Origin of the sequence: Serinicoccus kebangsaanensis (assembly GCF_008919445.1) — a bacterium.
GTDB lineage: Bacteria > Actinomycetota > Actinomycetes > Actinomycetales > Dermatophilaceae > Ornithinicoccus > Ornithinicoccus kebangsaanensis.
The window spans coordinates 1-55,498 of record NZ_VSLG01000007.1 but is presented as its reverse complement, the minus strand read 5'-3'; the positions used below and the strand labels follow the sequence as shown (position 1 = coordinate 55,498).

Annotated in this window: 54 protein-coding genes, 2 tRNA genes and 1 riboswitch; of the genes, 31 read left to right on the top strand and 25 right to left on the bottom strand. The window is 73.1% G+C overall.

Annotated features, from left to right (window positions below):
* Position 1 precedes the first annotated feature (1 nt).
* The 3 genes from FXF60_RS09255 to FXF60_RS09245 form a co-directional block, all read right to left on the bottom strand.
* A complete protein-coding gene (locus tag FXF60_RS09255; protein WP_151525683.1) occupies positions 2-733 on the bottom strand; it encodes an SAM-dependent methyltransferase in 732 nt (243 codons plus the stop codon).
* 96 nt (positions 734-829) lie between these two features.
* Complete coding sequence (locus tag FXF60_RS09250) at positions 830-1,750, bottom strand: arginase family protein (protein WP_151525682.1); 921 nt, start codon at positions 1,748-1,750, stop codon at positions 830-832.
* A gap of 60 nt (positions 1,751-1,810) precedes the next feature.
* Positions 1,811-2,221, bottom strand: a complete 411-nt coding sequence (locus FXF60_RS09245) for a VOC family protein (protein ID WP_151525681.1) — start codon at positions 2,219-2,221, stop codon at positions 1,811-1,813.
* Positions 2,222-2,325: 104 nt separating this feature from the next.
* Between FXF60_RS09245 and FXF60_RS09240 the strand changes: the two genes are divergently transcribed.
* Both FXF60_RS09240 and FXF60_RS09235 read left to right on the top strand, forming a co-directional pair.
* Entirely contained in the window at positions 2,326-3,333 is a 1,008-nt protein-coding gene (locus FXF60_RS09240; protein ID WP_151525680.1) for an o-succinylbenzoate synthase, read from the top strand.
* A gap of 194 nt (positions 3,334-3,527) precedes the next feature.
* Positions 3,528-4,796 carry an ammonium transporter gene (locus FXF60_RS09235; RefSeq protein ID WP_151525679.1) on the top strand — a complete coding sequence of 423 codons (1,269 nt, stop codon included), beginning with the start codon at positions 3,528-3,530 and terminating at the stop codon, positions 4,794-4,796.
* A 97-nt stretch (positions 4,797-4,893) separates the two neighbouring features.
* Here FXF60_RS09235 and FXF60_RS09230 read toward each other — a convergent pair whose 3' ends face one another.
* On the bottom strand, positions 4,894-5,358 hold the full coding sequence (locus tag FXF60_RS09230) for a MarR family winged helix-turn-helix transcriptional regulator (protein WP_151525678.1): 465 nt from the start codon (positions 5,356-5,358) through the stop codon (positions 4,894-4,896).
* Positions 5,359-5,472: 114 nt separating this feature from the next.
* On the opposite strand from FXF60_RS09230, the gene FXF60_RS09225 reads away from it, so the two are divergent.
* The 3 genes from FXF60_RS09225 (at position 5,473) to FXF60_RS09215 (ending at position 8,578) form a co-directional block, all read left to right on the top strand.
* Entirely contained in the window at positions 5,473-7,329 is a 1,857-nt protein-coding gene (locus tag FXF60_RS09225; protein ID WP_151525677.1) for an ABC transporter ATP-binding protein, read from the top strand.
* Between the two features lie 95 nt (positions 7,330-7,424).
* A complete protein-coding gene (locus FXF60_RS09220) occupies positions 7,425-7,826 on the top strand; it encodes a cold-shock protein (RefSeq protein WP_151525676.1) in 402 nt (133 codons plus the stop codon).
* Between the two features lie 5 nt (positions 7,827-7,831).
* A complete protein-coding gene (locus tag FXF60_RS09215) occupies positions 7,832-8,578 on the top strand; it encodes a DUF3027 domain-containing protein (protein ID WP_151525675.1) in 747 nt (248 codons plus the stop codon).
* Between the two features lie 15 nt (positions 8,579-8,593).
* Here FXF60_RS09215 and FXF60_RS09210 read toward each other — a convergent pair whose 3' ends face one another.
* Positions 8,594-8,869, bottom strand: a complete 276-nt coding sequence (locus tag FXF60_RS09210) for a DUF2530 domain-containing protein (RefSeq protein WP_151525674.1) — start codon at positions 8,867-8,869, stop codon at positions 8,594-8,596.
* A gap of 18 nt (positions 8,870-8,887) precedes the next feature.
* Between FXF60_RS09210 and FXF60_RS09205 the strand changes: the two genes are divergently transcribed.
* The 8 genes from FXF60_RS09205 (at position 8,888) to FXF60_RS16940 (ending at position 17,137) form a co-directional block, all read left to right on the top strand.
* The gene (locus FXF60_RS09205; RefSeq protein WP_151525673.1) at positions 8,888-10,351 is read left to right on the top strand and encodes an NCS2 family permease; all 1,464 of its coding nucleotides are present in this window, start codon (positions 8,888-8,890) and stop codon (positions 10,349-10,351) included.
* Positions 10,352-10,404: 53 nt separating this feature from the next.
* Positions 10,405-10,887, top strand: a complete 483-nt coding sequence (locus FXF60_RS09200; RefSeq protein WP_151525672.1) for a MarR family winged helix-turn-helix transcriptional regulator — start codon at positions 10,405-10,407, stop codon at positions 10,885-10,887.
* On the top strand, positions 10,884-12,164 hold the full coding sequence (locus tag FXF60_RS09195; protein ID WP_238335789.1) for an MFS transporter: 1,281 nt from the start codon (positions 10,884-10,886) through the stop codon (positions 12,162-12,164). The genes FXF60_RS09200 and FXF60_RS09195 overlap by 4 nt, the downstream gene beginning before the upstream one ends.
* 86 nt (positions 12,165-12,250) lie before the next feature.
* Entirely contained in the window at positions 12,251-14,065 is a 1,815-nt protein-coding gene (locus tag FXF60_RS09190; RefSeq protein ID WP_151525671.1) for a gamma-glutamyltransferase family protein, read from the top strand.
* A 51-nt stretch (positions 14,066-14,116) separates the two neighbouring features.
* Positions 14,117-14,515: a hypothetical protein gene (locus FXF60_RS09185; RefSeq protein WP_151525670.1), complete on the top strand. Its 399-nt coding sequence runs from the start codon at positions 14,117-14,119 to the stop codon at positions 14,513-14,515.
* Positions 14,512-15,198, top strand: a complete 687-nt coding sequence (gene pdxH / locus FXF60_RS09180) for a pyridoxamine 5'-phosphate oxidase (protein ID WP_151525669.1) — start codon at positions 14,512-14,514, stop codon at positions 15,196-15,198. The genes FXF60_RS09185 and pdxH overlap by 4 nt, the downstream gene beginning before the upstream one ends.
* A 49-nt stretch (positions 15,199-15,247) precedes the next feature.
* On the top strand, positions 15,248-15,943 hold the full coding sequence (locus tag FXF60_RS09175; protein WP_151525668.1) for an iron-dependent transcriptional repressor DtxR: 696 nt from the start codon (positions 15,248-15,250) through the stop codon (positions 15,941-15,943).
* A 223-nt stretch (positions 15,944-16,166) separates the two neighbouring features.
* Positions 16,167-16,311: riboswitch (cyclic di-AMP (ydaO/yuaA leader) on the top strand.
* Positions 16,310-17,137: a C40 family peptidase gene (locus FXF60_RS16940; RefSeq protein ID WP_151525667.1), complete on the top strand. Its 828-nt coding sequence runs from the start codon at positions 16,310-16,312 to the stop codon at positions 17,135-17,137. Its footprint overlaps the riboswitch before it by 2 nt.
* A gap of 164 nt (positions 17,138-17,301) precedes the next feature.
* Here FXF60_RS16940 and FXF60_RS09165 read toward each other — a convergent pair whose 3' ends face one another.
* From FXF60_RS09165 to FXF60_RS16675, 7 genes are read right to left on the bottom strand one after another with little or no spacing between them, the layout of a single operon-like run.
* Positions 17,302-18,696 (bottom strand): NADH-quinone oxidoreductase subunit N, encoded by a 1,395-nt coding sequence (locus FXF60_RS09165; RefSeq protein WP_202879600.1) that lies wholly within the window; start codon positions 18,694-18,696, stop codon positions 17,302-17,304.
* 15 nt (positions 18,697-18,711) lie between these two features.
* Complete coding sequence (locus FXF60_RS09160; protein ID WP_238335788.1) at positions 18,712-20,208, bottom strand: complex I subunit 4 family protein; 1,497 nt, start codon at positions 20,206-20,208, stop codon at positions 18,712-18,714.
* On the bottom strand, positions 20,205-22,064 hold the full coding sequence (locus FXF60_RS09155) for an NADH-quinone oxidoreductase subunit 5 family protein (protein WP_151525666.1): 1,860 nt from the start codon (positions 22,062-22,064) through the stop codon (positions 20,205-20,207). The genes FXF60_RS09160 and FXF60_RS09155 overlap by 4 nt, the downstream gene beginning before the upstream one ends.
* Positions 22,061-22,363 (bottom strand): NADH-quinone oxidoreductase subunit NuoK, encoded by a 303-nt coding sequence (locus FXF60_RS09150; protein WP_151525665.1) that lies wholly within the window; start codon positions 22,361-22,363, stop codon positions 22,061-22,063. Before FXF60_RS09150 ends, FXF60_RS09155 begins: the two co-directional genes overlap by 4 nt.
* Entirely contained in the window at positions 22,360-22,941 is a 582-nt protein-coding gene (locus FXF60_RS09145; RefSeq protein WP_238335787.1) for an NADH-quinone oxidoreductase subunit J, read from the bottom strand. Before FXF60_RS09145 ends, FXF60_RS09150 begins: the two co-directional genes overlap by 4 nt.
* The gene (locus FXF60_RS09140) at positions 22,929-23,909 is read right to left on the bottom strand and encodes a complex I subunit 1 family protein (protein ID WP_238335786.1); all 981 of its coding nucleotides are present in this window, start codon (positions 23,907-23,909) and stop codon (positions 22,929-22,931) included. The genes FXF60_RS09145 and FXF60_RS09140 overlap by 13 nt, the downstream gene beginning before the upstream one ends.
* Complete coding sequence (locus FXF60_RS16675; RefSeq protein ID WP_202879599.1) at positions 23,902-24,552, bottom strand: hypothetical protein; 651 nt, start codon at positions 24,550-24,552, stop codon at positions 23,902-23,904. Before FXF60_RS16675 ends, FXF60_RS09140 begins: the two co-directional genes overlap by 8 nt.
* A 12-nt stretch (positions 24,553-24,564) precedes the next feature.
* Between FXF60_RS16675 and FXF60_RS16670 the strand changes: the two genes are divergently transcribed.
* Positions 24,565-24,930 (top strand): hypothetical protein, encoded by a 366-nt coding sequence (locus tag FXF60_RS16670; RefSeq protein WP_202879598.1) that lies wholly within the window; start codon positions 24,565-24,567, stop codon positions 24,928-24,930.
* A gap of 125 nt (positions 24,931-25,055) precedes the next feature.
* Here the strand turns inward: FXF60_RS16670 and FXF60_RS09130 are convergent, their stop codons facing one another.
* From FXF60_RS09130 to FXF60_RS09105, 6 genes are all read right to left on the bottom strand, one after another.
* Positions 25,056-25,400 (bottom strand): NADH-quinone oxidoreductase subunit A, encoded by a 345-nt coding sequence (locus FXF60_RS09130; RefSeq protein WP_151525663.1) that lies wholly within the window; start codon positions 25,398-25,400, stop codon positions 25,056-25,058.
* Positions 25,401-25,409: 9 nt separating this feature from the next.
* On the bottom strand, positions 25,410-27,698 hold the full coding sequence (locus FXF60_RS09125; protein WP_151525761.1) for a heavy metal translocating P-type ATPase: 2,289 nt from the start codon (positions 27,696-27,698) through the stop codon (positions 25,410-25,412).
* A 97-nt stretch (positions 27,699-27,795) separates the two neighbouring features.
* Positions 27,796-28,788, bottom strand: coding sequence for a DUF8832 domain-containing protein (locus FXF60_RS09120; protein WP_151525662.1), 993 nt, complete (start codon positions 28,786-28,788; stop codon positions 27,796-27,798).
* A gap of 1 nt (position 28,789) precedes the next feature.
* On the bottom strand, positions 28,790-29,002 hold the full coding sequence (locus tag FXF60_RS09115; RefSeq protein ID WP_151525661.1) for a heavy-metal-associated domain-containing protein: 213 nt from the start codon (positions 29,000-29,002) through the stop codon (positions 28,790-28,792).
* 237 nt (positions 29,003-29,239) lie between these two features.
* Complete coding sequence (locus FXF60_RS09110; protein WP_151525660.1) at positions 29,240-30,340, bottom strand: hemolysin family protein; 1,101 nt, start codon at positions 30,338-30,340, stop codon at positions 29,240-29,242.
* The gene (locus tag FXF60_RS09105) at positions 30,337-31,782 is read right to left on the bottom strand and encodes a hemolysin family protein (protein WP_151525659.1); all 1,446 of its coding nucleotides are present in this window, start codon (positions 31,780-31,782) and stop codon (positions 30,337-30,339) included. Before FXF60_RS09105 ends, FXF60_RS09110 begins: the two co-directional genes overlap by 4 nt.
* Positions 31,783-31,906: 124 nt before the next feature.
* Between FXF60_RS09105 and FXF60_RS09100 the strand changes: the two genes are divergently transcribed.
* The 4 genes from FXF60_RS09100 to FXF60_RS09085 all read left to right on the top strand — a co-directional run bounded on the left by FXF60_RS09100 (position 31,907) and on the right by FXF60_RS09085 (position 36,779).
* Positions 31,907-32,314: a fluoride efflux transporter FluC gene (locus FXF60_RS09100; protein ID WP_151525658.1), complete on the top strand. Its 408-nt coding sequence runs from the start codon at positions 31,907-31,909 to the stop codon at positions 32,312-32,314.
* Between the two features lie 8 nt (positions 32,315-32,322).
* Positions 32,323-32,682, top strand: coding sequence for a fluoride efflux transporter FluC (locus FXF60_RS09095; protein ID WP_151525657.1), 360 nt, complete (start codon positions 32,323-32,325; stop codon positions 32,680-32,682).
* Positions 32,683-32,787: 105 nt separating this feature from the next.
* Positions 32,788-34,023 carry a metallophosphoesterase gene (locus FXF60_RS09090; protein ID WP_151525656.1) on the top strand — a complete coding sequence of 412 codons (1,236 nt, stop codon included), beginning with the start codon at positions 32,788-32,790 and terminating at the stop codon, positions 34,021-34,023.
* The gene (locus FXF60_RS09085; protein ID WP_151525655.1) at positions 34,020-36,779 is read left to right on the top strand and encodes an AAA family ATPase; all 2,760 of its coding nucleotides are present in this window, start codon (positions 34,020-34,022) and stop codon (positions 36,777-36,779) included. Before FXF60_RS09090 ends, FXF60_RS09085 begins: the two co-directional genes overlap by 4 nt.
* Positions 36,780-36,791: 12 nt before the next feature.
* Here FXF60_RS09085 and FXF60_RS09080 read toward each other — a convergent pair whose 3' ends face one another.
* The gene (locus FXF60_RS09080) at positions 36,792-37,268 is read right to left on the bottom strand and encodes an OsmC family protein (RefSeq protein WP_151525654.1); all 477 of its coding nucleotides are present in this window, start codon (positions 37,266-37,268) and stop codon (positions 36,792-36,794) included.
* A 77-nt stretch (positions 37,269-37,345) separates the two neighbouring features.
* On the opposite strand from FXF60_RS09080, the gene FXF60_RS09075 reads away from it, so the two are divergent.
* Complete coding sequence (locus FXF60_RS09075) at positions 37,346-37,810, top strand: SRPBCC family protein (RefSeq protein ID WP_151525653.1); 465 nt, start codon at positions 37,346-37,348, stop codon at positions 37,808-37,810.
* Between the two features lie 24 nt (positions 37,811-37,834).
* Here FXF60_RS09075 and FXF60_RS09070 read toward each other — a convergent pair whose 3' ends face one another.
* The gene (locus tag FXF60_RS09070; protein WP_192796674.1) at positions 37,835-38,734 is read right to left on the bottom strand and encodes an aminoglycoside phosphotransferase family protein; all 900 of its coding nucleotides are present in this window, start codon (positions 38,732-38,734) and stop codon (positions 37,835-37,837) included.
* 68 nt (positions 38,735-38,802) lie between these two features.
* Between FXF60_RS09070 and FXF60_RS09065 the strand changes: the two genes are divergently transcribed.
* A tRNA-Arg gene (locus FXF60_RS09065) sits at positions 38,803-38,875 on the top strand.
* A gap of 49 nt (positions 38,876-38,924) precedes the next feature.
* Complete coding sequence (locus FXF60_RS09060) at positions 38,925-39,545, top strand: hypothetical protein (protein WP_238335785.1); 621 nt, start codon at positions 38,925-38,927, stop codon at positions 39,543-39,545.
* Between the two features lie 20 nt (positions 39,546-39,565).
* On the opposite strand, the gene FXF60_RS09055 is transcribed toward FXF60_RS09060, so the two are convergent.
* The gene (locus tag FXF60_RS09055; protein ID WP_192796673.1) at positions 39,566-40,042 is read right to left on the bottom strand and encodes a GyrI-like domain-containing protein; all 477 of its coding nucleotides are present in this window, start codon (positions 40,040-40,042) and stop codon (positions 39,566-39,568) included.
* Positions 40,043-40,185: 143 nt separating this feature from the next.
* On the opposite strand from FXF60_RS09055, the gene FXF60_RS09050 reads away from it, so the two are divergent.
* From FXF60_RS09050 to FXF60_RS09040, 3 genes are read left to right on the top strand one after another with little or no spacing between them, the layout of a single operon-like run.
* The gene (locus tag FXF60_RS09050; RefSeq protein WP_151525649.1) at positions 40,186-40,530 is read left to right on the top strand and encodes a UBP-type zinc finger domain-containing protein; all 345 of its coding nucleotides are present in this window, start codon (positions 40,186-40,188) and stop codon (positions 40,528-40,530) included.
* A gap of 34 nt (positions 40,531-40,564) precedes the next feature.
* The gene (locus FXF60_RS09045; protein WP_238335784.1) at positions 40,565-41,833 is read left to right on the top strand and encodes an MFS transporter; all 1,269 of its coding nucleotides are present in this window, start codon (positions 40,565-40,567) and stop codon (positions 41,831-41,833) included.
* Between the two features lie 9 nt (positions 41,834-41,842).
* Positions 41,843-45,418: a PDDEXK-like endonuclease domain-containing protein gene (locus tag FXF60_RS09040; protein ID WP_151525648.1), complete on the top strand. Its 3,576-nt coding sequence runs from the start codon at positions 41,843-41,845 to the stop codon at positions 45,416-45,418.
* A gap of 333 nt (positions 45,419-45,751) precedes the next feature.
* On the opposite strand, the gene mscL is transcribed toward FXF60_RS09040, so the two are convergent.
* From mscL to FXF60_RS09025, 3 genes are all read right to left on the bottom strand, one after another.
* The gene (gene mscL, locus FXF60_RS09035; RefSeq protein WP_151525647.1) at positions 45,752-46,159 is read right to left on the bottom strand and encodes a large conductance mechanosensitive channel protein MscL; all 408 of its coding nucleotides are present in this window, start codon (positions 46,157-46,159) and stop codon (positions 45,752-45,754) included.
* A gap of 164 nt (positions 46,160-46,323) precedes the next feature.
* The gene (locus FXF60_RS09030; protein ID WP_192796672.1) at positions 46,324-46,962 is read right to left on the bottom strand and encodes an SAF domain-containing protein; all 639 of its coding nucleotides are present in this window, start codon (positions 46,960-46,962) and stop codon (positions 46,324-46,326) included.
* A 40-nt stretch (positions 46,963-47,002) separates the two neighbouring features.
* On the bottom strand, positions 47,003-47,407 hold the full coding sequence (locus FXF60_RS09025) for an FmdB family zinc ribbon protein (RefSeq protein WP_151525645.1): 405 nt from the start codon (positions 47,405-47,407) through the stop codon (positions 47,003-47,005).
* Between the two features lie 60 nt (positions 47,408-47,467).
* Between FXF60_RS09025 and FXF60_RS09020 the strand changes: the two genes are divergently transcribed.
* The gene (locus FXF60_RS09020) at positions 47,468-50,152 is read left to right on the top strand and encodes a penicillin acylase family protein (RefSeq protein WP_151525644.1); all 2,685 of its coding nucleotides are present in this window, start codon (positions 47,468-47,470) and stop codon (positions 50,150-50,152) included.
* Here the strand turns inward: FXF60_RS09020 and FXF60_RS09015 are convergent, their stop codons facing one another.
* Positions 50,153-50,782: a 5-formyltetrahydrofolate cyclo-ligase gene (locus tag FXF60_RS09015; RefSeq protein ID WP_151525643.1), complete on the bottom strand. Its 630-nt coding sequence runs from the start codon at positions 50,780-50,782 to the stop codon at positions 50,153-50,155.
* A 37-nt stretch (positions 50,783-50,819) separates the two neighbouring features.
* Between FXF60_RS09015 and FXF60_RS09010 the strand changes: the two genes are divergently transcribed.
* The 6 genes from FXF60_RS09010 to FXF60_RS08985 all read left to right on the top strand — a co-directional run bounded on the left by FXF60_RS09010 (position 50,820) and on the right by FXF60_RS08985 (position 55,450).
* A complete protein-coding gene (locus FXF60_RS09010; protein WP_151525642.1) occupies positions 50,820-52,091 on the top strand; it encodes a molybdopterin molybdotransferase MoeA in 1,272 nt (423 codons plus the stop codon).
* Positions 52,091-52,573, top strand: a complete 483-nt coding sequence (gene moaC / locus FXF60_RS09005; RefSeq protein WP_151525641.1) for a cyclic pyranopterin monophosphate synthase MoaC — start codon at positions 52,091-52,093, stop codon at positions 52,571-52,573. Before FXF60_RS09010 ends, moaC begins: the two co-directional genes overlap by 1 nt.
* Entirely contained in the window at positions 52,570-53,196 is a 627-nt protein-coding gene (locus FXF60_RS09000) for a GNAT family N-acetyltransferase (protein WP_151525640.1), read from the top strand. The genes moaC and FXF60_RS09000 overlap by 4 nt, the downstream gene beginning before the upstream one ends.
* A 143-nt stretch (positions 53,197-53,339) precedes the next feature.
* A complete protein-coding gene (locus tag FXF60_RS08995; protein WP_151525639.1) occupies positions 53,340-54,416 on the top strand; it encodes a SepX/GlpR family protein in 1,077 nt (358 codons plus the stop codon).
* A gap of 62 nt (positions 54,417-54,478) precedes the next feature.
* A tRNA-Ala gene (locus FXF60_RS08990) sits at positions 54,479-54,554 on the top strand.
* A 128-nt stretch (positions 54,555-54,682) separates the two neighbouring features.
* Positions 54,683-55,450 (top strand): hypothetical protein, encoded by a 768-nt coding sequence (locus tag FXF60_RS08985; protein ID WP_202879597.1) that lies wholly within the window; start codon positions 54,683-54,685, stop codon positions 55,448-55,450.
* Positions 55,451-55,498 lie beyond the last annotated feature (48 nt).

Below are 55,498 nucleotides of genomic sequence, written 5' to 3'. Positions count from 1 at the left end.
GTCACAGCTTGGTCGCGTGGACCATCGCGAAGCCGAGCTGCTCACCGCCGTCGGTCGCGAGCATGGTCGGCACCGGATCGGTCGGCGGCTCCCCGACCAGCTCGCACCAGGCCACCCAGGACGCGAAGCCGTCGCGCTGCATCGATCCGTGGATGTCGGTCACCAGGCCGGAACGCTCCCAGTGGGTCGTCCACCACTGGGGCGAGTGCCAGGCGGCGGCCTCCCACCCGACGACCTGCGAGACGTGGGCAGGCGGCGGCTGGTCGTAGGGGTCGGTGCGCAGGGCAGGTGTGGTCATGCCGACGTGTCCCCCTGGGCGGAGCACCCGCAGCAGGGAGGGGAGTAAGTGGACGTCGGTGCCGAAGTACTCGAAGGCGTCGATGCTCACGACGGCGTCGAACTCGTCGTCCTCGAACGGCAGGTCGCGGGCATCGGCGTTGACGACCCGCACCGACCCCTCGACCCCGGCCCCGCGCATGGTCCGACCCATCTCCTCCTCGCCGACCCACAGGTCGCACGCCGTGACCGTGGCCCCGAGCTCGCGTGCCAGGAAGACCGAGGTGGCGCCCCTGCCGCAGCCCAGGTCCAGCACCCGGCAGCCCGCGGGGAGGGCCATCGAGGAGAGGAGGTCCTCGAGCTGCCACAACGGGTGCGGCCCCATGTCGAGCGACCGGACCCAGTCGAGGTCGTAGGTCGCGGACCGGGGGAAGCGGTCGGGGGACGGGGCGGGCATACCGACGAGTATGCGCGACGTCACCCGAGTGCGACTGCCAGCCGGTTCGTCAACTGAGAGCCTGCTCGAACACGCTCGTAGATGACGAACCGGCTGTCAGTCACGCCGCCCCGCAGGTGGGGCGGTCATGGCCCCCGCCAGCAGGTCGTTCAGGGACGCGAGGGCGGTCCCGGGGTCAGGGGGGCGTGCGGGGTTGACCTCGCAGACCGTGAGCACGCGGGCCGCCGGGTGGCCCATCAGGCCGGCCGTGAGCACTCCGAGCGTCTCGAGGCCCAGCCCGGGGGTGTCCCGTTGCTCTTCGGCGACGGGGAACAGCCTCTGGTCGAGGACGTCGACGTCGACGTGGACCGAGAGCAGGTCCAGGTCGTCGGCCCACGCGGTCAGCTCCGCGACGACTCCTGCCGTGTCGGTCGTGATCTCCTCGGTGGTGTACCGGGTGAGAGCGAGGTCCGCCAGGCGTCGCTGCTCGTAGGGCGTGGCCAGGTCTGCGCCGACCAGGCGGAGGGTGTCGGGGGTCACCATCGGCGGGGGTCCGCCGAGTCCGGCGAGGCGCGGGTCCGCATCGGGCGCACCCACCAGGTGGGTCACCCCCATCCAGTCGGCGAACCCGTTGCCCTCGACCGGCGAGGTGAGGTCGCAGTCCAGGTCGACGTAGGCCAGCCCGACCCGGTCGCCCCTCGCGGCCCTCGCCCCGGCCACGACCCCGAGCTGGATGGTGCAGTCACCCCCGAGGACGAGGATGCGGTCCTCCGCGGATTCCGTGAGCAGACGCTCGACGTGGTCGGCCACGGTGGTCGCGGCCGCGACGACGCGGGCGGCGCTGCGCAGGGCTGGGTGCTCGTCGTCGGGCCGCATGCGCAGCTGCACGACGTCACCGTGCTCGACGACCTCCAGCCCCCGGTCCTGCAGTCGACGGAGCAGGCCCGCCTCGCGCAGCGCTGCGGGCGCCAGCTCCTGACCAGGGCCGTGCGCCCCGGCCGAGGTGGCCGCACCGACGACGTGCACCCTCCGGCTCACGGGCTCCCCTCGTGATCCGGTCCGTGCTCGGCGGACGCGGGACGACGCACCGGCCGAGGGTCAGCCGTCGCGGCTGGAGAGCACGCAGAACTCGTTGCCCTCCGGGTCGGCCAGCACGGTGAAGGTGTCCTCCTCGCTCTGGCCGACGTCCACGTGGCTGGCGCCCAGGTCGAGCAGACGCTGCACCTCGGCGTCCCGGTCCTGGGACAGGTGCGGTGCGAGGTCGATGTGCAGGCGGTTCTTCACCTGCTTGCCCTCCGGGACGGGGACGAAGACCAGACCCTGGCCGCGTCGCATCCAGGCGTCCAGGTCGGGCTCGTGCTCGGGGCCCTCCATCGCGTGCCGGGGGACGGCGACCGCCTCGTCCGGGGTGTCGTAGACGACGGTCCAGTCCAGCGCCTCCGCCCACCAGTGGGCCTGGGCCTGCGGGTCCGCGCAGTCGACGACGACGGTGTACCACTTGAGTGCCATGGCGACATCCTGCCGCAGCGCGGTGGCGGCCGTCGGCGCCCCGACCCTTGCCGCGGACACGTGCTGTCCGCTACCTCCACGGTGTCGTTCTCTACCCTGGAGCCGTGTCGTCACACCCCACGCCCGACCTGGACGAGCTGCTCGCCGCGGCGCGGGTGGTCCGGCTGCCGATGCGGGTGCGCTTCCGCGGGGTGACCGAGCGTGAGGCGGTGCTGCTCGACGGACCGCACGGCTGGGCTGAGTGGGCCCCGTTCGCCGAGTATGCCGACCGCGACGCCGCGCGCTGGCTGGCCGCGGCGGTGGAGGCCGGGTGGGGCCGGCTCCCCGCGCCGGTGCGCGAGGAGATCGGGGTGAATGCGACCGTGCCGGCCGTCCCGGCCGGTGACGTGGAGACCCTGCTCTCCGGGGTGGACGCGCGCCGCACCGCGAAGGTGAAGGTCGCCGAGACGGGTCAGTCGCTGCGCGACGACGTGGCGCGGGTGACCGAGGTGCGCCGCGTGCTCGGACCGGCCGCCCGCGTCCGGGTCGACGCGAACGGCGGATGGACCGTGGAGCAGGCAGTCTCGGCGCTGACCGCGCTGGCCCCCCTGGACCTGGAGTATGCCGAGCAGCCCTGCCGCACCGTCGAGGAGCTGGCCGAGCTGCGGCTGGCCCTGGCCCGGGGCGGGATCGGCGTCCCCGTCGCCGCGGACGAGTCCATCCGCCGCGCCGAGGACCCGCTGCGGGTCGCCCGGTTGGCTGCCGCGGACCTGGTCGTGGTGAAGGCGGCCCCGCTGGGTGGCGTCGGACGGGCGCTCGAGCTCATCGACCGGTGCGGCCTCCCGGCGGTGGTGTCCTCGGCGCTGGACACCTCGGTCGGGCTCGCCCTCGGCGTCCGCCTCGCCGCCGCCCTCCCCGGGCTGCGCCACGACTGCGGCCTCGGCACCGGGGCGCTGCTCGCCGCCGACGTCGTGGGCGACCCGTTGCTCCCGGTCGCCGGCCGGCTCACCGTCGCCCGGGCGGACGCCGCCCGGGAGGGGGTCGACGCCGGCGCGCTCGCGGCATACCGGCCGGAGGAGGAGCGCGTGACCTGGTGGCGGGACCGCCTGACCCGTGCCCACGCGCTCCTCTGAGGCGCCCCCGGGGAGACGTCCGGCGAAAGATTTACGCGACGGAAACATCCGTAACGCAACTTTTACACCAGGGCGACACGGCCTGAAACATCGTGGGTCTTGACTGGGGCGCACAGCGAGCGGACCTCCCATCCCCGACGGCGTGACACGGGGAGCCCGCCCGGCAACGCACCACTCACTGGAGGCACGGAACGATGGAACTCTCGACAAGCGACGTCTGGGTCATGGTGTCGGCAGCGCTGGTGCTGCTGATGACTCCCGGGCTGGCGTTCTTCTACGGCGGCATGGCGCGGGCCAAGGCCTCGACCAACATGATCCTGATGAGCTTCGTCTCGATCGGGCTGGTCGGCGTCGTCTGGGTGCTGTGGGGCTACGGCATGTCCGCCGCCCCGCCGCTGCTCGGCGGGCTCGTCGGCAACCCGGCCTCGGACTTCGGTCTGGTCAACTACATGGGCACCGCGGATCTGATCGGCATCGGCTTCGGCGCGACCTTCGCGATCATCACCGTGGCCCTCATCTCCGGTGCGGTCGCCGACCGCACCCGCTTCGGGTCCTGGTCGGTCTTCGTGCCGATCTGGGTCACCCTCGTCTACTGCCCGCTCGCCTTCATGGTCTGGGGCGGCGGGCTGCTCTCCGCCGACGGCGCCATCGGCTCCACCTTCGGCGAGGCGATCGACTTCGCCGGCGGCACCGTGGTCCACATCAACGCCGGCCTGGCCGCCCTGGTGCTCGTCTACATCATCGGCTCGCGCAGCGACTTCGGCCCCAAGGGTGCCCACAAGCCGCACAACATCCCGCTGATGATGCTCGGCGCCGCGCTGCTGTGGTTCGGCTGGTTCGGCTTCAACGGCGGTGCCGCCGGGACCGCCGAGGAGGCCGGCCTGATCTGGGTCAACACCCTGGTGGCGCCGGGCGCGGCGATGCTGGCCTGGTTGGTCACCGAGCGCGTCCGCGACGGTCACGCCACCTCCCTGGGCGCCGCCTCCGGTGTGGTGGCCGGTCTGGTCGCGATCACCCCGGCCTGCGCCAACGTCTCGGCCCTCGGCGCGATCCTCATCGGCGTGGTGGCCGGTGTCGGCTCCGCCCTGGCGGTCGGCCTGAAGTACAAGTTCGGCTACGACGACGCCCTGGACGTCGTCGGGGTCCACCTGGTGTCCGGTGTCATCGGCACCGTGATGATCGGCTTCCTGGCGCTGCCGGTCGACGGCGAGGGCGGTGGTCTGTTCTACGGCGGCGGCGCCGGGCAGCTGGTCGCCCAGGTCGTGGCTACTCTCTTCACCCTCGTCTTCACCGGCGTGATGACCGCGCTGATCGGTCTGGCGATCGCCAAGACCATCGGCTTCCGGGTCAGCGCCGAGGACGAGGCCCGCGGGATCGACCTGTCCGAGCACAGCGAGTCCGCCTACGCCTTCGGTGATGAGGCTGCCTCCTACGACCCCATTGCCGAGGAGGCCCGCGTCTAGTCGCTCGGGGCGACTCGCGAGCCGGTACGACGGCGGGGCACCTGCGGCAGCGGCCGCGGGTGCCCCGTTCGTCGTGGGTCGGCCCTCGGGCGGGTGCTCATCCCTGCAGCAGCAGGGTCAGGATCCGCCGCAGCTCGGCCCGGTCGGCGGGGGAGAGGGTCGAGACCTCCTGCTCGGCGGCGGCCCGGCGGCGCTCCTGGACCCGCTCGACGGTATGCCGTGCCCGCGCGGTGGGCGTGAGGAGAACGGCGCGACGGTCGCTCGGGTCGGGGGACCGGCCGACCAGGCCGGCCCGTTCGAGGGCGTCGGCGACCTCGGTCGCGGAGCGGGGTGCGATGCCCAGGTGCTGGGCCAGCACCGAGATCCGGATGCCGGGCTGCTCGGCGCGGCGGGAGAGGCGGGACAGCGCGAGCAGGGCCCGCTCCTGGTGGGGGGAGAGGGCCTGCCCGGTCGCGTCCCCAGGGTGCCCCGAGTGCCGCCACTGCCGGGCCACGCGCAGGAGCAGGTCGACCTCGGTCGGCTCGTCCTCGCGTGCCGGGGAGTCGCCGTCGGTGCCGCTCATGGGGCCAGTCTAGCGAGGCCAGGAAATAAAGAGGTAACCTCACAGTGTTGTCTCCTCTGAAACCTGACTGCTCCGGCCGGCGACGACGACCGGCCCACCCCCGAGGAGGCCCGTATGGACCCCGATCTCCTGCCCACATCCGGACGTGGCTCCGGCGGCCGAACCCGCCGTGACCCGAAGGACACCGCCCAGCTCGCCGCGCACCCGGTGAGCGCCCGACGCGTGCTCGCCCTCTTCGCGCCGCACCGTCGCACCATCGCCGCGGTGCTCGTCCTCATCGTCACCACCTCCACGCTCGGGCTGGCCGCGCCCTTCCTCACCAAGGAGATCGTCGACGTGGCGATCCCGGACCAGGACGTCCGGCTGCTGCTCGTCCTCGTCGGCCTGATGGTCGGCGTGGCCGTCGTCAGCGCCGTCCTGGGCGTGATCCAGACCTGGCTGTCCACGACCATGGGCCAGCGCATCATGCACGGGCTGCGCAGCGACCTCTTCACCCATCTGCAGCGTCAGCCCCTGTCCTTCTTCACCCGCACCCGCTCCGGTGAGGTCCAGTCCCGCCTCACCCACGACGTGTCGGGCCTCCAAGGCGTGGTCACCTCCACCGCCACCTCGTGGGCGGGCAACGTGGCGACCGTGCTGGGCACCCTGATCGCCATGCTCGCCCTGAGCCCGACGCTGGCCCTGCTCTCCCTCGTCGTGATCCCGCCGGCCGTGCTGGTCACCCGCTCCGTGGCCCGGCTGCGCCGGGAGGCCACGGAGAAGCGCCAGCGTGCGCTGGCCGGTCTGCACGCGCAGGTGGAGGAGTCGCTGTCGGTGAGCGGTGCCCGGCTGAGCAAGACCCTGGGGGCGGGGGGCCAGCTCGCCGAGCGGTTCGAGGGCACCAGCTCCGGCCTGCTCGACCTGGAGGTGGCGGCCCAGATCGCCGGCCGCTGGAGGCAGGCCACCATGGGCATCGTCTTCGCCGTCGTGCCGGCCGCGCTCTACCTCGTCGCCGGTCTGCCCGTCACCGGCGACGGCATCACCATCGGCACGCTCGTCGCCGTCACCACGCTCCAGGCCGGGCTGTTCCGGCCGGTCATGGGACTGCTGTCCACCGGCGTCCAGGTGACGGCGTCGATGGCGCTGTTCAGCCGGATCTTCGAGTACCTCGACCTGCCGGTCGACGTCGCCGAGCCCACCGGCGCCCAGGTGCGCCACCTGTCCGAGCCCGTCCGCGGCCAGCTGCGCCTCGAGGGGGTGAGCTACCGGCATACCGACGCCGGGCAGGACGCGCTCACCGACATCGACCTCACCATCCCCGCCGGGTCGACCGTCGCCCTCGTCGGGCACACCGGATCCGGCAAGAGCACCCTCGCCTCCCTGCTCACCCGGCTGGACGACCCCACCACGGGCCGGGTCACCCTCGACGGTGTCGACCTGCGTGACCTCCCGGCCGCCGAACGGGCCGCGGTCGTCGGCGTCGTCACCCAGGAGACCTACCTGCTGCACGCCAGCGTCCGCGACAACCTGCGGTTCGCCCGCCCGGACGCGAGCGACGCGCAGATCGAGCAGGCCGCGTCCGACGCGCAGATCCACGACCTGATCACCTCCCTGCCCGAGGGCTACGACACGATCGTCGGAGCCCGCGGCCACCGCTTCTCCGGCGGTGAGCAGCAGCGGCTCGCCCTGGCCCGCACCCTGCTGCGCGACCCCCAGGTCCTCGTCCTCGACGAGGCCACCAGCGCGCTGGACACCCGGACCGAGGCCGCGGTGCAGGTCGCCCTGGACCGGCTCGGGCGGGACCGCACCGTGATCGCCATCGCGCACCGTCTCTCCACCGTGCGGAACGCCGACCTGGTCGTCGTCCTGGAGGCCGGCCGGATCGTCGAGCAGGGCTCCCACGGCGAGCTGCTGCGCGCCGGGGGAGCGTATGCCGACCTCGTCCGGGCGGGCTCGCGGGAGCCCGCCGGCGAGGTCGCCCTGGCGGCCTGAGGCATCCCGGCGGCAAAGGCATTCGCCCCCCGGGCGGTGCGGGCGATATCCTCTGGTGTCCGGCGTTCCATCCCCAGCACTCCGTGAGGTGTCCCGTGCCCACCGGCAAGGTCAGGTTCTTCGACGAGGACAAGGGCTTCGGCTTCCTGTCCAGCGACGAGGGCAACGACGTCTACGTGCCCCGCTCCGCGCTGCCCGAGGGCGTGGGTGCGCTGCAGCGCGGCAGCAAGGTGGAGTTCGACATCGTCGCCGGCAAGCGCGGCGACCAGGCCCTGCACGTCCGGCTGCTCGACCCCGCGCCGTCGGTCACCCGCGGCCTGTCCATGCGGGACCGCAAGCCGGCCGAGGAGATGGTGGTCGTCGTCGAGGACCTCATCACCCTGCTCGACCAGGCGTCCACGTCGCTGCGCAAGGGTCACTACCCGGACCGCACCCACGGGATGGCCATGGCGAAGGCGCTGCGCGCCGTCGCCGACCAGTTCGAGGCGGGGAAGTAGTCCGCATGCCCACCCCCAGGAGCGATGCCGTGCTGACCGGTGCCGTCGAGGTGGCGCGCGCCGCGGCGGGCGAGATCGCCGAGCCCGGGACCGTCGGGGAGCACCTCGAGGTCGTCCTCGAGGCCGAGCGGCTCGCGACGCACTACTTCGCCTGCACGGCCGGGGCCTACCCCGGCTGGCGCTGGGCGGTCACCCTGTCGCGCGTGCCGCGGGCACGGACGGCGACCGTCAGCGAGGTGCACCTGCTGCCCGGGGAGGACGCCCTGCTCTCTCCCGAGTGGGTGCCGTATGCCGAGCGGCTGGCCCCCGGCGACATCGGCCCGGGCGACCGCACCGCGTTCGTCGAGGAGGACCCCCACCTGGAGCCCGGTTTCGAGGCGACCGGGGACGAGGAGGTCGACGCCCTCGCCCTGTGGGAGCTCGGCCTCGGGCGCCCCCGGGTGCTGTCCGCCGAGGGTCGGGAGGCCGCGGCCACGCGGTGGCAGGACGGTGACCGCGGTCCGGGCAGCGAGAGCGCACGGAAGGCGCCGGCGCCGTGCCGTACCTGCGGCTACTTCCTGCCCATGTCCGGTGCCCTGCGCTCGGTCTTCGGCGTGTGCGCCAACGAGTGGTCGCCCGCCGACGGCGGTGTGGTGGCCCTCGACTTCGGCTGCGGGGCGCACAGCGAGGTGGATGTCGAGAAGCGGTCCTCGGAGAAGATCGACCCACCGGTGCTCGACGACGAGACCGAGATCGTCTTCAGCGAGCGCTGACCAGGGGACGAACGCTCACGCCTCGGCGGCGTTGCCCTTGCCCCGCCGCAGGTAGGCATACCCCAGCGTGCCGAGCACGATCCCTGCCACCGGCACCCAGACCCACCAGTCCCGCTCGCCGCTGCGCAGGGAGGGGACGAGCACCAGGACCGCCAGGACGACGAACCACGCGAGGATGCCCCAGCGGACCAGCGTGATCGTCCGCAGCGTGACCTCCGGAGGGCGCACCGGGTCCGCCTGCTGCTCGTCGCCCGGCCCCGGCCCCTCGACGTGTCCCGACTGACTGTCCACGCCGCTACGCTAGCCCGCATGTCGACCACCGCCCGGGACGCGCGCCCCTCCGGCTCCCTCGACAGGTTCTTCCAGATCTCGCAGCGCGGCTCCACGCTGGCGCGTGAGCTGCGCGGTGGGCTGGCGACCTTCTTCACGATGGCCTACATCGTCGTCCTGAACCCACTGATCATCGGCACGGTGCCGGACGGCACCGGTGAGCTGCTCGCCGGGGGAGACCTCGCCGTCATCGCCGCCTGCACAGCCCTCGTCGCCGGGGTGCTGTCCATCCTCATGGGGGTGGTCGCCAACTACCCCCTCGCACTGGCGACCGGACTGGGGCTGAACGCCTTCGTGGCCTACGGCATCGCCAGCCTCGAGGGGATGACCTGGGCCGACGCGATGGGTCTGGTGGTGCTCGAGGGGCTGATCATCCTGGTGCTCGTGCTCACCGGATTCCGGGAGGCCGTCTTCCGGGCCGTGCCGACCCAGCTCAAGACGGCGATCAGCGTGGGCATCGGGCTGTTCATCACCATCATCGGCCTGGTCGACGCGGGGATCGTGCGCAAGCCCGCCGGGGGGCCGGTGCCGGTCGAGCTGGGCGTGGGCGGGTTCCTCTCGGGCTGGCCGACGGTCGTCTTCCTCGTGGCGCTGTTCGCCATCGCGGTCCTCATGGCGCTGCGGGTGCAGGGCGCCATCCTCTACGGCATCGTCGGGGGCACCCTGCTGGCGATCCTCGTGGAGGCGGTCTTCGCCGTCGGGCCGCAGACCCCGGAGGGGGACAACCCGACGGGCTGGGGGCTCGGTGTGCCGGCGCTCCCGGAGAGCGTCGTGTCCACCCCGGACTTCTCGCTGCTCGGGCAGTTCAGCCTGCTCGGCTCGATCGAGGCGATCGGCATCACCGCCTGCTTCCTGCTCGTCTTCACCCTCATGCTCGCCGACTTCTTCGACACGATGGGCACGATGGTCGCGATCGGCGCGGAGGCCGGTCTGCTGGACGAGGAGGGCAACCCGCCCCGGACCCGGCAGATCCTGGTCGTCGACTCGATCGGCGCGATCGCCGGCGGTGCCGGTGGGGTGAGCAGCAACACCTCGTACATCGAGAGCGCGTCCGGGGTCGGCGAGGGCGCCCGGACCGGCCTCGCCTCGATGGTGACCGGGGTGCTCTTCCTGCTCACGACGTTCCTCTCCCCGCTGGTGGCGATCGTGCCGCACGAGGCGGCGACCCCGGCGCTGGTGGTCGTGGGGTTCCTCATGATGCAGCAGGTGGTCGGGATCGACTGGGGCGACATGGAGATCGCCTTCCCCGCCTTCCTGACCATCGTCTTCATGCCCTTCACCTACTCGATCACGGCTGGCATCGGGGCAGGCTTCGTCACCTGGGTGCTGCTCAAGGTGGTGCGCGGCAAGGCGGGCCAGATCCACCCGCTGATGTGGCTCGTCGCCGTGCTCTTCCTCCTCTACTTCGGGATCGACCCCATCCGAGGGCTCCTCGGGGTCTGAACCGCACCGCTCAGCTATCGTTAGATCGGGTAATGAGTTAGACTAACGATCGTATGAGTGACCCTGCCCCGGACCCTGCCACCGCAGCCCTGGCGCACGACCTGCGCATGGCCTGCATGCGGGTCGCCCGTAGGGTGCGCTTCGACGTCGGCAACACCATCGCCCCGCACCACTTCAGCGTGCTGGTCCGCCTGCACGAGCAACCGCGGACCCTGGGTGAGCTGGCGGCGATCGAGCAGGTGAGCCCACCGAGCATGAGCCGCAGCATCGACCAGCTCGCCGACCTCGGGTATGTCGTCCGCTCCCCGGACCCCGACGACGGTCGCCTCGTGCGGCTGTCGCTGACCGGCGAGGGCAGGGACGTGGTGGGCAGGGAGCGGGAGCTGCGGGACGCCTGGATGGCGGCCCGGATCGAGGGCCTGAGCGATGCCGACCGGACCGTGCTGCGCCGCGCCACCGACCTGCTGGAAGGACTGCTCGAGGCCGACCGCGGCGGGGCGCAGAGTCGGGCGAGCGGGAGCGGGGAGGCCCGATGAGCGCGATGTTCTCCGCGCTCTCGGTGCGCAACTACCGGATCTACGCCACCGGCGGCATCATCTCCAACACGGGGACCTGGATGGGCCGCGTCGCCCAGGACTGGGTGGTGCTCACCGAGCTCACCGACAACTCGGCGCAGGCGCTCGGCCTGGTCACCGGCCTGCAGTTCCTGCCGATCCTCCTCTTCTCGCCGCTGGCCGGCGCGATCAGCGACAACTTCTCCAAGCGTGCCGTGATGCTGGTCAGCCAGTCGGCAATGGCCTTCTTCGCGACGGTCATGGGGGTGGCGGTCCTCACGGGCCAGATGGAGCTGTGGCACATGTTCGTGCTCGCCTTCCTCTCCGGCACCGCGGCCGCCGTGGACGCCCCCGCCCGTCAGGCCTTCGTCTCCGAGATGGTCCCGAAGGCGCAGATCACGAACGCGGTCGGGCTCAACTCCGCGTCCTTCCACTCCGGCCGGCTGATCGGCCCCGGGGCCGCCGGACTGCTCATCGCCGCCTTCGGCACCGGACCGACGCTGCTGCTCAACGCGCTGACCTTCGTCGCGGTGATCGTCGCGCTGCTGGCGATGGACCCGTCCCAGCTGGCCACCCGGGACCGCACCGGCCCCCGCGGTCGCGTGCGCGAGGGCATCGCCTACGTCCGCGGTCGCTCCGACATCCAGCTCATCCTGGTCATCGCCTTCATGCACGGCACCTTCGGGATGAACTTCCAGATCTTCAACGCCCTCATGTCCACGGAGGTCTTCGGCAAGGACGTCACCGAGTTCGGCATCACCGGCTCGGTCATGGCGATCGGGTCGCTCGCGGGGGCCCTGCTCGCGGCCCGGCGGGAGCGGCCCCGCTGGCGGTTGCTGCTGGGCTCGCTCGCGGCGTTCTCCGGCTGCACGGCGCTCATCGCGCTCGCGCCGACGTTCACGGCATACACCCTGCTGCTCATCCCCACCGGCCTGTGCGCGCTCACCGTCATGGTCAGCGCCAACGCGATGGTGCAGCTGACCGTCGACCCCGCCGTGCGCGGGCGGGTGATGGCGCTCTACATGGCCGTCTTCATGGGCGGCACGCCGCTCGGCTCGCCCTTCCTCGGCTGGTTCGCCGAGCAGTTCGGTGCCCGGCCCACCGTGCTCATCGCGACGGTGATGTGCGGTGCCACGGCTGCCCTCGCGGCCCTGCACGTGATGCGGCACGACCACCTGCGGCTGCGGTTCCGGGCCAGCTGGCCGCGCCCGGTCTACCTGGTGCGGCTGACCGAGCCACTTCCTGAGAAGGTGACCTGATGAGTGCCCGAACCCGTCGTGTCGTCGTGCTGCTCGCGCTGGCGGCCCTCATCCTCGTCCCCGTCCTGGCGGCGCTGGGCTGATCCATGAGCTTCACCACCCGCCCGACCCTGACCGGCACCGTCGGCATGGTGTCCAGCACCCACTGGATCGCCTCCTCCGCCGGGATGCGCATGCTCGAGCTCGGCGGCAACGCCGCGGACGGAGCGGTCGCCGCCGGCTTCGTGCTGCAGGTCGTGGAGCCGCACCTGAACGGCCCCGGGGGCGACCTGCCGCTCATCGTCTCCTCCGTCGACGACCCCACCCCGCGCGTCCTGTGCGGCCAGGGGCCGGCACCCGCCGGGGCGACACCGCAGCATTTCGCCGAGGCGGGTCTGGAACGGGTGCCCGGCTCGGGACCGCTGGCCACGGCGGTGCCCGGCGCGGTCGACGCGTGGCTGACGCTGCTCCGCGACACGGGGACGCTCAGCGCGCAGGAGGCACTGGCCCCGGCGGTCCACTACGCCCGCCACGGTCACCCTGTGGTGGCGCGGGTGAGCTCGACGATCGAGTCAGTGCGGGAGCTGTTCACCGCCGACTGGCACACCTCGGCCGACCAGTGGCTCACCGCCGGGCGAGCGCCCGAGCCCGGGAGCATGGTCAGCAACCCCGCCTGGGCGGACACGCTGGAGCGGCTCATCGCGGCCGAGCGTGACGCCGTGCGTGCCGGGGGCTCGCGGGAGGCGGGCATCGACGCCGTCCTCGCCGCCTGGCGCCACGGCTTCGTGGCCGAGGCGATCGGTGCCTTCGCGCAGCGGGCCTTCCGGCACAGCGGCGGCGCGGTGCTGCCAGGGGTCATCACCGCCGAGGACGTCTCCGGCTTCGAGGCCACGTGGGAGGACGCCGTCACCGCCACCTGGCGTGGACACACCATCGCCAAGACCGGCCGGTGGGGCCAGGGGCCGACCCTGCTGCAGGTGCTGGCGATGGTCGACGAGGTCGCGCCGGGCGGCGGGCCGGTCGACCTCGACACGGTCGAGGGTGTGCATGTCCTGGTGGAGGCCTGGAAGCTGGCGATGGCCGACCGCGAGGCCTGGCTCGGCGACAGCGCCGCCGACGACGACCTCGTGCCGATGGAGGAGCTGCTCGGCGCGGACTACCTGCGCGGGCGTGCCGCGCTCATCGGCGACCGCGCCTCGCGAGAGCTGCGGCCCGGCTCCCCCGGTGGACGACCGCCGCGACTGGCCGCCCAGGCCGTGGCGGCCGAGGGCGCGGCGCTGGACCCCGCCGACGGGAGCGCCGGCGAGCCCACCGTGCAGCGGGACGGCGCGACCCGCGGCGACACCTGCCACGTGGACGTCGTGGACCGCTGGGGGATGCTCGTCTCGGCCACGCCCAGCGGCGGCTGGCTGCAGTCCAGCCCGTTCATCCCCGAGCTCGGCTTCGCCCTCGGCAGCCGGTTGCAGATGATGTGGCTGGAGCAGGGGCTTCCCAGCTCGCTCGTCCCGGGCCGCCGGCCGCGCACGACCCTGTCGCCGACCATGGTGCTGCGCGACGGCATACCCGTCCTGGCCTGCGGCACCCCCGGCGGCGACCAGCAGGACCAGTGGCAGAGCGTCTTCCTGCTGCGCCACCTCGCGGGGGGCGCCGGGCTGCAGGAGGCGGTCGACGCCCCGGTCTTCCACACCACGAGCTTCCCCGGGTCCTTCCACCCGCGCGCCAGCGAGCCCGGCGTGCTCGTCGCGGAGTCGCGGCTCGGTCCGGAGGTCCTCTCGGGGTTGCGGGACCGGGGCCACGAGGTGCTCGACCAGGGTCCGTGGAGCCTGGGCCGGATGTGTGCGGTCGCCCGGGACCCGGAGACCGGCGTGCTGAGCGCGGCGGCAAACCCCAGGGGGATGCAGGGGTATGCCGTCGGGCGTTGACTGAGGAGACCGCCTAGGCTGGCGGTGCACCCCAGATCCGCAGGAGGACCCGTGCCCGGTGGCAAGACCCGGCTGGCCAAGCAGGCGATCAAGTACGGACCCGTCGTCTACGCCATGGCCCAGAAGTACGGCCCGCAGGTCGTCGACCAGATCCTCAAGCAGCGCGAGCCGGCGACCAGGTTCGTGCAGGACCAGGCGGCGAAGGCCCGCACCAACCCCCGCAAGCACGCCCTCGCCCATGCCGACACCGTGGTGGAGGGCTCGCTGCAGCAGGTGTTCTACCGCGGCCAGCCCTACTGGGTCGTCTTCTCCCGCAACGAGCCGGTCGGCGTGCATCCCCACACCGACGCGCCCTTCGACAGCCTGCTGCTGAACGCCGACCCGGAGAAGCGGCATACCCCGGACGAGCTGCGGCGCACCGTCCACCTGCCGCGCAGGGGGAAGCGGTGAGCGGGACGCTCGGGGGGCGCACCGACTACACCGGCGAGGGGATCGCCGAGCAGGACGCCCCGGACGCGCCGCTCCCGCTGGTGCGGGCGTGGCTGGAGCAGGCCTCGGCGCGGCAGCAGGACCGGGGCGACGTGCCGGAGCCGTCGGCCCTGTCGGTGGCCACCGTGGACGGGGACGGTATGCCGGACGTCCGCACCGTGCTCATGCGCTTCCTCGACGGGACGGGGCCGGCGTTCCTCACCAACACCGGCTCCGCCAAGGGTCTGCAGCTGGGGCAGAACGACGCCGTGGCCGCGTCCCTCACCTGGCCCTCGATGTTCCGCGCGGTGCGGTTCCGCGGCCGTGCGGCGCTGCTCGACCGCGCCCTGGTGACCGAGTACTTCCGTAGCCGCCCCTACGGCTCCCGGATCAGCGCGCACGCCTCCGAGCAGAGCCGGCCCGTCGCGGACCGCGACTCCCTGGAGCGTGCCTACGCCGCCTGCGAACGCCGCTGGCCGGACCACGGCTCGGCGGACGACGTGCCCGTCCCCGACGGCTGGGGCGGGTATCGCATCCTGGCCGACCGGGTGGAGGTCTGGGCCGGTCGCCGGAACCGGCTGCACGACCGCCTGGTCTGGGACCGGGTCGGGCAGGGTGGCCTGGACGACCCGGACTGCTGGCGCCGGTCCAGGATCCAGCCGTGAGCGCCGGAGCGAGCCGACGACTGTCCCCGAGGACGCTTAGGATGGCACCGTGAGCGGCGATCTCATCGACACGACCGAGATGTACCTCAAGACCATCTTCGAGCTGGAGGAGGACGGCGTGCTGCCGATGCGCGCCCGCATCGCGGAGCGGCTCGGCCAGTCCGGGCCCACCGTCTCGCAGACGGTGGCGCGGATGGAGCGCGACGGCCTGCTGGAGCTGGCCGAGGACCGGCACCTGGTGCTCACCGGGAAGGGTCGCGGGGCGGCGGTCCGGGTGATGCGCAAGCACCGGCTCGCCGAGCGCCTGCTGACGGACGTCATCGGGCTCGACCCCGCCTACGTCCACGACGAGGCGTGCCGGTGGGAGCACGTCATGAGCGAGCAGGTGGAGAAGCGCATCCTGGAGCTCGTCGAGGACGGCGCCTGCTCTCCCTACGGCAACCCGATCCCCGGGCTGGACGAGCTGGGGCAGGCCGCCGCACCCGCCGCGCACGGGATCCCGAGCAGCGAGGTCGCCGAGCGCGACGGGCGCACCTCCACCCAGATCGTCCGGCTGGGGGAGCCGGTCCAGGTCGACCCCGAGGTGCTGGGGCTGCTGCTCGAGTCAGGGGTGCGTCCCGGGGCAGCGGTCGACGTCTGGGGCGAGGACGGCCGGACCATCGTGGAGGCCGCCGACGGTGAGGCGGTGTCGCTCCCGACCGACGTCGCCGCACACATCTTCTGCGTCGCCGAGACGTCGTCGTGATGTGAGATGGCTCACGCGTAACCTGGGAAAGCGGTCAACTACATCGGCATCTATGCAGGTCACAGGGCTTGTGACGGGTGAGGTCTTCACGAGTTGTCCACAACGTCGTTACCTGAACGTGACATTTGTCAGCCGCTCTGTGTAGTCTCGTCGAGTCCTCCTCCCTGGGGGGATCCCCGGCGCGTGACCGCCTAATCCTGTCCGCGCGCACTCGGGGCCGTGGCACGTAACAACACCGCTTGACAGGAGCGGGGGAACCACCTCATGGAGCCGTGTCGCTCCTCGGGGCGTAGGGCCGCAGACGTTGGCCCAGGGGCACTCCAGCCCTAGCCCGACAGCTGACCCCGCAGGCACTGGAGGATCTACATGACGCAGCGCACCACGGGCCGCCACCGTCGGCCCAGTCGCCTCAGCGCGACCGGAAGCACCCTGACCCGCACCGCCGCCGTCGCGGCCACGTCCACGGGCCTGCTGGCCGGCGCCACCCTGAGCGCCACGGCCACCCCCGACCTGTCCCAGGAGCGGGGCGAGGGCCTGCTGCGCCTGGGCGCGGGAGTCAGCGCCGACCGCACCGTGACGGTGGACCGCCCGGCCGAGGCCGCGGCCGCCCCCGAGGACATCGAGCTCGCCTCCTTCGGGATCAGCGGGTTCAGCGCCTACACCCCCGTCGAGGAGGAGCCGGTCGCCGAGGCCGAGCCCACCGTCGAGGAGCCGGTCGCCGAGCAGGTCGCCACCCGTGAGGAGACCAGCGCCAGCCGGACCAACGAGCGCGCCGCCACCGCGGAGCCCGCGGCCGAGCCCGAGCCCGCCGTGCAGGCCGAGCCGGAGCCGCAGCCGGCCGCTGCCGCCGCGCCCGCCGCTACCGGTGGGGTGGTAGGCATCGCCTCGCAGTACGTCGGTACCCCTTACCAGTGGGGTGGCAGCACGCCTGCCGGCTTCGACTGCTCTGGCTTCACGAGCTATGTCTTCGCCCAGGTGGGTATCAGTCTGCCGCGCACGGCAGCCCAGCAGCAGGCCTTCGCCACGCCGGTGAGCACCCCGCAGCCCGGTGACCTGGTCTTCTACGGGTACCCGGCCTACCACATCGGCATCTACGCCGGGAACGGCATGATGTACGACTCGCCGACCCCGGGCAAGGTGCTATCCCTGCGCGAGGTTTTCCCCGGCGTCTCCGGCTACGGCCGCGTGGGCTGACCGAGCACGCACCAGCCTGACCGATAGGCCCCGACCGCACTGGTCGGGGCCTATCGGCATCCCCGTGAGGGTGCGTCGCGAGGGCGCCCCCAATGCGGTGTCCCGCTCGCCGAGGTGCTGTGCCCGGGGCGGAGCTCCTCCGGGACCGCCTCTGAGACGGGGAGTCAGGCCAAGATGGTCCACAGGGGTCCGGCGCCGATGCCGAGGAGCACGCTGAGGGCGGCGGTGACGAGGGCAGCCGTGCGTGACCAGGAGAGTGGTGCGCGGGTCTCCGGGAGCTGCCCCGTGGGGTGGGCGTAGAGGGCGGCGATCCAGCGCAGGTAGTAGAACAGGCTGACGAGGGTGTTGAGGAGGGCGAGTACGCCTAGCCAGGCGTAGCCGGCGTCCCAGGCCGCGGCTGTGATCGTCAGCTTGCCGACGAAGACCACGGTGGGCGGGGTCCCCAGCAGCCCGAGCAGCGCCACGGCCAGCGCCGCCCCGAGCCACGGGTAGGACCTGGCCATCCCGCGGTAGGCGGCCAGCTCGCGCCCTGTCGGAAGAGCGGTCGTCACGGCGAAGGCTGCCAGGTTGGTCACGGTGTAGCCGGCCAGGTAGAGCAGTAGCGAAGGCAGCGCCAGGTCGCTGCGCCCGGCGACCGCGACCGGGACGAGCAGGTAGCCCACCTGGCTGACGGTGGACCAGCCGAGAAGTCGTCTGGGATCGGTCTGCCCGTAGGCGGCGAGGTTGCCCAACGTCATGCTCGCGACCGCCAGAGCGGCGACCAGAGCCGGCCAGGCCAGCGTGCCGGGCAGGACGCTGACGAGGCGGTACACGGCGATGACCGCACCGATCTTCGGCACGGTCGTGAGAAAGGCCGCGACCGCACCGCCGGCTCCCTGCGCCGCATCGGGGACCCAGAAGTGTCCCGGAACGCCACCAGCCTTGAACATCAGCCCGCCCAGCACCCCGACGAGGCCTGCGGCGACCACCCCTGTCGGCGCCTCGGCGAGCCGGTCGGTCAGCTCTGCGTACGACGTGGTGGCCGCCACACCGTAGAGCAGGGTGATACCGGCCAGCAGGAGGATGCCGAGGAGCGCGCCGAGCAAGTAGGTCTTCATCGCAGCCTCAGCCCCCAGGGCGGTGCCCGTGATGCCGATGAGCCCGTAGAGCGGAACGCTGGCCAGGAGGAACCCGACCGCGACGACGAGCAGGTCGTCCGCTCCGGCGAGGACCAGTGTCCCGGCGGTGGAGAAGAGCAGCAGCGCATAGGCTTCGCTCTCCCGGGGGCTGGCATCGATCTCGTCCGCCGCCAGCGCGAGCACCACCAAGGCACCGAGCGCGGCGACGAGACGCGCGACCCCGGTGGTCGTGTCCACGATGAAGGTTCCCTCCATGGCCGTCGTCGACGTACCGGACATGGCGACCGCGCCGAGGACGGCCGCGACGACCGAGGCGACACCGGCGATGACCCGGGTGACCCACTGGCGGGTGCGCGGCAGGAAGGACCCGCCGAGCAGCACCGCGAGCCCGCCGACGAAGAGCACGATCTCCGGCAGCAACAGCAGTGGTCGCATCGCCATGGACTCCACCGCGGCCTACCTCCCGACGAGCTGGACGACGAGGTCTGCAGCGGGCTCGACCACGCCGAGCAGTGGCCGTGGCAAGACTCCGATGAGCAGAGAGAGCGCCAGCAGCGGAGCCACCGACCAGAGTTCGGCCGGACGCAGGTCGCCGAATCCTCGTGAGGCGCCGTCGGTGGGGCCGGAGAAGAGGCGTTGCAGGGCCCGCAGGAACAGCGCGGCGGTGAGCAGGAGGCCGACCAGCGCGATCGCGGTCACTGGCGCCACGGCGATGCTCCCGGCGAAGACCTGGAACTCGGCGATGAACCCGGACAGGCCGGGCAGCCCGAGTGATGCGAACGCGCCGAGGGCGAAGAGCGTGGCCAGGCGCGGTGCGGGACCGGCCAGTCCGCCGTAGGAGCCCAGATCGTAGGTGCCCGCGCGCTCCCAGAACACGCCAACGAGCAGGAACAGGGCGGCAGTGATGAGGCCGTGGCTGACCATCTGCGTCACCGCACCGGTGACTGCGACCGACCGAGCCTGGGCGGTGCCCTCGGTCAGGATGCCCGCGGCACCGACGGCCAGCACCACATAGCCCATGTGGTTGACCGAGGTGTAGGCGATCATCCGCTTGAGGTCGGTCTGGGCGAGCGCGACCAGCGCGCCGTACACGACCGAGACGATGCCGACCACGAGGACCACCCAGGCCCAGGCCCGCCAGGCCTCGGGCAGCATCGGCATCGCGATCCGGACGAATCCATAGGTGCCCATCTTCAGCAGGACACCGGCGAGCACTGCCGACCCGACCGCGGGGGCGTCGGTATGCGCCGGCGGCAACCAGGTGTGGAACGGCACCGTGGGCGTCTTGACCGCCAGCCCCAGCAGGATCGCCGCGAGCACCAGCCCGCCGGCCGTCGGCGACCCGTCGAGCGGGGTCTGCTCGGCCAGCTCGACCATGTCGAAGGTATGCGGCTCAGCAGCGACGTAGAGCCCGATGAACCCTGCGAGCAGGGACAGCGAACCCAGGAAGGTGTAGAGGAAGAACTTCATCGCCGAGCGGCCGCGGTCCCCGTGGCCCCACCCGGCGATGACGAAGTACATCCCGACGATGGACAGGTCGAAGAAGAGGAAGAACAGGATGAGGTCGGCGGCGGCGAACAGGCCCAGGCTCACGCTCTGCAGGAAGAGGAAGAGCGCCGCCCGGGTGCGAGGCCGGTCCTGGTCGCGGAGGGCGAAGACCGCGCAGGCCAGGAAGATCACGGCTGTCATCGCCATGAGCGGCAGCGACAGGCCGTCCACACCTACGTGGTAGCTGCTGTCGACCCCCGGGATCCACCGCGCCCGCTCCTCGAAGGCCAGCCGGCCTGCCCCCGGTGGCTCGTAGGCCAGCCACAGGCCGGTGACGAGGGCCAGGTCGGCGGCCGCGACCACCACCCAGAGCCACCGTGCGGCTGCACCGTCCAGGCGTGGGATGACGACGAGGGCCACCGCGCCGAGCAGGGGCAGGAAGATGATCAGACTGAGCACAGTCACCTCACCGTGAGCAGGAGAAGGACGCCGACCACGAGGACGGCGACGGCTTGGACGTAGTAGTGATGAAGCTGCCCGCTCTGGGGGCGCCGCGCCACCTGGCCCAGCCGACGGACGCGGGCCGCAAGCCCTTCCACCAGACCGTCGACCCGGTGGTCGTCGACAGCGGCCACCTGCCGCGCCACGCTGATGGCACCCACCGCCATCGCGCCGACCCCCCGGTCCAGGACCCGGTCGTCGAACCGTGCAAGAGCCCGGGCCAGCGCCAGCGTCGGGACCACGACGGTGGTCCGGGCTGCCGTCTCCAGCCCGAGCCAGTGGCGGGCCAAGCGGGGGCGGGGAGGCGGGCGCCACCAGACGAGGGCGAGCATGAGGAGCGCGATGCCCGCGGACCCGGCCATCTCAGCCATGCCCGGGTGCGCGGGTTCCTCCCCGAGGGCGCGGGCGAAGGTGTCACCCACCGGGGGGAGCGCGAGCAGACCCAAGGTCACCGCGCCGAGGGCGAGCGCCAGCATCGGCAGACGCTCGAGCAGGCCGATGTGGCCGGTGCCCGGCTGCTCCTCGTCGAGATGCTCCTTCACGCGGGTGCGGTCCTGCGCGGGGACGCGACCCCAGACGGCGAGAAGGATCCTGCCGGAGTAGGCGGCGGACAAGGCAGCCGCGGCCATGCCCACGGCAAACAACCAGGGTGACCGGGCCAGCGCCGCGGCCAGCACGGCATCCTTGGTCGCCCACAGCGCGAGGGGTGCCACCCCAGCCAGCGAGAGCACCCCCAGGGTGCTGGCCCAGCCGACCAGCGGCCAGCGCCGGGCGACCCCGCGCAGGCCGGTCAGGTGCTTGGTGCCCAAGGCGTTGAGCCAGGCCCCGGCAGCGAGGAAGAGCAGCGCCTTGGTCGAGGCGTGCGCCACGAGGTGAGCGGCGCCCCCACCCACCGTGCCCAGCCCGGCCCCCATCACGACGAAGCCCAGCTGGGCCGAGGTGGAAGCAGCGAGCAGCTGTTTGAGGTCCTGCTGGGCTAGCGCCACAGCACCCAGGAGGAGCGCGGTGCTCGCGCCGACCCAGGCGGCGGCAGGCCCGGCCCATCCCGTCGAGGCGAGCAGCGGCTCGGTGCGTAGCAGCAGGTAGCCGCCCATGGCCACCATCGCGGCCGAGTGCAGCAGCGCGCTGACCGGGCTGGGGCCCTCCATCGCCCTGGACAGCCAGAACGAGAACGGGAGCTGGGCCGCCTTGCCGAGGGCAGCGACGAGCACACCACCGGCCAGGACGTGCCGCCAGGCGTCGTCCGCGGCCGACAGATCCGTCAGTGCCAGCCCGCCGCCGCCGGCGAGAGCCGCCCCACCCGCCAGGTAGAGGCCCAGGTCAGCCGCCCGGGTCACCAGGAAGGCGGTGGTGCCGGCGCGGACCCTGCGCTGCTCGTGCCACCAGAAGCCGACGAGGGCGAAGGAGGTCGCGCCCATGACCTCCCAGGCCAGGAGAAGCGCGGGCAGCGTCTGCGCGGTGGCAGTCAGCAACGCACCGGCGGCGAAGAGGAGCATGAGCCCATGGAAGCGGGCGCGGGACCGTTGGATCTCACCCGCGGAGAAGAGGAGCACCAGAAGGGTCACGACCGCGATCGTGGGGACGACGAGCGCCGACAGGGGGTCGACCCCGAGCGCGAGGTGGCTGCCGGCCATGAACGGCACTCCCACCTGCGGCCCGGTCACGCTCACGAAGAGCGCCAGAGCAGCCGTGACTCCTGCCGTGACCAGGGAGGCGGTGACCGCCGCGCGCTGTGGACGAAGGAGCGTCAGAGCGGCACCGACCAGCGCTGGCAGCAGCACGAGGAGCCACAGAGCGGTCTCAGCGGTGGACTGACTCATCGGGTGAGGTCCGTCGCCATGTCGGTCATGTCGACCCGGCGGGACCGGTGCAGCAAGGTGGCGACGGCGAACCCCATAGCCATCTCCAGCGTCATCGCGGCGATGATGACCAGGAGCAAGACCTGTCCCGTAGGGTCGGGCGCCAGGAACCACCAGCAGGCGGCCGCGGCGAGGATGACCGCGTTGATCATCAGCTCCAGGCCCATCATCACCATCACCACGACCTGTTGAGAGATCGCGCCGTAGAGACCGACGGAGAAGATCGCCGCGGCGATGAGCAGAGCGGCTTCCAGGGTCATCGGCCCACCCCACCGGGCTGGTGGTCGTCGGCCGGGCGCCGCCTTAGGTCGTCGCCGAGCCGGTCGTACCGGGTGCGGGGCGCGGCGAGCACCACCCCGGCCACGATGGTGGCGACCATGACCGGGCTGATGACGGCCATGACCAGCATCTGCCGCCCCATGAGAGCTTCACCCAACGCCACCGTGACGTCGGGTTGAGGATTGCCCCGACGGGTGGGCCAGTCCACCAGCAGGATCCCGGCCGCCAGGATGAGGAAGGCCAGAACCGCTGCGGCGAGGGCGGTCCGGTTGCTGTGCACCATGCTCATCGGCATCAGGGCCGGGTTCATCCCCATGAACATCACCATGTAGACCGCCATGACCGCCATCTCCATGACCATCATGAGGATGATGACCACGCCGACATAGCTCTGCTGAAGCATCAGCACCTGCACCCCTACCGCGACGAAGGACACGGCGAGGCCGTACGTGGCCCGGGCCATCGAGTCCACGACGAAGACCACCGCACCGCCCAGGACCGCCACCAGACCCAGCACCCAGAAAGCGACGTCGACGACCACCACGGTCAGGACCTCCATACCGCGACGACGGCGACGAGCAGGTCCTGCACCAGCACTGCGGGGAGCAGCACCAACCAGCCCAGCTCCATGAACGTGTCCGGACGCAGGGCGGGGAGCTTGCGGCGTGCCCAGACCAGCAGGGAGAGCACGGCCAGGGTCTTGAGCAGGACCCAGGCCCAGCCCGGCAGCACCGGCCCGGCCCCACCGCCCAGAAACATCGGAACCGCGAAGGCTGCCCCGGCGGCGAGCAGCGCGTAGCGTCCTGTCTCGAACAGCAGCCGGTCCACCCCGGACAGCTCGGCCCGCACGCCGCCGGCGATGTCAACACCCAGCGCCGGGGCGAACGGCCCCCACACCGAGAATCCGGCCACCCCCAGCAGGTATACAGCGAACGCCACCGGCATCCAGACGGCGAACCACACCCCGTCCTGCGCGGCGGCGACCATGCCGACGTTGAGGCTTCCCGCAGCGATCGCCGGGGCGACGAGGGCAAACATCAGAGGCAACTCGTAACCCAGGCCATGCGCCAGGAACCGGTACCCCCCGACCAGCGCGTGCGTCGAGTTGGCGCCCCACCCGGTCAGCCACACCACGGCCCAGACCATGACGTCCATCGCGTTGAACCAGACGACGCCCACGTCGAGGTCGGCGACCGTCCACCGGCCCAGGGGCACCACCGCAACCATCAGGGCCGCTGCGACGACGAGCCCAGCTCCACCGACGCGCCAGAGCAGGGTGTCAGCCTGCACGGTGGTGCGGCGGCGCTGCCGCATCAACCGAGCCGCCTCGCCCAACGGCCGGCCAGCTCCGCCGCCGACACCCAGCGATGATCCCGCAGAGCGCGCGCACAGGACGCCATCGAGCACAGCCGCGACGATGACCAGGGCGCCGAGCACGGCCACCACCCCGATCCCCCAGCCGGGCGCGACAGTGACGACCGGTAGGACCCCGTCCCGCGGGAGCGAGGACTCGAGCGACTCACCCACGGTTTGCCTCCGGCAGAGCTCCCAGAGCGGCGCGCCGCGGGCCGACGTCGAGACCGGCGATGATGAGACGCACGGCGGCGAGGTCCAGACCCACGACCACCCCGGCCAGTTCGTCGACCGGGATCCCTGGACGGTCCTCGGGCGGCGGCGCCGCCTCAGCGCGCGCCAGCAGACCGACGAGCCGGTCGTAGGCATCACCCGCGACGTCCGCGGGAAGGCCAAGGAGACGGACGTCGTCCGCGGTCAGTGGTCCCAGGCCACGCATCGACCAGCGCAACGGCCAGGAGCGACGCACCCGACGCCGCAGCCGCGCGAGCCCTGCTCGCCCGACCCTACTGACTGGTGAGGAGTCTCGGACCCGCCGGGCCTGCTCCGCTGCGTCGTCCCACCCGGCGATCGTCAGCATGGACACGACCTGGTCCAGCGCCCTGGCCCGCGGCCCAACCCGATCTCCACCCTGGTCCGCGGCGCTGACCACCTCGGCGCGCGCGTCCGTGACGATGTCCCCCTGCAGCGAGCAGTGCAGCACCAGGCCTGCCGGCCAGTGCGGCAAGACCGGCCCCAGCCGCACCTCGAGGAGGTCCATCTCCAGCCCGTCCCGGTCTTCAGCCCCCTCCGCCAGGCGGATGCCACCCGGCGACATCCCCATGTCCCCGTGACCCGCGTGGGCGTCGTGGTCTGCGTGCCCCTCGACGTGGTCGTCGTTCCGGTGGTCCTCACTCCTTTGCGGGGCTTCGCCTGCCCCAGGATCCTCGGACCCCCGGTGCCCTGCCCCGTCGCCAGTTCGGCGCCCGTCGAGCAGGTCTGGCGCCTCGGGACGATCATGGGCGTCGCGCCGGTGGCGGTCCTCGTCGAGCAACCTGGCCTGCGCGTCCACGAGGGCTGGGGAGACATCGCTACGGTCGCGGATGTCGACCCGCACCCGCGGGCCCGGCATCTGGTGCCATACAAGGTCTACCGCCTCGTTCAGCGTCGGACCGGGCGACCCGCAGACGACAAGGACGTCCGCGTCTGCCGGTGACCGGGCGAGCCGCCACCCGCGGTCCAGCACCGCGCGCTCGGCAGCCATTCGGGTCCCGTCCCACCCGGGTGTCTCCACGACCAGGACGTGCGCGTGGCGGGCCGCCGACCTGGCCATGGCGTCCCTCAGACCCATCGGAACGCCCCCTCGCGCCAGGCCCAGAGAACGGCGACGAACAGGGCGCCGAGGAAGAGGAACATCTCCAGGATCGCGGACACCCCGACCTGGACCACGACAACGGCCCAGGGGTACATGAAGAGCATCTCCACGTCGAAGGCGAGGAAGATCACTGACGCGACGTACCACCGCACGTGGTAGCGGGACAGAGCATGTTGCTGGGGGACAGATCCCGACTCGAAGGGCAAGGCGTGCAGGGGATGCGCGGCCAGCGTCGTCGCCCGGTGCAGGGCATACATCCCCAGCACCGAGGTCACGACGACGGCAGCCACCACGATGATCCCGAGATACATCGATCGCCCTCAGCGCGCCGAGCCTGCTGTCGACGGCGCGTCCACGGGTGCACGTGCCGGTGTCGGAGTGCCGCCGGCGGGTGCGGCCTGGTCGTCGGCCTTGGCCTTGAAGGTCCGCAGCCGCAGGCTGTTGGAGACGACGAACACCGACGAGAGGGCCATCGCGGCACCGGCGAGCATGGGGTTGAGCAGCCCGAAGGCGGCCAGGGGGATGGCGGCGGTGTTGTAGGCGAAGGCCCAGAACAGGTTGGTCTTGATCGTGCCCAGCGTCTTGCGCGACAGCCGGATCGCGTCCGCGGCGGCGCGCAGGTCGCCGCGCACCAGGGTGATGTCGGCGGCCTCGATCGCGACGTCGGTGCCGGTCCCCATCGCCAGGCCGAGGTCGGCCTGAGCCAGGGCGGGGGCGTCGTTGACGCCGTCGCCCACCATGGCGACGACCTTGCCCTCGCCCTGCAGGCGGGCGACGACATCGACCTTGTCCTTGGGCATGACTTCGGCGATCACCTGGGTGATGCCGACCTCGGCGGCGACCTGCTGAGCCACGGCCTGGTTGTCGCCGGTCAGCAGCACCGGCGTCAGCCCCAGGTCGGTGAACTGGCGGATCGCCTCGGCAGAGGTGGGCTTGATCTGGTCGGACACGACCAGCACGCCGCGGGCTGCCCCGTCCCAGCCGACAGCGATGGCCGTCTTGCCCTCGGCCTCGGCGGCCTGCTTCGCGGCCTTGAGGTCCTCGTCGAGGTGGATCGACCAGTCCGCCAGCAGCGACTCGCGGCCGGCCAGGACGGCGTGGCCGTCGATGACGCCTTGGACGCCCTTGCCCTCGATGTTGTCGAAGGACTCCGGGGTCGGCAGGTCGCCGACCTCGGCGACGGCGCCGGTGGCGACGGCCTGGGCGATGGGGTGCTCGGAGTAGTCCTCCAGCCCGCCGGCCAGGCGCAGCAGCTCGGCCCGGTCGGTGTCGTCGGCGGTGATCACGTCGGTCAGGGTCATCTTGCCGGTGGTGACGGTGCCGGTCTTGTCCAGGACGATCGTGTCGACCTTGCGGGTGGACTCCAGCACCTCGGGGCCCTTGATGAGCACACCCATCTGGGCGCCGCGGCCGGTGCCGACCAGCAGCGCGGTCGGGGTGGCCAGGCCCAGGGCGCACGGGCAGGCGATGATCAGCACCGCCACGGCGGCGGTGAACCCGGCACTGAGCGGGAACCCGGCACCGATCCAGGCGCCGAGAGCGGCGACGGCGATCGCGATCGCGATCGGCACGAACACCCCGGAGACGCGGTCGGCCAGGCGCTGGATCTCGGCCTTGCCGGACTGGGCGTCCTCGACGAGCTTGGCCATCTGCGCCAGCTGGGTGTCGGACCCGACGCGGGTGGCGCGGACGACGAGGCGTCCGCCGGCGTTGACGGTCGCGCCGGTGACACTGTCGCCCTCGCCGACCTCGACCGGGACCGACTCGCCGGTGAGCAAGGACGCATCGATGGCGCTGGAACCGGAGGTGATGGTGCCGTCGGTGGCGATCTTCTCGCCGGGCCGAACCACGAACTCGTCCCCGACGCTCAACTCCTCAGTGGAGATCCGCTCCTCCTTGCCGCCCCGCAGGACGGAGACCTCCTTCGCGCCGAGCTCGAGCAGCGCACGGAGGGCTGCTCCGGCGCGGCGCTTGGAACGCTTCTCGAAGTAGCGGCCCAGCAGGATGAACGTGATCACCCCGGCGGCGACCTCCAGGTAGATGTGCCCGAGGCCGTCGGAGCGGGAAATGGTGAGCTCGAACGGGTGGACCACGCCGCGGTCGCCGGCGGTGCCGAAGAACAGCGCCACGATCGACCAGATCATCGCCGCGCTCGTGCCCACGGAGATGAGCGTGTCCATCGTGGCGGCACCGTGCTTGAGGTTCATCCAGGCCGCCTTGTGGAACGGCCACCCCGCCCACACCACCACGGGTGCGGCCAGGACCAGGGAGGCGAAACCCCAGTAGTCGAACTGCAACGCCGGGATCATCGCCATCGCGATCACCGGGACCGCGAGCACCGCCGAACCGATGAGCCGCTGGCGCAGCGTGCGCAGCTCGGCGTCCTCACGGGACTCGCCCTCATCCCCGTCGCTGGGCTTCTCACCCTTGGGGGTAGGGAGCTCGGCGGTGTAGCCGGTCTTCTCCACCTCCGCGATCAGCAGCTGCGGGTCATAGCCCTCCGGGGCGGTGACGCTGGCCTTCTCGGTCGCGTAGTTCACGCTCGCGGTGATGCCGTCGAGCTTGTTCAGCTTCTTCTCGATCCGGTTCGCGCACGACGCACACGTCATGCCACCGATCTGCAGCTCGACGCCGGTCAGATCGACCCTGGTGCCGACGCTCCCGGCACCGACGTTCTCCGTACCGATGCCGCCCGTACTCGCGTTCTCAGTGGTCATGGTCCTCTCCTGCCTCGTGCTCGTCCTGACGCTGCCCGTCGCCGGTGCTGGTCGGGCCGCCGCTGCTGGTGCCGGCGGTGTCGATCACCAGCGGCGCGGTGTGCACCTGGCCGCCCGTCTGGAAGTCCAGGAACAACAGGTATCGCCCCTCGGTCGGCGCGGTGACATCGAACGCGACCTCCGGTCCCGACGTCTGCCCGGCGGCAGGTGCGTCGCCGTGGGGGTGGACGTGCAGGTAGGCCAGGTCGCCGTCGCGCAGCGCGACCAGGTGCCCGTACGCGCCCAGGTAGGGCTCCAGCGTCGTGACCGGCTCCCCGTCGCGGGTGATAGTCATGGTCAGCGCCGAGGACTCGCCCGCGACCAGGTCACCGGTCACCGCGACGTCGAAGCCGTCCACGGTGGTCTCGGCGAGTGGTTCGGCCGGTACCGAGGCGTAGTCGCCGGGCACCTGCAGCGTGGTCGAGAGCGTGATGCCCTCCCCGGTCTGGCCGGGCACGAAGTCCGCGAACACCCGGTAGCTGCCGGCCGCGTCCCACTGCCACGGGATCGACCAGGCGCCGTCGGCGTCCCTCTCGGGGTGCACGTGGCGGAACTGCTGCCCGTCGGCGCGGACGACGATCAGGTGCAGCTCCTCCTCGTGCTCGGTCTCGAAGTCCGTCACTGCTGCCCCGTCGGGTCCGGTCACCGTCAGCGACAGCTCTCCGTCGGTGCCGGCGCCGGTCGGGGCACTGATGCCGGTGAGCTGGTAGCCGTCGGAGGCCACGCCCAGTCCTAGGGGCGACGGGGCCGCGTCGTGGCCGGCGCGTCCGCCCGCGCCGGTCACATCCTCTGCTGCCTGGTCGTGGGTGGCGTGGTCGCCGCTGCCCTCTGCCCAGGCCTGCACGGTGTCGGCAGGGACGACCGCGCCCGCCGTGGCGAACGCCACGGCGAACACGGCCACCAGCCCGGCGGAGTAGAGGCCGAGCCGCGCAGGCGCCTGCATCTCAGCTCCTGACAGCGGCGTAGCCAGCCTCGTCGACCGCCGCGATCACGGCGGCATCATCGACCGGCTGCTCGCTGGTCACGGCCAGTTGCCCGGTCTGAGCACTGACCTCGATCGCGGTGACGCCCGGGACCTGCGAGACCTCGGATCGTACCGATCCCTCGCAGTGTCCGCAGGTCATCCCGGTCACCTGAAACTCGGTCGTGGTCGCCATGTCCTGATCTCCTCACGTCGTTGGGTCCTGACGGTTGCACTCTATACCCCCATGGGGTATCCAGCAACTGGAGGTCGTCGCGCTCGGTCACAGGATGAGTCGCCTGTCGTGCGTACCCGGGCAGCGCGAGCAGACGGAGACACGCATGCGAGGGCTGCTTCTGTGCCGGCCTGCGCGAAGGACGGTCTCCGTCGTCGCTGCTTCCGGCCTTCGGGCAAGCTGCGGTCCGGGTCTCAGTCAGGCGGGGGAGGGCTGGGCCCGGGCGGTGACCGCCTCGTCCGTTGTGTCGGGGTCCGACTCGTCGTCGAACTCGCCGAGGATCTGCTCCAGGATGTCCTCCATCGAGGCCATGCCCACCACGCGGCCCGCGTCGTCGCGCACCAGGGCCAGCTGACCGCGCTGCTGCCGCAGGCTCGAGACCGCATCGATCAACGGCATCGAGGCGGGGAGGGAGGCCACCGGCTGCAGGAAGTCGCCCAGCGACCGGTCGCCACGCCCCTGGGCGGAGGCCAGGATGGCGTCGCGGACGTGGACCAGCCCGCGGATGCGCTGCTGGCCCTGGCGCCCGGTCGGCTCCACCACGAAGAGGCGGGACCGGCCGCTGTCGTGACTGATGTGCTCCACGTCGGCCGCGGTGGCGGTCCGGGGGACGGTCACCGCGTCGGTGGTGGGGAACATCACCGCCTCGACCGTCTCCTCCTCCAGCCGCAGGGCGCCGGTGAGGATCTGGTGGTCCGCGTCCTCCAGCACACCGTGCTCGTAGGACTGGGCCAGCAGCAGCTGCAGGTCGGCGGGCGTCTGGGCGTTGCCCAGCGCGTCCACCGGGTCGATGCCACCGATCCGCAGCAGCAGGTTGGCCAGCGTGTTCATCAGCCAGAGCACCGGCCTGGCGAGCCAGGTGAAGGCGCGGAACGGCAGCGCCAGCATCATCGCCGAGCTCTCGGGGTGGGAGATGGCCCAGGACTTGGGCGCCATCTCACCGACCACCATGTGCAGGAAGACGACGATCGAGACCGCGATGACGACGGCGATGGCGTGCACCGCCACGTCGGGGACGCCCAGGGCGTGGATCACCGGCTCGAGCAGGTAGGCGACGGCCGGCTTGGCCAGGGCGCCCAGCGCCAGGGTGCACAGGGTGATGCCCAGCTGCGCACCGGCGAGCATGAGCGAGAGCTCGCGCGAGGCGTCCACGGCGGCCCGGGCCGCGCGGCTCCCGGCCTCGGCGCGCTCCTCCAGCCGGTGCCGCTTCGCGGCGACCACGGCGAACTCGGCTCCCACGAAGAAGCCGTTGGCGATCAGCAGCACCAGGCTGACCAGCAGGGCCTGGGTGGTGCTCACCGGGCCACCTCCATCTCGTCGTCGACGTGCGGTGCGGCGATGACCAGCCCGTCCCCGAGCTGCTCGCGCTCCTCGTCGCCGAGCTCGCGCCACTCGTCGGCCGACCGGGTGACCATCGGGTGCAGGGTCACGACGTCCGGGACGAAGCGCTGGGTGCTCACCACGTCGATCCGGGTGAGGTGGACGTACTCCTCGCCGTCCCCGTCCCGACTGGTCCAGGTCACCACGACGCTGTCACCGTCCTCGGCGGTCCGACCGAGCTGGTCCAGGACCAGGCCGGACAGGGTGTCGTAGTGCTCGTGCTCGGGCAGCTCCACGCCGGTGAGCTGGGCGACCTCGTCGATGCGCAGTCGCGCGGACAGGTCCCAGATGCCCCCCGCCCGCGCGGCGCTCGTCGCCTCCTCGTCGTCGTCCTCGTCCCAGATCTCGCCGACGACCTCCTCGGCGACGTCCTCGAAGGTGACGATCCCGGCGAAGCCGCCGTACTCGTCCACGACCACGGCCAGCTGCTGGTGGCCCTCGCGCAGCGCCTCCAGCACCCGCGGGAGCGGCAACGACTCGGGCAGGATCAGCGCGTCGTCGGCGAGGTCTCGCACCAGGGTCGAGTGCCGGGCCTCCGGCTCGACGTCCAGCAGGTCGTGCAGCCCGATGACCCCCACGATGTCGTCGATGTCCCGGCCGATCACCGGGAAGCGCGCGTGCCCGCTCTCCAGGGCCGCGAGCACGACGCCGGCCAGCTCGTCGGCCTGGATCGTCTGCACCGAGGTGCGCGGCGTCATGACCTCCTCGGCGACGCGGTCGCGGAACGCGAGCCCACGCTCCAGCAGGGTGGACAGGTCCTCGTCCAGGGTGCCGCCGCTGTGCGACTCGGCGATGATCCGGGTCAGGTCCTCCGGTGTGGCCCCCTGGGGGAGCTCCTCCACCGGCTCGATGCCGACCGAGCGGAGCAGGGCGTTGGAGGCCTTGTCGAAGAGCGCGATCACCGGGCCGAGGACGGCCAGGTAGATCAGCGTGCTGCGGGACAGGGCGCGCGCCAGCGGCACCGGTCGGGCGATGGCCCAGTTCTTGGGGCCGAGCTCACCGATGACCATCTGGAGCACGGTGGAGAAGACCAGGGTGCCGATCGAGAAGATCGAGATCATCGCCGCCCGGGCCAGCCAGCCGGCGTCCGCGTAGCTGTCGGTGAGCCCGCGGACCAGCAGCGCCTCGCCCAGGTAGCCGACCATCAGCGCCGTCACGGTGATCCCGAACTGTGCTCCGGACAGGGTGAACGAGAGCCGGGAGGTGACCTTGAGCGCCCGCTGAGCCGCGGCATCCCCGCCGTCGGCGAGGTGCCGGAGCCGCCCGCGGTCCACGCTGACGTAGGCGAACTCCTGGGCCACGAAGTAGCCGGTCATCAGGGTGAGGATCACGATGACGGCCACGCCGCCCGCGATGAGCATCAGGCGCCCCCCGCGCCTCGGGTGAGCCGGGCGAGGTCATCGCCCGGCTGGGGACTCGGAGGTTGCGCGTCGGCGCCCGATCGATCCATGTGGTCCAGTGTACGACCGTCGGTAGGGTCGCCCCGTGTCCTCGTCTCCCGGTCATGGCCACCACCTGGGTCCCACCGCACTCGTGTCGGTGGGGCTGGGCGGTGCCGTGGGCGCGCTGCTGCGGTGGGGGGTCGAGGTGCTCGTCCCCCTGGGGCAGGGCTGGCCGTGGTCGACCCTGCTCGTCAATGTCGCGGGCAGCGCCGCGCTGGCCTGGCTGGTCGTCCACACCGACCGCCGTGCGCACCCCCCGTGGCTGCGACCCGGGGTCGGCACCGGTCTGCTCGGCGGCTTCACCACCTTCTCCACGTATGCCGTGCAGGTCGCCGTGGTGGGCGCCGACCGTCCGGTGCTGGCAGGTCTCTACCTGGTGCTGACCCCGCTGCTGTGCGTGGCGGCCGCCGCGCTGGCCGGCGGTGCCGCGACCCGTCGGGACGACCGATGATCGAGGGTATGCCCGTGCTGCTCGCCGTCGCGTGCGTCGCCGTCGGCGGTGCGCTGGGTGCGCTGCTGCGCCACGTGGCGTCCCTGCCGCCGCTGGGGCCGCTGCGCGGGACACTGGTCGTCAACGTGGTCGGCGCGCTCGCGCTCGGGGTGCTGGTCGGGCTCGGGGGCCGCCTCCCCACGTGGGCGTTCCTGCTCCTCGGGACGGGCGCCTGCGGGGCGCTGACGACGTGGAGCACCCTGGCGGTCCACACCTGGCAGCTGGGCCGGCGCTCGCGGCGACGCGCGGCGGCATACCTCGGGCTGTCCCTCCTCCTCGGGGTGCTGGCCGCCGCGCTCGGCGTCGGCGCCGCCAGCGTGCTGCTCTGAGCCGGAGGGGACAGACACGGGTGCCCCAGGTCCGGGGGAGTGTCGGTGTCCTCTCCTACGGTGGGAGGAACGACCTGGTCGACCGGTGAGAGGAGGGCGCACCAGATGGTCCGTTTCCTGCATACGGCCGACTGGCAGATCGGCTTGACCCGCCGCTTCCTCGAGCCCGAGGCGCAGGCGCGCTTCACCGCGGCTCGCGCGGACGCCATCCGTCGCCTGGGCCGGATCGCCCACGACCAGGGCTGTGAGTTCGTCGTCGTCTGCGGGGACGTCTTCGAGAGCAACCACCTCACCGGCCAGACGGTGCGTCGCGCGCTGGACGCGCTGCGCTCGGTGCCCGTCCCGGTCTACCTCCTGCCGGGCAACCACGACCCGCTGGACGCCGCGTCGATCTACCGCTCCGAGCTGTTCCTCGCCGAGCGTCCCGAGCACGTGCACGTGCTCGAGGTCGCCGGCGCGCACGAGGTGTCGCCCGGGGTGGAGCTGGTCGCCGCGCCCTGGGAGAGCAAGCATCCGGGCCGCGACCTGGTGGCCGAGGCGGTGGCGACCCTGCCCGAGGGGGTGGCCCCCGACGGCGTGACCCGGGTGGTCGTGGGACACGGCGCGGTGGACGACTTCGACCCGGAGTGGCGCCACTCCGCCACCATCCGGACCGCTCCGCTGGTGGAGGCCCTCGACCAGGGTCGGGTGCATCACGTCGCGCTCGGGGACCGGCACTCGCACACCGAGGTCGCGGGCCGCGGTGACATCGTCTACTCCGGCACTCCCGAGCCCACGCGGGAGACCGAGGTCGACCCCGGGCACGTGCTGGTGGTGGACGTCGACCCCTCCCGCCCGGCCGGCGAGCGGGCGCGCGTCCGACCGCACCGGGTCTCGACCTGGCGCTTCCTGACGCTGGACCGCCAGGTCGACGCACCCGCGGACGTCGAGGCGCTGGACGCCGAGCTCGGGGCCCTGGCCGACAAGGAGCGGACCATCACCTTCGTCAACCTGCGCGGCACCCTGTCGGTCGCGGCGCACGCCCGGCTGGAGGAGGTGCGCGAGCGGCACCGGGACCACCTGGGTGCCCTGGTCGAGCGGGACCAGCACCGCGACGTGGCCGTGGTCTCCGACGAGGAGGTATGGCGCGAGCTGGGTCTGGGGGGCTACCTCGCCTCGGCGGTCGACCAGATCCAGGCACAGGCGCACGACTCCGCGCAGACGCCCCGCGACGGCGGCGAGAGCGTGGCTGAGGACGAGCCCGGTGGCCGGTCCGCCTTCGTCGTCGGCCGCCCCGACGACGACGAGAGCGCGCGCGATGCGCTCTCCCTCCTCTACCGCCTGGGCCGGAGCAGGGCATGAGGTTGCACCGGATCACGCTGCGCGACGTGCGGGGCGTCACCGAGCGGACCGTCCACTTCCCGGACTCGGGGGTGGTGGTCGTCGAGGGACCCAACGAGATCGGCAAGTCCACCCTGCTCGAGGCCTTCGACCGGCTGCTGGACCTCAAGGCGACCTCGAGGAGCGCCAGGGCCCAGGCGCTGCAGCCGATCGGACGGGACGTGGCACCCTTCGTCGAGGCGGAGTTCTCCCTCGCGGGGCAGCGGGTGCGGCTGGCCAAGCAGTGGTTGCGCAGCCCGCGCACCGAGCTGGAGATCCTCGGGCAGCGGCCCGAGCAGCTCACCGGCGCGGCGGCACAGGCCAGGCTGGAGGAGCTCACCGCGGCCCTGGACACCACGTTGTGGGAGGCCCTGCGGCTGGCGCAGTCCGACGACGGCACCCTGGTGCCGCTGATGTCCAGCGGCGTGCTGCAGGAGGCGCTTGACGCGGCGGCGGACGCCCACCTGCACGACGGCGACGGTGAGCAGGTCCTCGACCTGGTCGAGGACGAGTACCTCCGCTACTTCACGTCCCGGACCGCCCGCCCGACGGGGGACTACCGGGCCGCGATCGAGGCCTGGACCGCGGCCCAGGAGGACGTGGCCGAGGCCCATCGGCGGATGGTGGAGGCCGAGGACCTGCTGACCCGGCAGGCCCAGGCGCAGGCGGACGTCCAGCACCGCACCGAGGAGCTGGCCGTCGCCGAGGCCGAGCTGCGGGGTGCGCGGGAGAGGTCCCAGGCGGTCGCCGAGCTGGTCGCCGGGCACCAGCGGGCCACCGAGCGGTGCGACGCGGCGCGGTCGATGGCCCGGGCCGCGGCGCACGCGCAGCAGGCGAGACGGCGGCAGGTCGACTCGCTCACCCGTCTGGGCGCGACCGTGGCCGAGCACGAGCAGGAGGTCACCACGCTGGAGCGGCAGGCGGAGCGGGTCGCGGACTCCCTGCGTGAGGCGGAGGCCGGGCTGGTGGCGTCCGAGGCCGCGGTGGAGCAGGCCGAGGACGACCTGGAGCAGGCCCGGCGGCGGCGCTCCCTGGCGGAGGCCACCGACGAGCTGGCGTCCCTGGAGCGGGCGGTCGCCGAGGTGGCCGGGCGCGTCGAGACGCTCACCCGCGCGCGGGCGGCGATGCCCGAGGTCCCGGTCTCGGAGACCCGTCGGCGGGAGGTCGAGCGGCTGCGGCAGGAACTGGCCGTGCTCGAGGCCCGCCACGAGTCGGCCAGCGCGGCGGTCCTCGTCGAGTCCCTCGGTGCCCCGGTGGAGATCGGTGCCGTCGACAGCGACGGCTCGCCCGCGCCCGATCCGTCGCCCGACGCGGCCCACCCGACGCCGGGCCGGTCGGGCCGTGGGAGTGCTGCCACCCTCGCCCCCGGTGAGTCGCGGCAGGTCGCCGCGACGGACGACCTGGAGATCGTGGTGCCCGGTGCCGCGCGCGTGGTGGTCCGGTCGGCGGAGGCGGGTGAGCGCCGCGCGGCGGTGGCCGCAGCCCGGTCCGCGCTGGCCGACACGGTGGCCGACCTCGGCTGCCGGGATGCCGACGAGGTCGAGCAGCGCGCCGCCAGCACCGCCGCGGCGCAGCGTGCCCTGGAGGAGGCGGAGCGGGACCTGGCCGCGGTGCTGGCGGCGCACGACCTCGCTCCCCTGACGGGCGCGGTGGCGGCCACGGTGCCGGCTGCCCTGACGGATCGCCGGGACGGCCTGCGGGCGCGGGTGGAGGCGCTGGCCGCCGACCTGCCCCCCGCGGCGGACCCCGCCCCGGAGGGGGCGCAGGTCGCCGAGGACGAGCGGGTGGCTGCCGCGCTGGTCCGGACCCGCCGCGAGGCCCGACGTGCCGCCTCGGCGGAGCTCGCCACCGCCGGTCGGCAGGCCCGGGAGGTGACCACCGCCCTGGACCGGTTGGCGGGGCAGCTGGACGGCGAGCGGGCCCGTGCGGAGCAGGAGCAGGAGCTCCTGGACCAGCAGCGGGCGCAGCTGCCGGACTCCGAGCTCGACGACCGCGCCACCGAGCACGAGGCGGCGCTCGCCGAGGCGCAGGCCCGGGCGGCGCAGGCCCGGCAGGCGATGAGCGACGCGGACGTGGAGGGCCTGGCCGCGCAGGTCCGTGCGCACGAGGCCGCGCTCGCCCGGCTCCGGTCCGAGCGTGAGCGCGCCCGGGACCACCTGCACGCCCTGACCGGGCAGGTCGAGCTGGCGGCCAGCGAGGGACGCCGGGAGCTCTACGAGCTGGCGGAGGCTGGGCTGGACGAGGCCGAGCGCCGGCTGGCCGCGGTGGATCGTCGCGCGCGGGCGGTCCGGCACCTGCGGGGCGCGTTGCACGAGCACCGAGACTCGGCGCACCGGGCCTACGTCCGACCGTTCACCGACGTGCTGGAGCGACTGGGTCGGCGGGTCTACGGCGACAGCTTCGCGGTCACCGTGGACCAGCGGCTCAGCGTCCAGGCCCGCACGCTGCACGGCACGACCGTGCCCTTCGACGAGCTCTCCGGTGGCGCGAAGGAGCAGCTGGGCATCCTCGCCCGGATTGCGGTGGCGCACCTGGTCGACCCGACCCAGGGGGTGCCGGTCGTGATCGACGACGCGCTCGGCTACTCCGATCCGCAGCGGCTGGAGCAGATGGGCGGGATCTTCGCCGGCGGTGCGGGCGCGGACCCCCGCGACGTCCAGGTCATCCTGCTCACCTGCACCCCGGACCGGTATGCCTCGATCCCCGACGCGCAGACCGTGCGCCTGGAGGCGTCGTGACGGCGTGCCCGGTCAGGACGGCGGGACCGCGACGCGGCCGGTCGGCTCGTGCTCGACCGGGAAGTTCACCGACGCGGCGATGAAGCAGGCCTGCGCCGCCTCGGCGTGCAGCGCGGGCAGCTGCTCCAGATCGGCGGCCCGGGCCACGGTCACCACCGGGCGCAGCAGGACCCGGGTGAAGCGCCCCCCGATCCCGGACTGCTCCATCGTGCCGACCGGGGCATCCTCGTAGGCCACCACCGTGACGCCGTGGGTGACCGCGACGTGCAGCAGCGACAGCAGGTGGCACTCGCTGAGCGCGGCGACCAGCAGGACCTCCGGGTTCCACCGCCCCCGGTCCCCGCGGAAGGCGCGGTCCGCCGACAGCGGGAGGTCGGGCATACCCTCGCTGGTGGCCACCACCGACCGGTCGTAGTCGCGGTAGCCCGAGGTGCCCGAGCCGCGGTTGCCGGTCCACGAGAGGCCCAGCTGGTAGGTGTGCGTCGCCATGTCCCCAGCGTGGCAGGTCGGGCCGGCTGCACCGTCTCGGCTCGCGCGCCGGCACCCACCTCGTTAGCGTCGAGAGCATGAGCGAACAGCGAGCCATCACGGTCACCCGCACCATCGACGTCGCCGCCAAGGACGTCTTCGAGGTGCTGACCCTGCCGGAGAACCACGTGGCGATCGACGGGTCCGGCTTCGTGCGGTCCGTGGACCACGGCGACCGCATCACCGAGACCGGGCAGGTCTTCACGATGAACATGTCCGGGGATCACATGGGTGGGGACTACCAGACCGACAACCACGTCACCGGCTACGCCAAGGACAAGCTGCTGGCCTGGCAGACCGCTCCCGCCGGCACCGAGCCCCCCGGCTGGGAGTGGGTGTGGGAGCTGACGCCGCAGGGCCCGGACAGCACCGAGGTGCACCTCACCTACGACTGGGGCAAGGTGACCGACCCGGACCTGCTCGCGAAGGTGAGCTTCCCCCTGGTCGAGGAGGAGCAGCTGGAGGCCAGCCTCGGCAACCTGGCGGCCGCGGCGACCGGCTGAGGGCGCCGCAGGACGGCGTCCGCCTCACCCGCCGGCCGCCAGCTCCAGCAGGGCCGTGCTGCGGCCCGTGGGGCCGTCCCAGGTGATCGACGAGATCGCGGTCACCACGGCATTGACGCGGGTCCAGCGGTGCAGGTGGTCGGGGTCGATGCCCACGAGCACGGCGAGCTCGTCCGCGCGCGCCCGCATGGCCGCAGGGTCGCCGTCGGCGATGACGAAGTCGACCATGTCGAAGCACGGGTCGCCGAGGCACAGCTTGGGGTCGATCGCCACGAGCCCACGGCTGCCACCGTCGAGCACGTTGCCCAGGTGGAGGTCACCGTGGATGACCACGGGGTCGGGGCCCTGCCGGAGGAGCTCCCGGCAGTCGGCGACCGCCCGCTGCCACAGCGTGTCCGGCACCTCGGCGCGGACCGACGGCAGCTGCTGCCGGGCGCCGATGCGGTCGATCATCTCCTCGCACCGGGCGGCCAAGGTGCCGTCCACCCCGGCCGCCGCCGTCCCGTGCAGGTCGCCCAGCAGCAGCGCCCACTCCTGCGCCGACGGCGGGGAGGAGCGGGTGCGGTCGAGGGTGTGCCCCGGGAGGACGCGTTCCAGCAGCACGGCGCCCATGGCGGGGTCGTCCGCCAGGACCCGGGGGACCCGACCGGTGGGCGCGAGGTGACGGAGCATCTGGACCTGGCTGCGCAGGAAGGCGGCATCGGGGCTGACCTTGAGGACGGCAGGCCCGCGGCCCGCCGTGGTCGCCCCGAGGACCACCGAGGTGGCGCCGGAGGCGTAGCGGCCCTCCACCTCGAGCTGCCACCGCTCGGTGAGCTCGGAGACCACCCCGGGCAGTGCCTCCCCGAAGGCCCTCGCCCGGGCGGCGCCGAAGCGGTCGTCCAGGCCCGCGGCCGCTCGCCTCAGGTCCTCGGAGCTGATCACCAGCCCACCCTAGGGCGGCATCCGGGCATGAGACGATGTGCCCGGTTCCGGCGCCACGAGCCCGGTCCGCCCTCGTAGCTCAGGGGATAGAGCACCGCTCTCCTAAAGCGGGTGTCGCAGGTTCGAATCCTGCCGGGGGCACGCCTGTGGCCGGCGGTGGCGTCGCCCGCCCGCGGACCAGGAGGTGACGGTGGCGCGCAGCCGGGAGGATGCCTGGGAGGAGCGGCTGGCGCTGCCCGTGCTGGTCGCGGCCCTGGCCTCGGTCCCGGCGGTGTTCCTCACCCTGCTCGCCGAGCCCTACTCCACCATCGGCACGGTCACGAACTGGCTGGCCGGTGGGGTGCTGGTGGCGGAGACCCTGATCCTCTTCCTCGTCGCCGAGGACCGGAAGGCCTGGCTCGCCAGGCACTGGTGGCTGGTGCTCCTGACCGTGGCCGTGGTGGTGGCCGTGATCCTCGCGGTCGGCCCGGTGCAGCTGCTCCGGCTGCTGCGCGTCGTGGGCGCGCTCCGGTTGGTCCGTGCCGGCCGCATCCTCAAGGCGGGACGTCTGCTGCAGCAGCGCGCCGGGCTCACCGGGCGGTGGGAGCGGGTCCCGATGATGCTCGCCACCGTCCTGGTCGCGGCCTTCGTGGCGGTGATCCTGGCCGACCCTACCTCGCAGACCCGGATCCTGCTCTCGCAGGCGCTGGGCAGCACCGCGAGCACCGTGCTGACCATCACCGCCGGGCTGCTGCTGGCCGTGGCCACCTTCGTGGTGCTGCGGCAGCGGCGCCGCCGACGCGATTCGACGGACGACGTCGCCGGGTCGTGACCGTGCGGATCCGGCGGCGGTCAGCTCTCCTGGAGCGGCAGCGTGAGCCGGGTCCGCATGTCGGCCGGGTCGGCACCGGGGGTGGGCTCGGTGAGGTACTCCTCGTAGAACCAGCCCAGCGGCGTCGCCCCCTGGTCGCGCGCCCAGCTCACCAGTCGCTCCCAGGACGTGCCGAGGTCGTCGTACGCGCCCTCGTGCACCAGACGCGCCGCCGGCCCGCCGGGGAGCTCGGTGACCTGGACCGCATCGGTGGCCTCGACGGCGGGCCCGACCGGGAAGCCGACCTCCACGTCCATGGTGTCGCCCGGCTCGCGCGCGTAGCGGGCGAAGGCCGGCCCGGTGGGCTCGGCGCCCTGCTGCTGCAGCGCGTCCGCGAGCGTGCCGAAGCCGGAGTCGAAGAAGGTGCGGACATCGGCCACCGGCACGTCCGTGCCGCTGACCACGGCCACGCGGGCTGTTCCGACCGTCTCCAGGGTGGGCGACGTCTGTTCCGACATGAGGGTCCTCTCGTGCGACGGGTCGTGCCCATGGTGACCGACGAGCAGCGCCCAAGTCATCGGTGCCACCGCGTCTCGCCGCCCGTGGACGGCATACCCCTCCGCGTGCGTGAATAGGGGGACGGGCGCGAGAGGAGCCGCAGATGAGCATCGAGGGGATCAGGGCAGAGGTGCCGCCGAGCGGCACCGGGTGTGCCGAGTGCACGGAGGCACAGGGGTGGTGGGTCCATCTGCGCCGGTGCGCCGAGTGCGGCCACGTCGGTTGCTGCGACAGCTCACCGGGTCAGCACGCGAGCGCCCACTTCCGCGACAGCGGTCACCCGGTGGTGCAGAGCTTCGAGCCGGGTGAGGACTGGTTCTGGTCCTACGCGAAGGAGAAGGGCGTCCTCGGGCCGGCGCTCGCCGCCCCCACCAGCCGGCCGGAGGACCAGCCCGTCCCCGGGCCCGCGGGCAGGGTCCCGGCCGACTGGCGCATGCGCATCCACTGACCCGCGTGGCTCTCCGGCCTGCGATAGTGCCACCGTGACCGATCGCGTCCTCCGCCCTGCCGTCGACCCGGCGCAGGTCCAGTCCCGGACCGTGCTGACCCTCATGGGCAGCCAGACCCTCGGCGGCATCGGGGTGGCCAGCGGCATCGCGGTCGGGGCGATCGTCGCGGCCGACGTCAGCGGGCGGGACGCCCTGTCCGGTCTGGCCACCACCACCCAGGTCCTCGGCGGAGCACTCTTCACCATCCCGATCGCCGCGCTCATGGGCCGGCACGGTCGCCGGCTCGGGCTCGCGACGGCATACCTCGTAGGCGCCCTGGGGGCGGCGCTCGCGATCGCCGCGACCGCCAGCGGGACGTTCTGGCTGCTGCTCGTCGGCACCACGCTCTTCGGGGCGTCGACGACGGCGGGCAGCCAGGCGCGGTATGCCGCGACCGACCTCGCCGTGCCCGAGCGGCGCGGCCGTCAGCTCAGCTGGGTGGTGTGGGCCACGACGCTCGGGTCGGTGCTGGGGCCGAACATGGTGGGCCCGGGCCGGGCGGTCGCCCTCGGGCTGGGGCTGCCGCCGCTCGCCGGCGCGTGGGTCTTCTCGACGATCGCCTTCGGGCTCGCCGCGGCGGTGCTGCACGTCGCCCTGCGACCGGATCCGCTCATCACCGCACGCCGCCTGGCCGGCGTCGACACGGAGCAACCGGTGGGACGGCAGGGCAACGTCGGGGACGGGCTGCGGCTCATCCGTCGCACCCCTGCCGCGCTCTGGGGGACGGCCGCGCTCACCGTCGGGCACGTGGTCATGGTCGCCGTCATGGTGATGACACCCCTGCACATGCGGCACGGTCAGGCCGAGATCGAGCTGATCGGGCTGGTCATCAGCCTGCACATCCTCGGCATGTACGGCCTGGCGCCGGTCACCGGTCAGCTCACCGACCGGCTGGGTGCCCGGCCGGTGGTGCTCATCGGGGTCGGGCTGCTCGTGCTGGCGTGCCTGCTCGCCGGGCTGAGCCACGCCGGCTTCTCCGGCGGGCTGACGGCCGGTCTCGTCATCCTCGGGCTGGGCTGGTCCTGCACCATGGTCGCCGGCTCGGGGACGATCGCGGGCTCGGTGCCGGTCGGCCAGCGCGCATCCGTGCAGGGTGCGGCCGACCTGGTCATGGGGCTGACCGCCGCAGCCGGCGGCGCCCTGGCCGGAGTCGTCATGGACCTGTTCGGCTATGCCCTGCTCTGTGCTCTCGCGGCCCTCGCGGCGGTGCTGCTCGGGGCCTACACCGTGGCGCGCGTCGGTGCACCCAGCCCGAGTCGTTAGCCTGTGCCGGTGAGTTCGCTGCGCCCCCCGCACACCCTCGACGAGGCACGCGTCGAGGCGGTGCAGCGCGCCCGCACGACGTGGCGCCACGAGGTCGCCGAGCTCGGTGGCCCGAACACCCTGCTCTGGCACCGGACGTCTCTGACCGGCACCTTCGACCTCAACCTGGCCCACCCGGGCGGGGTCGCCAAGCTCCTGTCCGGTCGGCCGACGCCGCTGTCCGACCTGGTCCGCGAGCAGGTCGCCTTCGCCGACGCCCGGCGCCGGATCGGCGGGATCCGCGACAAGGTCACCGAGATGCGGCGGGAGCACGGGCTGGAGACCAGCTTCCTCGCGATCGGGCTGGCCACGTGGACGCTGCACCGGGTGCCCGTCCCGCCACGGGCCCCCGTGCTGCTCCGGGCCTGCACCATCACCCCTACGGACGCCGCGCACTCCGACTTCGTGCTCGAGCTGCACGAGGACGTCGTCTTCAACCCGGTGCTGGAGCACTACCTGCGCAGCGAGGCGCACCTGCAGCCCGACCCGGCCCTGCTGGCCGGTCTGTCCTCGCAGAGCCACGGCTTCGACCCTCGGCTGACCTACCAGGCGTTGGAGGACATCTGCGTCGAGATGGCCGGGTTCGGCATCGGCCCGCAGATGGTCATCAGCACCTTCCCGTGGGCGAAGCTGCCGCTGGTCACCTCCTACACCGGCGACCCCGAGACGCTCGCCGGGCACGACGTCGTGGCCGCGCTGGCCGGGGCGGACGTGTCGCCACGCACCTCGGCCCCGGACCCGGAGCGGGCCGACGACCCGGCACGTGAGCTGAGCGCGCTGGACGCCGACGCCTCGCAGCGGCTGGTCGTGGACGAGGTCTCGCACGGCGGTGACCTGGTGCTGGACACGCCGTCCGGGACGGGCGCCACCCAGACGATCGCCAACGTCGTCGTCGCGGCGCTCTCCGAGGGGCGGACCGTCATGGTGTGCTCGGAGGACCGCAGCTCGCTGGAGGCGCTGCGCCGCCGGCTGGACCACGTCGGCCTCGGCGACCTGTGCCTCTCCCTCGCCGAGGACCCGGCGTCCATGCGCGCGACCCTGGCGGCGGTCCGCCACGCGCTCGACCGGCTGCCGGCCGAGGACGAGCCTGACCTCGGTCCGGACCCGCTGCCGGCCCGGACCGACGCCCTGTCCGTGCTGCGCCGGGAGCGGGACGTGCTGCACCGCGAGCACGAGCCATGGGGATTCACCCTGGCCCGCACCGAGGACGACCTCTCCGCGCTGGGGACACTGGACCACCCGCCGGCGTCCCGGGTCCGCCTCCCGCTCGACGTGCTGCGCACCCTCACCGAGGACGAGCTGTCCGCCGTGACCGACGCGCTCATCGAGGCGGCGGACGGCGGCGCCTGGTCGACCACCCGCACCGAGGACCCGTGGTATGCCGCCCGCCTCACCAGCGAGGACGAGGCCTCCCGGGCCGGCGAGATCGTGGCTCGACTCGTCTCCGGCGAGTTCAGCACCGCTCGCGACCAGGCGGACGCCATCTGCCGGGCCGCGGGGATGCCGGCGCCGTCGACGCTGACCCAGTGGGCCCACCGCCTCGGGCTGATCGCGCGCGCCAGCGACACCCTCGACCACTTCTCACCGGGCATCTACGACGCGCCGCTGGACCAGATGGTCGCGGCCCTCGGGTCGACCGACCTCGACACCGCGGTCCAGCGCCCCGGTGCCGTCGCCCGCGCCCGGTTGCGTCGTCAGGTGCGGCAGCAGCTGCGCCCGGGCACTCCGCCCCCGGACCTGGCGCACCGCGTCCGGATGGCGCGCGACGAGCGCCGCGAGTGGGAGGAGGTCGCCGGGAAGGCGGCCCGCCCCACCGCGCCGGAGGGCTGGGACGAGGCGCTGGCGGCGCATACCCCGATCGGGGAGGACCTGGCCTGGCTGGAGCAGGCGCTGAGCGGCACCTCGACCGGCCACGAGCTGTCCACCACCCACCTGGACACCGTGCTCGAGCGCCTGGTGCGGCTCGACGCCCGAGCCGACCGGGCGGCGGTCGCTGCGCACGCGCACCCCTTGCTCGCCCCGTTGCGGGAGCGGGGTCTCGGCGAGCTGATCGACGACCTGGCCCGGCGGGGCGTGCCCGCGGAGCGGGTCGGCGCCGAGGTGCGCTTCGTGCACCGCAGCTCCGTGCTGGACCACCTCACCTCCGACGCCGTGCCGCAGCAGGTGGGCGGCGAGGCCGTGCGCGAGGCCGAGCGCACCTTCCGCGCCGCGGACCGAGCCCACCTGCACCGCAACGCCCTGCGGGCGCGACGGGCGGTCCTGCGGCGGCTGCGCCGCACCCTGTCCGGGCACGCCTCCCAGCTGGCGGCGTGGCAGCGCGCCCTGGAGGCCAGCAGGGTCGGCGCCGTGGACTCGCGCGACATCATCAGCCGGGCCCCGGACGTCGTGCTGGCCGCGGCGCCGGTGCTGCTGACCAGTCCGCTGACCGTCCCGGCGGTGCTGCCGCCCGACCTCACCCTCGACCTGGTCGTCGTCGACGGTGCCGCCAGGACCACCACCGCGCGGTGCGCCCCGGCGCTGGCGCGCGGTCGGCAGGTCTTCGTCGTCGGTGACAGCGGCGGACCCGGACCGCGCACCTTCTCCGTGGTCGCCGACCCCCGGGCGGAGACCGACCCCGGCCGGCCGGACGGCGCGTCACTGCTGGAGCAGGCGTCCGCCGTGCTGCCCGTGCGCCACCTGGGCGTCCACTACCGCGCCCTGGACCAGGGGCTGGTAGCGCCGCTCGCACCGCTGATGCCCCGGCCGGTGCACTCCTTCCCGGGCACCGCCCGGGGTGCCTGCGTGCGGGAGCACGTCGTCGACGGCCACATCCAGGCGCGGGTCGAGAAGGCGGTCGAGCTCGTCCTGGCGCATGCGAGGTCAGGCCCGGAGAGCCTGCTGCTGGTCACCGACGACGAGGCGGGTGCGGAGGACGCCGGGATCGCGCTGCGGGCGGCGCTGGCCGGCACCGAGCTGCCGGCCTCGCTCTCCGACGACGAGCGGGACAGCGAGGCCTTCCTCGTGCTCCCCGTCCACCGGGTGGCGGGCCAGACCCGGGACCGCGTGGTCTGGGTGTGCTCGCCCGAGGCGCTCGCCCGGGCGGAGGTCGCCGGGGCGGCGCTGGCCGGGGCCCGGCGCAGCGTCGACATCGTGACGGCGACGCCCGTGGAGGGCTGGGCCGGTGGCGGCAGCCACGGGGGCGGCATCGTGCGGCGGGCGCTGGTGCCCGACGCCGAGGAGCACGGTCATCACTCCGCGGTGCTCACCGAGCTCGTGCGTCGGCTGCGCGCGGAGGGGCTGCAGGTCAAGGAGGGCGTAGGCCACGGCCCGCACGCCGTCGACGTCGCCGTCGTCTCGCCGACGGACGAGGGGGTGTATGCCGTCGCCGTCGACGGCGACGCACGGGACGGCTCCGCCCCCGCGCCCGGCCGCGACGACGTCCGGCTGCGGCACGACCAGCTCACCCGGATGGGTTGGGCCCCGGTGCGGATCCGGACGACGGACGTCTTCACCGACCCCGCCCGCGAGGTCGCCCGGGTGCTGCAGGCGCTGCGCGAGCGCGGCTGATGGGCGGGCACGGCGGCCCCGACGAGGGCGCTGCCGCGCCGTCCGGTCGGGACCCGGGGGAGCGGCGGCGCACCCGTCGCCGACGGGCGGTGGCGCCGCCCACCAACCCCGCTTCGGACCAGTCGGACGACGTGCCCTCTGGGAAGCGGCGTGACCCCGCGGCCGATGACCGCCGCGCCCGCGACACTGCGCACCCCCGCCGTCTGGACCCCCGGGACAGCTGGATCCTCGAGCAACGACCGCCCCACTGGGACTGACATGCAGAACGCCCCGGCCCGGACCGTGGTCCGTGCCGGGGCGTCCCGGTGCGAGCGGCTGCCCGCGCGAGGTCGCTCAGAGCGAGCCGTCGGCGCGGCGCTGGGCCAGCAGGTCGCGGATCTCGCGGAGCGTCGCCACCTCGTCGGTGACGGGCTCCTCCTCGACCGGCTTGTTGCGGTTCAGGCGCTCGGTCATCTTGTTCATCGGGGCGACGAGCACGAAGTACACGACGGCCGCGGTGAGCAGGAAGACGATGAGGGCGTTGACGATCGCCGCGAAGTCCATGTAGGTCGCGTCGTTGCCCGAGATGATGCGGAACCCGAGACCGGAGGCCTCGGCGCCACCGGCAGCGTTGAGCAGCGGGGTGATGATGCTGGACACGATGGTGTCCACGACCGCGGCGAACGCCGAGCCGATGACGACGGCCACGGCCAGCTCGACCACGTTGCCGCGCATGATGAAGTCCTTGAAGCCGCTGAGCATGGCCTCTCCTTTCGTCCCGAGCGCAGGCAGGGCGGTTCGCTCGGAGGGGTGTTGGGTGATGGCCCGCTGATACCTCGCCCCTGGGGCCAGTCGAGAAGTGTATACCGCACCAGCGATGACGATCACCCTTTCGGGGGAGGCCGTCGTGTGAGGTTACTCACGCGTCAACCAGGCGGGCCGTGGGCGTGGAGCGCGACGAGGAGGGCGGTGCCCAGCGGATCTGCCCCTCGCGCCGCCGCCAGCGCGGCGGCGGTCGGCTCGTCCACGGCGACCCAGAGGCCAGGGCTCTGCGCCGACGTGGACCGGAGCACCAGGGCCTCCCGGGCGACCACCGCCCCGTCGACCGGGCTGTGCACGTCGACGCGGTCACCGGCACCGGCGGTCTGCGCGACGGCCGCGTCGGCGACCGGCAGGTAGACGGCGACCACGTCGGCCAGACCGTCGAGCAACGCGCTGCCGCGCAGGTCGGCCCCGGTCAGCACCTCGCCCGCCTGGACCGGCACCGCCAGGGCTGCACCGGCCGGTGGCCGCTCGGTCAGCACCCCGGCGGGCAGGGCGTCCGGCGGCAGGTGGCGCAGCTCGGTGTCGGCGGCGCGGGGGACGGTGCCGACCGGGAGGTCCCGCACCGCCACCAGGGCGGGCACCTCGCCCGGCCCCGGCCGTTGGAGCACGAGGTGCAGGCTCCCACCGACGGTGAGCGCGGCGAGCGCGGCCGCCAGCCAGCGTCGCAGAGCAGGGTTCCCGAGCAGCCGGGAGAGCGCGCGGTGGTGCACCGCGGGGGAGCGGGCGCTTCGTCGGGTCACCCTCCCGACGGTAGGCAGGCCCGCGCGGGCGGGCCAGGGGTCAGCGGGAGGCTGTGGACGACGAGCCGGAGGGCTTGGTGGGTGTGGACGAGGAGCTGCCGGTGCCCGAGGACGAAGCCCCGGTCGTCGAGGACGACCCCGAGGACGAGCCGGTCGACCCCGAGCCGTCCTTGGTCTTCGTCCCACCTGTGCGCTCGCCCGTGCCGGACTCGCCCTTGCCCGAGTCCGACGTGCCGGACTCGCCCCTGCCGGAGGAGCTGGTGCCGGACCCGCGCGAGTCGGTGCGGTAGAAGCCCGACCCCTTGAAGACCACCCCCACCGCGCTGAAGACCTTGCGCAGCGAACCCGCGCACTCCGGGCATACGGTCAGCGCGTCGTCGGTGAAGGCCTGCTGGATGTCGAAGGCATGGCCGCAGTCCCGGCAGACGTATGAATACGTGGGCACGAGGGCCGATTCTACGTCGCCTCCCGCGGTGCCTCCGCACCGTCGCCTAGGCTGGGGGCCGTGTCCCGACCCCTGTGGCAGCGCGTGGCCGTGCCGGCGGTCGCGATCCTGGTGGTCGTGGCCGTGGCGACGGCCGTCATCGGCGTCGGCCTGGCCCGGCGGGCCTTCCCCCAGGTCTCGGGCGAGCTCGAGGTCCCGGGGCTGGCCGGGCAGGTGGAGGTCATCCGGGACGAGCGAGGCGTCCCGCACATCTACGCCGACACCCCCGAGGACCTGTTCCGGGCCCAGGGTTACGTCGCCGCGCAGGACCGCTTCTTCCAGATGGACATGCGGCGGCACGTGGTGAGCGGGCGGTTGTCCGAGCTCGTGGGCGAGGCCGGGGTCGAGACCGACCGGGTCATCCGCACCCTCGGCTGGCGGCGGGTCGCCGAGCAGGAGCTCGCGCTGCTCTCCCCGGACGCCCGGACCTACCTGTCCGCCTACGCCTCCGGGGTCAACGCCTACATCGACAGCAAGCGGGCGCCGTCGGCCATGGGCGTGGAGTACGTCGCGCTCGCCCAGAGCGCCCCGGGGTATACCGTCCGCAGTTGGGACGAGGTGGACTCGCTGGCCTGGCTGAAGGCGATGGCGTGGGACCTGAGGGGCAACTACGACGAGGAGCTGGCCCGTGGCCGCCTGGTCGGGCAGGTCTCGCTGGACCAGCTGGAGAACCTCTACCCCGACTACCCCCTCGACGAGCATCCGCCCATCCTGTCTCCCAGCGAGTGGTCCCCGCCGGAGCGGCCCTCGCCCGGTGTGACCGACACCAGGGGTGGCAGCCGCGGCACGGTGCTCGCTCCGGTGCCGGGGCAGACCGACCCGGCCGAGCTGGGGCGGCTCGGGGAGCCGCTGGCCCCCGACGGGCCGACCTCGGACACCACGCGGCAGTGGCTGGCCGGCGGTGCGCAGGAGGCCCTCGAGGACACGGGCTCCGTCCTGGCCGCGGTGCCGCAGCTGCTGGGTCGGGGTGAGGGGATCGGGTCCAACTCGTGGGTCGTCTCCGGCGAGCACACCGAGTCCGGGCGTCCCCTGCTCGCCAACGACCCGCATCTCGGGATCTCCCAGCCGGGCATCTGGATGCAGGCCGGGCTGCACTGCCGCGAGGTGAGCTCGGCCTGCCCGTTCGACGTCACCGGCTTCACCTTCGCCGGCTTCCCGGGCGTGATCATCGGCCACAACCAGTCGATCGCCTGGGGCTTCACCAACCTCGACCCGGACGTCACCGACTTCTACCTCGAGGACACCTCCGGGGACACCGTCCTGCGGGACGACGAGCGGGTCCCGATGGAGGTCCGCACCGAGACCATCCGGGTGGCCGGTGGTGACGACGTGCAGCTGCAGGTGCGGGAGACCTCCAACGGCCCGATCGTGTCCGACGTCCTCGCCGACGTGGGCGTCATGGGTGACAACGGCCCGATCGACGGGGTGCACACTTCCCGCGACTTCGAGGTCGCGCTGCGGTGGACCGGCCTGGAGCCGTCCCGCACCGCCGAGGCCGTCTTCGCCCTCAACGCGGCGACCGACTGGGAGGGGTTCCGCGGCGCCGCCGAGCTCTTCGCGGTGCCCTCGCAAAACCTCATCTACGCCGACACCGAGGGCAACATCGGCTACCAGGCACCGGGGCTGGTGCCCATCCGTCGCACCGCCACGCACGCGACCCCACCGGGCTACTACCCGGCCCCCGGCTGGGACGAGCAGTATGCCTGGACCGGGTGGGTCGACTTCGACGACCTGCCCTCGGCATACAACCCCGAGGACGGGATGGTCGTGGCGGCCAACCAGGCCGTCGTCCGGGGGTCGACCCCCTTCCTCACCAGCGAGTTCGACAAGGGCTACCGCTCCAGCCGCATCCTCGAGCTGCTGCGAAGCCACCTCGACGACGGCCCGCTGACGTCGGCCGACATGACCGCGATCCAGCTCGACGACACCAGCACCTTCGCGCTGGAGGTGGTCCCGTTCCTCACCTCGATCGACCTGGACGGCGGGTTCTACACCGAGCCCCAGGACCTGCTGCGCGACTGGGACGGCACCTCACCCGCGGAGGGTGAGCAGTCCGCCGCGGCGGCCTACTTCTACGCCGTCTACGACAACCTGCTGGAGGCGGTCTTCGACGACGAGCTGCCGCCGGACCTGGGAGCGGACGGCAACTCGCGCTCGATGCAGGTGATGTCCGAGCTGATGGCCACGCCGGAGAGTGTCTGGTGGGACGACCAGCGCACGCCGGGCGTCATCGAGTCCCGGGACGAGGTGCTGCGCACCGCCCTGGTGGATGCCCGCCTGGACCTGACGCGCACCATTTCCAAGAACCCGGACGACTGGAGCTGGGGGCAGTTGCACCAGGCGCACCTGCGGCACGAGGTCCTCGGGGCCGAGGGCGTGCCCGGCCTGGTGCAGGGCATGGTGAACCGCGGCCCGTTGCCGGTCTCGGGCAGCAGCGCCATGGTCAACGCGATGAACTGGGACGCCGCGAGCGGCAGCTTCGACGTCACCTCCGCCCCCTCCATGCGGATGGTCGTGGACCTGGCCGACCTGGACGCCTCCACCTGGGTGAACCAGACCGGGATGTCCGGCCACCCCTTCCACGCCCACTACGACGACCAGATCCAGGCCTGGGTCGAGGGGGAGACCTTCCCGTGGGCGTTCACCCGCGCGGCCGTCGAGGAGGCCGGCACCGACACGCTCACCCTGGTCCCCCAGGACGGCTGATCAGGGCAGCGGGAGGGGGGTGACCCCGCTGGCCGGCCGCAGCACCCCGTCGACGACCGCGTCGTGTCCCGCGGCGGGGACGTCGGGGACGACCTCGTGGTCGTGCAGGACGATGACCACCGGTGCCCCGCCCGAGAGCTCGCGCAGCCGCGGCAGCACGGTGTCGTAGTAGCCGCCGCCCTGGCCCAGCCGCACCCCGGCGCGGGAGACCGCCAGTCCGGGGACGAAGGCCAGGTCGACGTGTGCGAGCGCCTGCTCCCCGAGGGGGCGCCGGTCCGGATCGGCCAGGTCGGCCCAGTCCAGCCGAGGACGCTCCAGCGTGAGGGGCACGAGCACCCGCACGCCGGCCCGCCGCAGGACCGAGGTGAGCCCGTCGACGGGCGGCTCGGTGCGCATCGGCTCGAAGGCGGTGACCGTCGCCCCGGCGAGTTCCGCGCGACCGGTGGCGGCGGCATACCGGCGCAGGTGCGACAGACCGCCCTCCCCGAGCGAGCGGGCGACCTCGTCCCGCCGCCCGTCCGTCCAGGTCGACACCAGCTCACGGCGGGCCGCCCGCACGAGCGCCCGCCACTCCGCCTTGTCGGCGGCGACGTCGGCGCTCGGACGGTAGGGCGGGAGGGACAGGCTCATGCCGCCCGATTGTGGCCGATGCTCCTAGGGTGGGGCCATGATCACCGTGGATGAGCACCTGGACTCCGTGCTGGCCCAGATCGAACCCGTGGCCCCGGTCACGCTCCCGGTCCGTCGCGCCCAGGGCCTCGTGACCACGACCGACGTGCACAGCCGCACCGACCTCCCGCGCTTCGACAACTCCTCGATGGACGGGTATGCCGTGCGCCGCGCCGACCTCGACGGCGCGAGCCCGGAGAGCCCCGTGGTGCTCCCGGTCGCGGGCGACATCGCCGCGGGGGACCAGGAGGCGCACGAGCTGGCACCCGGGCAGGTGTGGCGGATCATGACCGGTGCGCCGGTGCCGGCCGGCGCCGACGCCGTCGTCCGGGTCGAGGACACCGACGCCCATCCGCACGAGCCGCAGCTGCGCGTCCACCCGGACGAGGGGGCCAACATCCGACGGGCCGGTGAGGACGTGCGGGAGGGTGACCTCGTCCTGGAGGCCGGGAGCCGGATCGGCGCCGGCGAGATCGCGGCGCTGCTGTCCGCCGGCGTGAACGAGGTCGAGGTCGTCGGTCCCGTGCGGGTCGCGATCCTGTCCACGGGCGACGAGCTCGTGCGTCCCGGCGAGGAGGTGGGCCCGGGGCAGATCATCGACTCGAACGGCCCGATGCTGGAGGCGCTGGTGCGCGACGCCGGGGCCTACGTCGTGCACGTGGGTCACCTGCCCGACGACGAGAGCGCCACCAAGAAGCAGCTGCACCGCCAGCTGGAGCACGCCGACCTGGTCATCACGACCGGCGGCGTGAGCAAGGGGGAGTTCGACATCGTCAAGAAGGTGCTCACCGGGCAGGGGTCGATGGAGTTCGTGGAGGTGGCGATGCAGCCGGGCAAGCCGCAGGGCTTCGGTGTGCTCGGGCGCCAGGAGGTGCCGGTCTTCACCCTGCCCGGCAACCCGGTGAGCACGCTCGTGAGCTTCGAGGTCTTCGTGCGACCGGCCATCCAGCGGCGGGCCGGGCGGCGCGAGGGCGGTCGGCTGGCGCGCGGACTGGCCACGACCGGATGGCGCAGCTCGGCGGAGCGGCAGACCTACACCCGGGTGCGGGTCGACCGGGACCCGACCGGCGCGTATGCCGTGTCGCCGGCGGGTGGCCCGGGCTCGCACCTGGTCGGGCCGCTCGCCGTGGCGGACGCGCTGGCGATCTCCGGGGCGGACGCCACAGAGGTCGCGGCCGGCTCCGAGGTGGAGCTGCTGCTGCTGCGCCCGCAGGCCGAGATCGACGCCCGGCTGCACGCCGAGGACGACGACCACGACGAGGACGGCTGATGACCGACGCACCGCGTCTGACCCACCTGCGGTCGGACGGCACGGCATACATGGTCGACGTCAGCGCGAAGGAGGTCACCGCGCGCTCCGCCACCGCCCGGGGAAGGGTGGACCTCGCGCCGGCCGCCGTCGCCGCGCTGCGGGAGGGCACCGTGCCCAAGGGGGACGCGCTCGGGGTGGCGCGGATCGCCGGCATCCAGGCGGCGAAGCGCACCCCTGACCTGGTGCCCCTGTGCCACCCGATCGCCATCCACGGGGTGGAGGTCGACCTGGAGGTGGACGACGGGGGCGTGGAGATCACGGCGACCGTGCGCACAGCCGACCGCACCGGGATCGAGATGGAGGCTCTGACCTGCGTCAGCGTCGCCGGGCTGGCGCTGGTGGACATGATCAAGGCGGTCGACAGGCTCGCGGTGATCGGTGGCGTGCGGGTGGTGGCGAAGTCGGGCGGGCGCTCCGGGGACTGGGTGCGTGAGGAGTGAGCTGGCGCTGGCCGGTCGCCGTCCGGCACGAGCTGCCTGACGGGAGGCGGCTGGCGCTGCGCCCGCTGGTCCGGGGCGACCGGTCGGCGTGGGAGGAGCTGCGGCGGCGCAACGAGGCCTGGCTCCGGCCCTGGGAGTCGACGGCTCCGGGGGAGTCGACCGACAGCCTGCCCTTCCACCAGATGCGGCGGGTGCTGGACCGGGGGGCGAGGGACGGGCTGGTGCTGCCCTTCGTCATCGAGGTGGACGGTGGGCTGGTCGGCCAGATGCAGCTCTTCGACGTGCTGTGGGGTGCCCGCCGGTCGGGGTGGGCTGGCTACTGGCTGGACCGGGAGGCGACCGGCACCGGGGTGGCGACGTGGGCGCTGGCGGCACTCGTGGACCATGCGCTGCTGGAGGCGGGGCTGCACCGGGTGGAGGTGGCGATCCGGCCGGAGAATGCCGCCTCGCTCGCCGTCGTGGAGCGGCTGCGGCTGCCGGAGGAGGGGCGGCAGCGGGGCCTGATGCACGTGGACGGCCGGTGGGCCGACCACCGGTCGTTCGCGGTGGTGGTCGAGGATCTGCGGCGGGGAGGGTATGCCCCGGGTGGCCTGGTGCCGCTGCTGCAGGGTCGGGCCGGGTGACCTGACGGGTCGCGTCGTGACCGGGCGCGGAGCAGGGCGGGACGGGGCCTGGGCGGGGCGTTCACGGCAGTCACAGCAGAAACTCCCGCGACACTCCGGCAACCTCACTCCATCCTGCCGGACCGGCACCTACCGTGAGGTTCGTGCCCCCGGTCAGCAGCTTCATCTTCGTCGTCATCCTGGCGGTCTGGGCTGTCTATCTCGTGCAGCACTGGGTCCGCCGCCGTGAGCACGTCGCGACCGCGCGGTCGGTGGACCGCTTCTCCGATGCCATGCGCGTGCTGGAGCGTCGGCGCGCGCTGCCGCGGCCGGACATCGCGGAGCAGGCTCCGGCCGCCTACTCGGTGTCCCCGCTGCGTCCCGCCCGCCCGGAGGTCGTGGTCAAGCGGGGCGTGAGCGCGCCGGCTGCCGAGACCCGACCCGCCGCCGGCCGTGATGCCCGGCCCGCGACGTCGGAGCAGGGCCGACCCGCCGCCACGCGACCGCTCACCGGAGCCACCGCGGTCCGGCCGACCCCCGCGCTGCGCCGCGCCCGCCGCGCCGCCCAGGTGCGCGCGATCGCGCTCCTGGGTGCCTCGGTCGTCATGGTCGCGCTCGTCTCGCTGGGCGTGAGCCCGGTGCTGGACTGGTGGTGGGGCTTCGTCGGCGTCGGGGTGCTGGCGGCGACGCTGCTCCTCGTGCGCCGGTCGGCCGCCTCGCAGCGCGCTCGTCGTGCGCGGACCCGAGCCGCAGCGCCGTCGAGGAAGGCCGGGGCGTCCTTGGCCCAGCCCGCGATGGCCACGGACGGGGACACCCGCACGAGCCCCCAGGCCGAGGTCGCGCCCCCGGCCGAGGTGGCCGTGACGGCGGAGGCCGACGAGTCGCCCCTCGCCGCCCAGGCCCGGGCGGCGGCCGCGCCCCGATCCGCACGCCGCGTCGTGGACCTCGAGCCGGCCCGCCCGGCCATCTTCGACATCGACGAGGTCGAGGCCGGCCTCGTCGCCCGGACGGCAGGAGCCGCCTCCGCCCAAGCCCAGGTGGCGGACGACGCCGAGAGCCCGGCCGCACCCGGGTCGTGGAGCCCGACCCCCGTCCCGCCGCCCACCTACACGCTCAAGGCGAAGGCATATCGTGGCGCGGCGCAGCCGGCCACCGGGTCGACGCAGCTGCCGGCGGACGGCACGGAGATGGCGCTCGAGGAGGAGTTCGAGGACCTTCCGCAGATCCACCGCGTCGGCTGATCGGGACGCCTGAGCAGTTTGGGTTGGTGAGCTGCTGGTCTGTATAGTCTGGTGACGCACACGGGGCTGTGGCGCAGTTGGTAGCGCGTCTCGTTCGCAATGAGAAGGTCAGGGGTTCGATTCCCCTCAGCTCCACCATCGGACAGTTCGTCTGGAGAGAGCCCGTCGTTGATCGGCGGGCTCTTTCGCTGTCCACAGTTTCTTGCCGAGTTCGAACATGTGTGCTAAGATCATCGCATCAGTTCGATCACCGGGGGGTGAGGGGCATGACCGCGACGGCGGTGCAGGGCGGGAGCGCAGACGAGCCAGGCGTGGGCGGCGCTGGGCATGACGGGAGTGCCCTGTCGGGTCTGACCGACGAGGCCCTGTTGGCTCTGGTTGGCCCGCTGCTGTCCGGGCGGGAGGGGCTGTCTGCGGATGAGTGCCTCGACGGCATCGAGGCGGCGCATCTGCTCGCGCGGCGGGTGGAGGGTGCCCGGTTGCACGGGGCCGGGGAGCTGGCTGCGCGCACGGGTGAGGAGCTGCTGGCGCGGCAGGACGTGGCCGACCCGGCCGAGCTGTCCCGGACGGCGCGGGACCGGTGGCGGGCCAGGGCCAAGTCGGTGGCCGCGGTCGAGATCTGCGCATTGACCGGGATGGGCCGCGGCGCGGCCCGGCAGCTGGTCGCGGTCGCCCTGGCGCCGGTGTCCACGCGTGGGCCGGTCCGCGACGCGCTCCGCGCAGGCGTGGCGACATGGGGGCAGGTCGAGCACTTCTGGCGCAAGGCCTCCCAGCTGCCGCACGAGGATGCCGGGCAGGTCGCGCAGGCCCTGTTCAGGACCCAGGAGACGCTCCGTCGCGGCGCAGATGCCGGGGCGGACCCGGACATCGGGGATGCGGCCCCTGACCTCAGCTCGCTGGCCGTCGAGCGCCTCGACCGGGATGGCAACGTCTGCGATGCGCCCTGGGGCGCCAAGCAGTTCGTGCAGGCTGGAGCCTGTCAAGATGTCTGTGTAAGTGATGTGAGTCACAGTGGGTTTACAGGTGGGCGTTGATGCGGTCGGGGTAGACGAGGGAGAGCTCTCCCAGGGCGGCTTTCCAGC

Excerpts from the sequence above, each read along its gene's own strand:
- FXF60_RS09255 (WP_151525683.1), bottom strand. The coding sequence starts at position 733 with ATGCCCGCCCCGTCCCCCGACCGCTTCCCCCGGTCCGCGACCTACGAC.
- FXF60_RS09245 (WP_151525681.1), bottom strand. The coding sequence starts at position 2,221 with ATGGCACTCAAGTGGTACACCGTCGTCGTCGACTGCGCGGACCCGCAG.
- FXF60_RS09235 (WP_151525679.1), top strand. The coding sequence starts at position 3,528 with ATGGAACTCTCGACAAGCGACGTCTGGGTCATGGTGTCGGCAGCGCTG.
- FXF60_RS09230 (WP_151525678.1), bottom strand. The coding sequence starts at position 5,358 with ATGAGCGGCACCGACGGCGACTCCCCGGCACGCGAGGACGAGCCGACC.
- FXF60_RS09225 (WP_151525677.1), top strand. The coding sequence starts at position 5,473 with ATGGACCCCGATCTCCTGCCCACATCCGGACGTGGCTCCGGCGGCCGA.
- FXF60_RS09215 (WP_151525675.1), top strand. The coding sequence starts at position 7,832 with ATGCCCACCCCCAGGAGCGATGCCGTGCTGACCGGTGCCGTCGAGGTG.
- FXF60_RS09205 (WP_151525673.1), top strand. The coding sequence starts at position 8,888 with ATGTCGACCACCGCCCGGGACGCGCGCCCCTCCGGCTCCCTCGACAGG.
- FXF60_RS09200 (WP_151525672.1), top strand. The coding sequence starts at position 10,405 with ATGAGTGACCCTGCCCCGGACCCTGCCACCGCAGCCCTGGCGCACGAC.
- FXF60_RS09195 (WP_238335789.1), top strand. The coding sequence starts at position 10,884 with ATGAGCGCGATGTTCTCCGCGCTCTCGGTGCGCAACTACCGGATCTAC.
- FXF60_RS09190 (WP_151525671.1), top strand. The coding sequence starts at position 12,251 with ATGAGCTTCACCACCCGCCCGACCCTGACCGGCACCGTCGGCATGGTG.
- FXF60_RS16940 (WP_151525667.1), top strand. The coding sequence starts at position 16,310 with ATGACGCAGCGCACCACGGGCCGCCACCGTCGGCCCAGTCGCCTCAGC.
- FXF60_RS09165 (WP_202879600.1), bottom strand. The coding sequence starts at position 18,696 with ATGGCGATGCGACCACTGCTGTTGCTGCCGGAGATCGTGCTCTTCGTC.
- FXF60_RS09155 (WP_151525666.1), bottom strand. The coding sequence starts at position 22,064 with ATGAGTCAGTCCACCGCTGAGACCGCTCTGTGGCTCCTCGTGCTGCTG.
- FXF60_RS09150 (WP_151525665.1), bottom strand. The coding sequence starts at position 22,363 with ATGACCCTGGAAGCCGCTCTGCTCATCGCCGCGGCGATCTTCTCCGTC.
- FXF60_RS09145 (WP_238335787.1), bottom strand. The coding sequence starts at position 22,941 with ATGGAGGTCCTGACCGTGGTGGTCGTCGACGTCGCTTTCTGGGTGCTG.
- FXF60_RS16675 (WP_202879599.1), bottom strand. The coding sequence starts at position 24,552 with ATGTCGCCGGGTGGCATCCGCCTGGCGGAGGGGGCTGAAGACCGGGAC.
- FXF60_RS09130 (WP_151525663.1), bottom strand. The coding sequence starts at position 25,400 with ATGTATCTCGGGATCATCGTGGTGGCTGCCGTCGTCGTGACCTCGGTG.
- FXF60_RS09125 (WP_151525761.1), bottom strand. The coding sequence starts at position 27,698 with ATGACGTGTGCGTCGTGCGCGAACCGGATCGAGAAGAAGCTGAACAAG.
- FXF60_RS09120 (WP_151525662.1), bottom strand. The coding sequence starts at position 28,788 with ATGCAGGCGCCTGCGCGGCTCGGCCTCTACTCCGCCGGGCTGGTGGCC.
- FXF60_RS09115 (WP_151525661.1), bottom strand. The coding sequence starts at position 29,002 with ATGGCGACCACGACCGAGTTTCAGGTGACCGGGATGACCTGCGGACAC.
- FXF60_RS09105 (WP_151525659.1), bottom strand. The coding sequence starts at position 31,782 with ATGCTCATCGCGGGCGGCGTGGCCGTCATCGTGATCCTCACCCTGATG.
- FXF60_RS09095 (WP_151525657.1), top strand. The coding sequence starts at position 32,323 with ATGCCCGTGCTGCTCGCCGTCGCGTGCGTCGCCGTCGGCGGTGCGCTG.
- FXF60_RS09090 (WP_151525656.1), top strand. The coding sequence starts at position 32,788 with ATGGTCCGTTTCCTGCATACGGCCGACTGGCAGATCGGCTTGACCCGC.
- FXF60_RS09085 (WP_151525655.1), top strand. The coding sequence starts at position 34,020 with ATGAGGTTGCACCGGATCACGCTGCGCGACGTGCGGGGCGTCACCGAG.
- FXF60_RS09080 (WP_151525654.1), bottom strand. The coding sequence starts at position 37,268 with ATGGCGACGCACACCTACCAGCTGGGCCTCTCGTGGACCGGCAACCGC.
- FXF60_RS09075 (WP_151525653.1), top strand. The coding sequence starts at position 37,346 with ATGAGCGAACAGCGAGCCATCACGGTCACCCGCACCATCGACGTCGCC.
- FXF60_RS09055 (WP_192796673.1), bottom strand. The coding sequence starts at position 40,042 with ATGTCGGAACAGACGTCGCCCACCCTGGAGACGGTCGGAACAGCCCGC.
- FXF60_RS09050 (WP_151525649.1), top strand. The coding sequence starts at position 40,186 with ATGAGCATCGAGGGGATCAGGGCAGAGGTGCCGCCGAGCGGCACCGGG.
- mscL (WP_151525647.1), bottom strand. The coding sequence starts at position 46,159 with ATGCTCAGCGGCTTCAAGGACTTCATCATGCGCGGCAACGTGGTCGAG.
- FXF60_RS09015 (WP_151525643.1), bottom strand. The coding sequence starts at position 50,782 with ATGAGCCTGTCCCTCCCGCCCTACCGTCCGAGCGCCGACGTCGCCGCC.
- FXF60_RS09010 (WP_151525642.1), top strand. The coding sequence starts at position 50,820 with ATGATCACCGTGGATGAGCACCTGGACTCCGTGCTGGCCCAGATCGAA.
- moaC (WP_151525641.1), top strand. The coding sequence starts at position 52,091 with ATGACCGACGCACCGCGTCTGACCCACCTGCGGTCGGACGGCACGGCA.
- FXF60_RS08985 (WP_202879597.1), top strand. The coding sequence starts at position 54,683 with ATGACCGCGACGGCGGTGCAGGGCGGGAGCGCAGACGAGCCAGGCGTG.